This window comes from Neptuniibacter sp. 2_MG-2023, from assembly GCF_030547495.1.
GTDB lineage: Bacteria > Pseudomonadota > Gammaproteobacteria > Pseudomonadales > Balneatricaceae > Neptuniibacter.
Map to the genome: position 1 here is coordinate 173015 of NZ_JAUOQC010000002.1, position 57671 is coordinate 230685.

Below are 57671 nucleotides of genomic sequence, written 5' to 3' on the forward strand. Positions count from 1 at the left end.
TTTTCTTCGAGACCTTGGCTGATTTTACTGACGATAGTGTGACCGCTGTGGATTATTATCAGCGCGCATTTTTAATTGCTGATTCGCTTAAGGAAAATGAGTATAAGGCTTCCATACAGTTCTCTCTTGCCCAGCGATTGATTGAATTAGATCAAATAGGTGAGGCTAAAGGGGCATTGGTTAAAGCGGAGAAGTTTGCCAGCTTTACTGAAGATGATGTGTTAAAAAAAGAAATTGCTGAATTGCATCAAACCGTGATTTAACGGCTAAAATTTTAGCCTAAATAAAAAAGGAGCCAATAGGCTCCTTTTTTATGGTTTAGCACTAATGCTAATCGATACGAACTGTTACGTAACGACCAGGTGCCGCTTCAATACCTTTATAAGTATCGTTGCCTTCAGTTTCTGGTGCGGCTACTTTTTTGCCTGCACGGCGTTTTAGCCATTCAGACCAGTGTGGCCACCATGAGCCTTCTTGGCGTTCTGCTGATTCTAACCAATGGTCTGGACCTTGGCCTAGCTCACCGTTAATCCAGTAGTTACGACGGTTTTTAGAAGCAGGGTTGATAACACCTGCAACATGGCCGCTTGCGCCTAGTACAAATTCATTTTTGCCTTTAAGGAGTTCGGTACCAGGAAAGGTGCCTTTCCAAGGGGCTATATGGTCTTCAATGGTGGATAGGAAGTAGCAAGGGATCTTGATTTTTCCTAAGTCGATCTTTTCACCACAGAGTGTCAATGCGTCTTTCTTAACCAATGCGTTTTCAAGGTACATATTGTTGATGTAGAAGGTGTACATCTTCGCAGGTAGGTTAGTCGAGTCACTGTTCCAGTAGAGAATATCGAAAGGAGGAGGTGTCTGACCTTTTAGGTAGTTATTAACAACGTATGACCAGATTAAATCATTAGAACGGAGCATGTTGAACGAGGTTGCGAGCTCACGGCCACTCAGGTACCCCTGATTAGTAACTTTGTCTTCTAATTTTTTAACTTGCTGTTCATCAATAAACACACATAGATCACCCGGATCAGAGAAGTCTAATAGTGTTGTAAAGAATGTGGCGGATGCAATTGTTGTATCTTTACGTGCAGCCATAACCGCTAATGCAGAGGCTAAGAAGGTACCCCCTACACACCATGCTACGGCATTAACCTTATCAGCCTCAGTAATCTCTTTCACTACATGGCTTGCTTTTATGATGCCGTCGTCTACGTAGTCGTCCCAGCTAATTTGCCCCTGTTCAATGGTCGGGTTAAGCCAAGAGATTAGGAAGGTTGTCTGGCCTTGATCGACACAGTACTTCACATAAGAGTTACTTTCTTGTAGATCAAGAATATAAAATTTATTAATGCACGGAGGGACAATTAATGTAGGGCGAGTGAATGTTTCTTCAGTCGTTGGCTTATATTGAATAAGCTGAAACATTTCATTCTCGAAAACAACCGTACCAGGTGTCGTTGCAATATTTTCGCCTAGAACGAAAGCAGACTCATCCGTCATAGAGATGCGGCCTTTATCTACATCACCGAGTAGGTTTTTAAGGCCATCAACTAAACTTTGTCCATTGGTTTCCAGTGCTTGCTGTAACACTTCTGGATTTGTCATGGCAAAGTTTGTTGGCGAAAGCGCATCAATATATTGCTGAGTATAGAACTCTAGCTTCTTCTGCTCGTTATCGGACAAGTTTGCGTTTGCTGCCATCTCTTGCATCAGCTTAGAGCTTAGAAGGTAGGACTGTTTGATGTAGTCAAAAACAGGATTTTGAGACCACTCTTCAGCTTGGAAGCGACGATCGCCACGGGCTGGTTCGGCAACAGCGTTGGACGCTTTACCCGTTAAGAGATTTGTCCATAAATTCATCTGACTTTGTTGATAATCGCTAATAGCACGAATCCAAACCGTTGGGTCTTCCCACGAGCGGTTTGCAAGTTCAGTCCAAGATTGTGCAAATTGAGTAAAAACATCATCGCCACCAGAAGTGGAAAACATATCAAACACTTTTTGGGTCTCAGTGTTTAGATAGTCAATAAATTCCTGAGGGTTTGAGAGTAGGTTGTTGTTATCCATTGGTTCGCCTTTCTTTGTCATATCCGTTTTCCATCTAGCCTAGCTTCACATAGTCTTTATGAGTAGGAGGCGGGATTAAGGGCAATAATTACCAGTTTTCAGCATATTCGCACAGATTTTTCTTTGCAAGAATACAAGAGCGTAGATTTAATAGAATAGCATATTATTGTGCGGTGCAACAAATCAAGCTATTCATTGGTCGATGGCACTTAGGTGTTACGACTAAATAATATGTTTATTGTCGATCTTAGCAGCAATATATTGCAGTATTTTGTACTACTCATCTGCTGAGCTGTATAAGAGTTATTTGTGTTGATTGAAGTGAGTTTTAAAGTAACTGCTTAGACGGCTGCTTATTGATCTCCTATGTTAGGTGAAACGAGTAGTTCTTATATCTGCCATTTAGACCCACTGTTTTTTTGCTGACTTGATTAGTATAGGCGACGATCTTATTTTTATTTAATAATTTAGCTGGTGTATTTTACGGAGGGAGTGTTTTAGCAAGACAATCTTAAAAGGTTTAATTAAATATTAATTTGATATAGGAAGGGTATGCGGGAATTAGAGTTAATGGGAACCTTAGGTTGTCACTTATGTGAGGTTGCTGAGGCTGTTGTTACTTCAGTGGTCAATATGGACATGTATGCCATCTATCAGGTTGATATTGCTGAAGATGATGACTTAATGGAGAAGTACGCTTTTACGATTCCTGTATTAGTTGATCTACAGACAGGCAAAGAGCTTATGTGGCCATTTGATGGTTGCCAGCTGACTGCTTTTTTAAACGAGCTGTCCGTTTAGGTTATTAGGTTCCTATATTTTTTTACTGGTATTTAATCGTTGATATTAAAAAAGTCGAGGGTGGTTTTCTGAACATCATGGTTCAGCTCTTCCAATGTTTTATCCACAAGTGTAGCGACTACTGCGGCAATATGAGGTAAATGACTCGGAATGTTGCGTCTAGATTTTGGTTTAGGCTTTAAATCTCTTGGCAGTAGGTAGGGTGCATCTGTTTCGAGCATTAAGCGATTAGAAGGGATCTCCTTGACTAGTTTTTGCAATTCTAAGCCTCTACGTTCGTCACAAATCCAGCCGGTTATGCCTATGTGGAGATCTAAATCTAAATAGTTATATAACTCCTGTTTTGAGCCGGTAAAACAGTGTGCTACAGCGTGAGTAAAATCATCGCGGTGGGACTTGAGTATTTCCAACTGTTTTTTGTGGGCATCTCTTTCATGTAGAAAGAGGGGGAGCTTGTGGGTAGAGGCTATCTCTAACTGTGAAACAAAGCTTAATATTTGCTGTGCTGCGGTTGATAAGTTGCGATTGAAATCTAAACCCGTTTCACCTAAAGCCACGACGCCGGTTTCTTTTGTTAGTGAATTTAATTCCGCGAAGTCTGCGGCTGAATGGTCTTTTGCATAGTGAGGATGAATGCCTACTGTGCAGAATAGCTGTTTAGGGTAGCGCTGGCATAACTGAATAGCGTCTAATGAATCTTGAAGGGTTGTACCGGTAATAATAAGTTTATTTATACCATCGGTAAGTGCTTGCTCAATTACCTCATGCCTGTCTTTATCAAAACTACTATCCGTTAAATTTACGCCGATATCGGTCCAAAAACAGTTGTTCATTCAAATAGCCTGATCAATAGAAAAATATCTAGGGGTGAAGTTGTCACCGCTAGATATTTTAGTGGATATGGTTTGTCGGTTTTACAGCGCTGTCGCTTTGTTTTGGTTTAACGCTAATAATTCAATCTGTTTTTCTGTCAGTAGGCTGGCTTCACGTCCTGCTAAACGATCGTAAATAACTCGAAATGCCAGCACATTCTGTACATATCTACGGGTTTCTTTGAATGGAATAGTTTCGATCCATATATCTAAAGGAAGATCGCCGCGCTGTTGGAGCCACCGTTTTACGCGATGGGGGCCTGCATTGTAAGCGGCAGCCGCAAATGCAGGGTTATTATCAAAGCGTTTTAGCATATCGCCTAAATAAGCAGAGCCCAAGGTTATATTCGTTTCTGGATCATAAAGCTGAGATGTCTTTTTATAGGGTACTTTGTGCTTTTGGGCTGTTTGTTTTGCTGTCTTAGGCATAAGTTGCATAAGTCCTCTGGCCCCTACACGTGATTGTGCATTATAGAGAAATGCACTTTCTTGACGGGCTATAGCCATGGGAAAGCTTAGGTCCAGCTCATTTTTTAAAGCGTGGGTTTTGAATAATTTGCTGTGAGGTTGAGGGAAACGTAAATCGATATGATCCCAGCGTTCCGTTTTAGCCGCATTAATAATGGCTTGTAAGTACCAACCCCAAGATTTCGCTAAGTAGCCAGCGATATTTTTTTCTTCGGGTGTCATTTTTGATAGGGCTAAATTCCATTCGCGGTTAGCTTCTATCAATCGACCTAATTTAAACAGCTCTCTGGCTCGAGCTACTGCCGGTTTATTTGATAGCTGAGTGAGTTGCTCCGATGAGAGAGGTTCATCAATGGCATTCAGCTGGAAGGGACTTTTGTTGAGCTCCGCCGCGAGGAAGCCGTAAAAGCTCCTATCTTTAGATAGATCCGCTAATTGCTGCTTCGCCTGATTTTTGTCGGGTGATAAATTTCGTTCGGCAATCAAGTTCCAGTATTGCCATTTTGGGTCCGCTTTACCCTTTTCGCTGAGGTGTGCGATGCCTATTCGGACGGTCTTCCAATCCTGTTTGGCGAGTGCATTTCGAATACGAGTTTCAGTTAAGGGCTCAATTTTATATTCAGGGTCTAGTAGATGAGATAACTTAATCGCTTGACTATGGTAGTTAGCATTTAGGCGAATCCCCATATATTCAGTAACAGATAGCTGCTCTTCTTGGCTCATCAGCTTATTTCGCACTTTTACCCAAGCTTGGGTGGCGCTAATGGGTTGTGTGCGATACCAGCGTTTGTAAATTAACTTTGCAACTTTGCCTCGATTTTCTTTTGGTAGGAGGGATAATGCTTTTTTGCTGATGCTTTCAGGCTTGTTATAGAGCGCCCAAAACTGCTGGATTTGTTGTTTTTGCTTTTTGTTTGTGATTTTTTTATCGATATATCGAGCGAGTTTAATATTATTTTCTTCGATGCTAAGCCAGAAACGCTCAAAAGCTTCATTTGATGTAGGCCTGCCTGTTGCCATCCACTCTTTAAATAAGGGATCGCAAGTCTTTGGCTGAGATTTTCCTACGACCCAAAGTTCTTTAGCTTTATATAGAGCCTCTTTTTTCTGTTTTGCTGTCCCATTCAAAAACGCTTGAAGTTGCATACATTGATAATGGGTGTGATCTATAGGGTGGAGACTGAAATGCTGAGAATAGGAGTTCCACTCCTTTTGTCTGTTCAGGTGTTTGAGCCAGGTTTTATTGAGTCGCTGTGCTATAGGTAGCTCATGATTTTTTTCAATAAACGCATTAATTTTTTCAGGTTTTGAGTTTGTGAGATTTTTTAATATCTCTTGATAGTCTAGGTAAGGAGCTAGAGGGTATTCATCGAGTTGTGCGCGTAGCTTTGCATACGCTTCTGTTTTGTTTTGCTTTAAAAGTGATTCGGCCTCAAGAAACTGTTTACGTAACGATTCTGTAGACGCATTGATAGTCGTTGCAAGAGTTAATAGTGTAAAACATAAAAAAACGATGAATTTGTGCATAACACGATACATTTACCAAGCCCTATGTGATGTTCCGTTACCTATTTATACGGCAGTTTGAGGTTATTATTAAATAATAATTTGCCTGAATGCAGCATTTTCATGCATATCTAGTAAAAACCAGTAGAATAGCGCCTTCATAGAACAAAAGCTGAACAAACATGCCACTTATTAGACTCGATAAAATATCAATCGCCTTTGGCGCGAACCCTCTTTTAGATAATGTTGATTTTCAAATAGATCCCGGAGAAAGGGTTGCTTTAGTTGGATTAAATGGTGCGGGCAAGTCCACACTGCTCAAAATCGTTGCGGGCCATCATAAAGCGGATGGGGGCAAATTCTGGGTAGCACCTACCTGTCGAATCGCTGAACTTCCCCAAGCTATGCCAGCCGCAGATGAACGCTTAGTTCGAGATGTCGTGACGGCGGGGCTGCAAGATATTCTTAAGCTAAGAGAGGCTTATGATGAATTAGCTTCATCTGCAGAAGTGGATATGAACAAGCTTGATCACCTTCAGCATGAGATTGAAGCGGTTGATGGTTGGCATCTAGAGCAAAGGGTACAGCGAGTTATTGAGCAGCTTGAGCTTCCTGGCGATAAGTTAATGTCTGAGCTTTCTGGTGGTTGGCGTCGTAGAACGGCTTTAGGTGCGGCTCTAGTTCAGCAGCCTGATTTGTTGCTGCTCGATGAGCCAACAAACCATTTGGATATTGAAACTATTGAGTGGTTAGAGCAACAGTTGCTTGAGTTTAGGGGCGGATTATTAATTATTTCCCATGACCGAGCATTGGTGGATAGATTAGCGACCCGCATTATTGAATTGGATCGGGGGAATTTATCTTCGTTTCCGGGTAGTTATTCAGCCTACATGGAACTTAAACAGAAGATGTTAGAGGACGAAGAGAAGCAAAATGCACTCTTTGATAAGCGTTTAGCACAGGAAGAAACTTGGATCAGGCAGGGGATTAAAGCCCGCCGAACCCGTAATGAAGGGCGTGTTCGTGCCTTGAAACAAATGCGTAATGATCGCTCAGATCGACGCGAACGGGGTGGTAAAGCTAAATTCTCGCTCGAAGAGGCGGCTCGTAGCGGTAAGATTGTTGCTGAGTTAAAAGATGTTAGTTTAGGTTTTAATGATAAAACCCTCTTCAGTCATTTTGATTTCACACTTTTACGTGGTGATCGTGTTGGCTTAATCGGACCTAATGGTGCGGGTAAGAGTAGTTTGTTAGGTGTGTTATTAGGTAAACAAGCGCCAGATAGCGGTCAGGTTAAATTAGGGACTAATATTGAAGTTGCGTATTTTGATCAATTGCGTGCCCAAGTCGACCCTGAAAAAACAGTAATGGATAATATTGCTGAAGGGCGCGAGAGCATCACTATCAATGGTAAACAGCGCCACCTTATTAGCTATCTAAATGATTTCATGTTTGCCCCAGAGCGAGCTAGGACACCCGTCAAAGCATTATCGGGTGGTGAGACTAACCGAGTATTACTGGCAAAGCTTTTTAGCCAACCAGCTAATCTACTGGTGCTCGATGAGCCTACAAACGATCTAGATATAGAAACCTTAGAGCTGTTAGAAGAGATAATCCTTGATTTTGATGGCACTATTTTGCTGGTAAGTCATGACCGTTCATTCCTTGATAATGTAGTAACAAGCACATTGGTTTTTGAGGGTGATGGCGAGCTAAATGAATATGTAGGGGGGTATCAAGATTGGCTTCGTCAGCGGCCGAGTCTGGTAAAAAACACACCTAAAAAGCCTTCTAAAGCCGATAGTAGTCCGGTTGTTGAAAAACCACCTAAAAAGAAAAAATTAAGCTATAAAGTGCAGCGAGAACTTGATGAGTTACCCGCTTTATTGGAAGCTGCTGAGGCGAAATTAGCGGGGCTACAAGAGCAAACCGGTAAGGCGGATTTTTATCAGCAAAACCAAGATGTAGTGAGTTCTATACTTGAGGAAATGCAAGCTCAAGAGCAAGTAGTGGAAACACTGATGGAACGCTGGGTTGAGCTTGAAGCTATGCAGGAGGAGGACTAGCCTCCTCTCTACTTGGTAAGCCTTACAAAGGAGAGGTTATTCAGCCTCTTCTTTTATACGTATCGCAAGTACATCACAAGTTGCACCGTGCAGAATGCCATTAGCTGTAGAGCCTAATAGCAGCGCAATACCATGGCGGCCGTGACTACCGACAATGATTAGATCAATGGCTAGCTCATTAGCAATACGGTGGATCTCAGATTCAGTTTGGCCGGTTGCTACTTGTTTTGTTGTAACAGGGTAGCCTAGTGATTCACAGAATGCTTCAAGCTTGTTTTTCGCATGTTCATCAAGTTGTTCTTGGATGGAGGTTAAATCCATCGGCACATCACCGCCGTAAGCAAAGCTTAGTGGCTCTATTACATGCACAATATGTAGTTCTGCCTGATTTGTTGAAGCAATCTCACGAGCTTTGTCTTGTAGTTGTTCCGATTCAGTGGACAGATCCAGAGCGAGCAAAATTCTTTTATAAATACTCATGATTATTTCCTTGAAGTGCTTATCGGTCACATGCTGAGCCTATTTACAGGGCTCAACACTCGTTGTTAATCAGATTAGCATAGAGCGTGTGGCTTAGTACTCTGTTAAACTTCATGGCATTGATATTTATCAATTAACTAAAGTATACCAGAACCCTAAGTCGCTTATTTATAACTGATTTTAAGCCTCTTTGCTTACACTTAAACGGAGTACCGTTCATGAAATGGATGATCATAATCGTTATTATGATGTCACTCATTGGTTCAATGATGTGGGTAATGCCTACGCCACGACAGAAGTATCAGGCTGCACTGAGAATGAAAGCTAAGAAAATGGGTTTTCTTGTTCAGTTAGAAAGGCTGACAGCTCCTCGGGCTAAAGGTGAAATGGAGCCGGAATCCCGAGATATAACGGCTTATCGAGTTATTCGTGAAGGTTTGAATAGGGAAGAGAAAAATCATTTTAAAACATGGCAAATTTTCAGACTGGAATCGATTTCTGATATAGGTCTCCCATCCGGTTGGAGTTGGTCTGAGGGTGAGCGAACCTTGTCTGAAAAACAGTTAGATAAGTTAACAGAGGTTATTTCTAAATTACCTGACGGTATTTTTTCTCTTGAATCTACGCCTATTCATGCTGGCGTATATTGGAATGAAGAGGGCGGTGATGAGGCTTTGGACGAAATTAAAACGCTATTAGATGGCTTAGTGACAGAGAGGTTTTAGAGCGTGCAGATCGAATTAGGGCGGTATAAGCATTATAAGGGCGCTGAGTATGAAGTGATTAACCTAGCTCGACACTCTGAGACAGAGCAATGGCATGTTGTTTATCGCCAGTGTTACGGTGATGAGGGCCTGTGGATACGACCTCTTGATATGTTTGTTGAGCAGGTGAAATTAGAAAATGGCCTGACGGTTTCTCGGTTTGCCAAAATCTAAAGTAAACGATCTAATGATTCAGCTAAAGAGCCTTGAGGTCTAGGTTTTTTGGGTTGTATCTCTTCAATCAGTTTCTCAACGGCTTCCATTCTGGATTTTTTATTTTGAGTTGGAATGTTAGCTCGAACGAGCAGCGCTTTCGCATGGCGATAATGGGAGAGTGCTGTCATCAAATCATCTGATTTTTTAAAACGCTCGCCTTGCATAATATGGGCATCTGCTACGACGGTGATACGTAACCAATAAAGTTCCTGTTGATAACTTCTGGCTAAAGGGCGTGTTATTTTTCCGCCGCGTGCCAGTTGAAGTATAAGTTTTTCTGCAAAATTAATGTAGATTTGGGCACGCTTTAGCGATCGGTCACTGTCAAAAACGTCTGGAGATGAGAACGCTTTGTCAGCGCTGTCTTTTTGTTGTGTTAATGCTTCGAAAAGCTCGGAATCAGGTGCGAGCATAGCGACTTCTTCTAAAAGTGCTGTTGCATGCTCATTAATTTTTTGAACTATTTCGGGCTTACAATCAGCCTCTCTTAATACCGCAAGTGCTTGCAGAATATGCTCGGCTTGGCCTTTAAGCCAGGTTAAGCGTTTTTCTTTAGCTTCTTCCTGCTGCTCGCGTGTAGTGATGACAAAATTAACGGTAATAGCAACTAACCCAACTACTGCAATCAGTACTACTAATAGAATATTGTCATTTAACATGAGGTTGTTTCAGCCAGTTGAGATGTTGTTGATTATGCTGAATATTGTGGCCTTTAAGGCTCCATTGGTAAAGTTCTAGTTGGTCTATTGGTCGACTTTTATCACAATTGTTGCTTGACCCCAGCATTCTCAACACTTATATATGCACCCAAATTATTATTTATTATGTCGTTATTTAAAAGAAGCGTTGTAGATTTGCTTACAGTGTCGTAGGTTAAAAGACAAAATCATGGTTGAATTTTGCTTTCTAACCCTTTTCTGTTTTTAAACTATAGCTTCTTAATTATATAGCCCTGAGGAAAGAAGGACTCTATGGGAAAGTCTCTTGTTATCGTCGAGTCACCTGCTAAAGCGAAGACTATCAACAAATACTTGGGCAACCAGTTTGTTGTGAAATCCAGTGTAGGCCATATACGCGATCTGCCAACGAGCGGTAGCACTAAAAAGACCGATCCAAAAGAAAGGGCTCGTTTGGCGGCGCTAACACGTAAAATGTCGCCTGAAGCAAAAGTTGAGCATAAAAAGAAGAAAGCGCGTGAACAACTGATCGGGCGCATGGGGATTGACCCTGAAAAAGGGTGGGAGCCTCACTACGAAATTTTGCCGGGTAAAGAAAAGGTCGTAGACGAATTAAAACGGCTGGCAAAAAATGCCGATGAAATCTATCTCGCGACCGATTTGGACCGTGAGGGAGAGGCGATTGCATGGCACCTACGCGAAGCGATTGGTGGCGATGAAAGTCGTTATCGTCGCGTGGTGTTTAACGAGATTACCAAAAAAGCAATTACTGAAGCATTTGAAGAGCCATCCCTATTAGATATGGATCGCGTCAATGCCCAGCAAGCGCGCCGCTTTCTTGACCGTGTTGTTGGTTACATGGTGTCCCCTTTGTTATGGGAGAAAGTTGCACGTGGTTTGTCTGCAGGTCGTGTTCAGTCGGTTGCGGTCAAACTTGTTGTTGAACGTGAGAAAGAGATTAGAGCGTTTATTCCTGAAGAGTTTTGGGAAGTGCAGGCCGATGTTCTAACTGAGGGCAAAGCACCGCTTAAATTACAGGTGAACCGTGTTAACGGTGATACCTTTAGGCCTGGCTCTGAAGCTGAGACAAAAGCACATTTAGAGCGTTTACAGTCAGCCTCCTTAGAGGTCATTAGTCGCAAAGATCGACCTACAACGAGTAAACCTTCTGCACCCTTTATTACCTCTACGCTTCAGCAGGCGGCCAGCACTCGCCTTAGCTTTGGGGTGAAGAAAACCATGATGATGGCTCAGCGTCTATATGAGGCGGGCTACATCACCTACATGCGTACTGATTCTACCAATTTAAGTGCAGAGGCTGTCGCGGCTTGTAGGGAATATATAGGTGATAATTTCGGTAGTAAGTATCTGCCGGAGAATCCATTGAGTTACAGCAGCAAAGAGGGAGCACAAGAGGCTCATGAGGCGATTCGCCCCTCAGATGTTACCGTTGAGGCCACAGCCCTTAAAGGCATGGATCGCGATGCTGAGCGCTTGTATGAGCTTATTCGCCGACAGTTTCTCGCATGCCAAATGACACCTGCTAAGTTTTTGAGTACACGGGTAACGGTTGCCGCTGCAGAATTTGAATTGGTGACTAAAGGCCGTATCTTACAATTTGATGGTTATACACGAGTGATGCCAGCAAAAGGCAAAGGGGAAGAGGATATACTCTTACCTGATGTTAATGCGGGCGAAATGCTTTCACTAGTTGAGTTAACACCGAAGCAGCACTTCACTAAGCCTGCACCTCGATTTACTGAAGCGAGCTTGGTAAAAGAGCTAGAAAAACAAGGTATTGGTCGTCCATCAACCTATGCGACGATCATCTCTACGATCCAAGATCGTGGTTATGTTCAAGTGCAGAATCGACGTTTTTATGCGCAGAAAATGGGCGATATTGTTGTTGAGCGTTTAGGTGAAAACTTCGCCGACCTGATGGATTATAGCTTTACCGCTCGAATGGAAGAAAGCTTAGATGACGTTGCTGAAGGGAGTGCAGATTGGAAAGCATTGCTTGATCAGTTTTATGCGGACTTCTCTGCAAAATTAGAAGAAGCACAAAGTGATGAACATGGGATGAGACCCAATACGCCGACAGAGACAGATATTAGCTGTCCTGATTGCGGTCGTCATATGATGATTCGTACGGCGAGTACCGGTGTTTTTCTCGGGTGTTCTGGATATAGCTTGCCTCCGAAAGAGCGTTGTAAATGTACTATTAACTTAACCCCTGGTGATGAGGTCGTTAGTGTTGATGGTGATGAGGAAGAAGAATCACGTATTTTACGTAAAAAGCACCGTTGCGGTATATGCGGTTCGGCGATGGATTCTTATCTAATAGATGAGAAACGTAAGCTTCATGTGTGTGGTAATAATCCCGATTGTTCTGGCTTTGAGGTTGAGGCTGGGGAATATAGAATTAAAGGTTATGACGGGCCTGTATTAGAGTGTGATAAATGCTCGGCTGAAATGCAGTTAAAAACAGGTCGGTTCGGTAAATATTTTGGCTGTACAGAGTGTAAGAATACCCGCAAGTTGCTAAGAAGTGGTGAAGCTGCACCGCCAAAAATGGATCCTGTTCCTATGCCAGAATTGGCCTGTGAAAAGGTTGAGGATACATATATTCTTCGTGATGGTGCATCAGGCTTATTTCTTGCTGCCAGTCAGTTTCCTCGAAACAGGGAAACAAGAGCACCAAAAATTGTTGAGTTGTTGCCGCACCAAAGTGAAATAGATCCTAAATATGAATTTTTGTTTAGTGCGCCTAAAAAAGATGCTGATGGAAATTTAACGGTTGTTCGATATAGTCGCAAGACTAAGGAGCAATACGTCATGACCGAGGTCAATGGTAAAGCGACCGGTTGGCGGGCATTCTATCAGGATGGGAAGTGGGTCGTTGAAGAAGCCCGCAAAAAGGCGAAAAAATAGTTAGGGTACTCCATGAGCGGTATTTATTTAGCACGGACTAATCAGAAATTAAGTTTCACACGTATTCATCTTGAGCTACTAAAGCAAGCTCAAGATGATACCAGCTGGAATAAACATGCACTCATTGAGTCATTTAATGAATCTGTTCTTTTTCACTTGATGTCAGCCTATGACGCGTTTTTACGTGAAATTGCAGAAGTTTATAAAGTGGATACTGAAACCTTAGAGGGTTACCGCTCTTTAGCTGCTGAGCTTGAAGCTACGGGTGTTGAAAGCCCAGAGCTAAAACAATTAAGTGTGTTAGAGAATGATTCGACAGCTTGGCTACATAAGATGATAGGTGCTTATGAAGCGTGTTGGCATGGTGCGGATAAGAAAGGGGCTACTAGCGATACTAAAAGCTTGTCAGAAATCCATGTGTTGCAGGTTAATCCTGATCATGCGGAAGATAAGGCGATTATAGTCGAGTATGAAGGTTGGTTTAATGCTTTGTCTCAGTTAGTTGATTCTCTGAGAGAAGGAATGCAGGAGTGGTAAAGTAAGTGTCAGGTATAGCGTCGGAAATGGTATTAGAAATAATAGAGCTTGAAAATGGTGAATTAGCCATACGGAATGCAGATAGTGATGCAGAGCCAATGATTAAGGTCAACTTCTCATCTGAGTTGAAAGATAAGTTAAATGGGCACTATCTTGACGTAGCGCGGGTCATGTTAACCGCAGGTATTCAGATGGTTGCCGAATCAGGTTTTGACTTGGATAATAATGCCGAGCCTGAGTCAGAGCCAGAACCTATTATTCATTAAACTGGATTGCAAAAGCCCTCTTATCTATCAGGGCCTTAGCTATGCTGCCTGCGACGTATAACTATTCCGTGGCTTTGCCCTTGCTTTGCCGCATTTTCTAGCTCATTTAGCTCCCTTTCTGACAGGTAACCAGGCCATGAAATGACGGAGTGGCTTGTGCCTGTGCTTAAGGCTTGTTTAGCTAAAGCGAAGGTGCTGTGCTTGTTATCTGGGTTTAACAGAATTACTTTGTTTAGATCTATGCCCGCGTCAGCTAGAAGCTGTTTAGGTAAAAGTACAGGGGGTGCAATCCAGACAAACCATCTATCATCTTGACTCAGTTGTGCCAGTAGAGGCATGAGCATAGGGATGTTAGAGAAGTTGTTATTTTGCACTACAATCTCTGTAACACTGCCAGCTAACTCCGATTTTGTAGAAGGGGTTACCGGAAGGGATGTAACTTTAGCTGATACTTTGTTTTTTAGAAGAACAAGTGGAGCCTTAGTACTTACTGGAAGTGCCATCATTTTTAGTTACCTCTGCGAATTACACCAACGCTTAAGCCTTCAATCGCGATATCTTGCTCTTTCAAGTCAATGACAATCGGTTCAAATTCTTCATTTTCAGCGATAAGATAGACGATATTTCCCTCTTTCTTAAAACGCTTAACCGTGACTTCATCTTCAATTCTTGCAACGACAATTTCGCCATCTTTTGCTGTATTACATTGGTGTACAGCGAGTAGGTCGCCATCCATAATTCCAATGTTTCTCATACTTTCACCTTTTACTCGAAGCAGATAATCTGCTTTGGGTTGGAAAAAGTTTGAAGAAATTGTGCAGTGATCTTCTACATGTTCTTCGGCTAATATGGGAGAACCCGCCGCCACTTGGCCTATAATAGGAATACCTAAGTCTGCTTCGAGTTCAGGAACTCTGATGCCTCTTGAGGTTCCAGGGATAATTTCAATCGCCCCTTTTTTAGCTAAGGCTTTCATATGTTCTTCCGCCGCATTAGCGGATCGAAAGCCTAAATCTTTGGCAATATCAGCACGGGTAGGTGGATAACCCGTTTCGCCGATATGGCGTTTAATGCATTCTAGAACTTCAGTTTGTCGTTTAGTTAGTTTCATAATATTGTCTGTTTGTTTATACAGTACGTGTATTTTTATACAGTATTTTGTGTTTGTAAAGAAACTTATGTTTTTTTATACAGTGTTTTTTGTTTTTATCCCTAGTGAGCTGTTAGAATTGTCCTTAGACATTCAATCCTGAGCTCGGTACTTCTTTTGTTAGATAAGCAACTTAAACAGTCGATACAGCAGGCCTATAGTACGTTTTTAAGTAACCGTGGCTTGCAATCTCGTTATGGCCAAAAAATGATGATTGCTGAGATTGCGCGTACGCTGGCCTCTATTTCTCAGAATAGTGAGGGGGAGCGTAATGGGGGAGCTCATATCAGTGTGACTGAGGCAGGAACGGGCACGGGTAAAACTTTGGCCTATCTTCTTGCTGCGGTTCCCATTGCCCAGCAGCGAAAGAAAAAGGTTGTTGTGTCTACAGCCACCGTAGCCTTGCAAGAACAGTTAATTATGAAAGATCTGCCTCAATTAGTGACGGAGGCGGGTGTTAGTCTTACTTACGGTTTAGCAAAAGGTCGGGGTCGTTATTTTTGTATTTCTAATGCTGAAAAAGTACTAGAACAGCAAAATGAGTTAGGGCAGATCGCGTTGTATGAAGATGAAGTCGCGCAGAAAATTGATCAGTCAGATATTGCTCAAGTTCAGGAGTTGCTGAGTTTATATGCCTCTGGAGAGTGGGATGGCGATCGTGATGGATTAAAAAATACTGTGGCTGATCCTATTTGGCGATTATCCACCAGTGATCACATGCAGTGTACTAATCGGCGGTGCAGTAATTTTTCAATTTGTCCTTTTTTTAAAGCCCGACAAGAGCTTGACCGCTGGGATCTGATTGTTGCAAACCATGATTTAGTGTTAGCGGATCTCTCTCTTGGTGGTGGTGCGATTCTTTCCGCTCCGGAAGATACGATCTATATTTTTGATGAAGGTCACCATCTTGGTACTAAAACTACAGGTCATTTTTCCTATAGATTACGTGTAAAGTCTAGTCAGCGCTGGTTGGCGAAAGTTACTCGTTCATTAAATAAGCTGCTAAATGACACATCAGCGCATGTAGTATTGCAGGGCTATGTAGAAAAAATGGCTAACCCCTTCTCTGATATGGAGCGTTCACTTGAGGAGTGGCAATTGCTGTTGCAGCAGTTATTAATGGATAAACTTCAGGGGACAAGTGACCGTTATCGGTTTGCCCAAGGGGTTATTCCTGAGCCTTTGCAACTTATTTGTCATAACTTTGCTACGGCAGCCGAACGTGTTGTACTAAAATTAGAGCAGATAGTCGATCTATTAAAAGAGGCGATGGATGGTGAGTTGGCTGATATTGACAGATCCGTTGCTGAAAAATGGTACCCGCAAATGGGTGTTTTTCTTTCAAGAATGCAGGCTATGTTTGGTTTAGCTCGGTCTTATGCGTCCCCTGATGAGAAAGGAGGGCTTCCAACAGCACGCTGGGTCTTGCGTGTTGATGGTAATGAAGGTTTAGATCTGGAGTGTTGTAGCAGCCCAGTATCTGCTGCTGCGACACTTCAGGAGCATCTCTGGTCTCAATGTTATGGTGCTGTTGTAACTTCTGCAACGTTAACAGCACTAGGGCGTTTTGATCGTTTGTATGCCGATTTAGGTATTCCCGTAGATAGTCCGTGCGCTATATTTCCTAGTCCGTTTAATTTTAATGAGGCTGCTGAGCTACGGGTTCCTGCAATGCGTACTGATCCTAGTAACCCGAATGATCATAATGGCGAATTGGCTGAGATTTTGTTGGCTTCTTTGCCAAACGAAAAATCGACCTTAGTGTTATTTAGTTCTTGGCGACAGATGCGGTATGTTCTTGAGCAGATGCCTGATAAGATGGTCGCCAATATTTTGGTTCAAGGTGACCTTGCAAAGCATGAGATTTTGCGACTGCATCGTGAACGTATAGATAATGAACTGCCAAGTATTATTTTTGGACTTGCTTCGTTTGCAGAAGGAGTAGATCTTCCAGGTGAATATTTGACGCATGTGGTTATTACTAAACTGCCTTTCGGCGTGCCTGATGACCCTGTGGATGCCACATATTCAGAATGGATAGAATCTCAAGGCGGCAACCCGTTTGCTGAGTGGGTTATACCTATGGCCTCAATGCGTCTTACTCAGGCGACTGGCCGGTTACTTAGAACTGAAAAAGATCAAGGTATAATTACTCTTCTGGATAGGCGTTTTATTACGCGTCGTTATGGTAAGCAGTTGTTGGCAGCATTACCGCCGTATAGGCGAAATTTTTCTTAGGATATATTGAATTGACTATAGATAATACGATGGATATGAACGAACAGAATGAGACTGAATCTAAGTCTGTATCGGCTCGTCAGCAAGTGGCGGGTAATGAAAACCCTGCTTGGAGCCCGGATAAAGTAAATGTCCCTGAGGTCGAAGGGAAGCAGCGCTTTTGTGATTTTAATCTGCCAGATACTGTTCTTCATGCTATCGCCGATCTTAATTTTGAATACTGTACAGGGATTCAGGCTGCAACAATTCCCGCTGCGCTGGATGGTAAAGATATAATTGGTAAGGCCCAGACAGGTACAGGTAAAACTGCTGCTTTTCTATTGGGAATTATCACCGACTTAATCGATTTCCCAATCGAAGAAAAACGCCGTAAGGGTGAGCCAAGGGCTTTAATTGTCGCGCCGACTCGTGAGTTAGCGTTACAAATCGCTGATGATGCTGAAAACTTAGCTAAGTATACGGATCTTCATGTAGTTAGCCTTGTCGGAGGTATGGATTACGATAAACAACGCCAAAAACTAAAGAAAAAGCCTGTCGATATTCTGGTTGCAACTCCTGGGCGTTTGATCGATTTTGTAAACCGTAAAGATGTAGATCTATGGAATGTGGAGATACTGGTTCTTGATGAAGCCGATCGTATGCTGAGCATGGGCTTTATCCCTGATGTACGTACTATTGTTCGTAATACACCGCGCAAAGGGACTGATCGTCAGACATTGCTTTACAGTGCAACGTTTACCGATGATATCTTGAGTCTGGCGGAACAGTGGACACTTGACCCTGTAGTTATTGAGATCGCTCCAGAGATCAGAACCACTGATAATGTGAGTCAAACTGTATATCTTGTGGCGGCGGATCAGAAATACCGTTTACTACGGAATTATATGGATAAAGATCAAGCTGAGAAGGTTATTGTTTTTGGTAACCGTCGAGATGAAACACGTCGCTTAGCCGAAAAACTATCTAAAGATGGGATTAAAGCGGCGCTGATGTCGGGTGAAATTCCACAGCAAAAACGTGTGCGTACCTTGGAGGATTTCCGTAATGGGAAAATCCAAGTACTGGTTGCAACAGATGTGGCTGGGCGTGGTATTCATATTGATGGTGTGACCCATGTTTTTAACTATCAACTGCCTGAAGATCCTGATGATTATGTTCATCGCATTGGGCGTACAGGGCGAGCGGGCGCTGCCGGCGCTTCTATCTGTTTTGCCTGTGAAGATGATTCCTTCCTTATTCCAGAGATTGAGGCGGAAACAGGGGTTAAGCTAAACTGTATCCACCCGGAACCTGAGCTTTTACAAGAGCCTCAAACCGCTCCTCGTACACCCAAAAAAGAGTCGCCGGTTCCGCAAGAATTAGATCTACAAACTGAAGCTGTCAGCAAAGATAGCGAAAGTGAAATTAATGGAAGTGACGATGCAGAAGGACATACACAAGACAAAGCGTCTAGCTAATATTGTTGCGGTAGTATTTAGTGCGGTGATCGCCGCATTAGGTGTTGCCGGTTATCAGCGCACAGATGATCCTTTACAGTTGATGCTTTTTTTAGGCTTGGCGTGTTTAGGGTATTTCATCGTTCTGCTGTTATTTAAAGGCATTAATAAAATGCTGGATAGCTTGGACGATTCTGTTAAATAAGTTTGTACTGGAAAAAGTCATGTCTCAGATACGTAAGGTGGCCGTTCTTGGTGGGGGTAGCTTTGGTACTGTTATCGCAAATATGGTAGCGGAAAACGGTTCTGATGTTCGTTTGTGGTTAAGAGATGAAGTGCTTGCCGAAGCTATAAATCATAAGCATGAGAACGCTCGCTACCTTCCTGGTTATACTCTGTCCGACCGTCTGTTAGCTTCAACTTCGTTACAAGATGTTTTGTCAGATGTTGATCTAGTGTTTATCTCTATTCCGAGTCAATCCTTTCGTCAGGTTGTTCAGCAAGCTCGCCCTTTTTTAAAGGCGGATCAGATGCTGGTGTCTACTACAAAAGGGATTGAAGCCCATAGCTTCCGTTTAATGAGTGAGATTCTTCGAGAGGAGATGCCCTCTGCACGTATAGGCGTACTGAGCGGACCTAACTTAGCGAAAGAGGTGGCGGCTAAGCAGCTGACGGCAACGGTTATTGCGAGTGATTGTGCTGAGTTGCGAAGTGAAGTACAGGCTAGACTTCATTCATCATATTTTAGAGTCTATGCCAGCTCGGATACTTATGGTGTTGAGTTAGGGGGGACCTTAAAAAATATCTATGCAATTGCTGCTGGCCTCAGTGCCGCTCTTGGCATGGGTGAAAATACCAAAAGTATGTTGATGACGCGAAGTTTAGCCGAAATGAGTCGCTTCGCTGTTTCTATGGGAGCAAATCCCATGACCTTTATTGGCCTTGCTGGTGTCGGCGATCTTATAGTGACTTGTATGTCTCCATTAAGCCGTAATTACCGCGTAGGTTATGCTTTAGGTGAAGGCAAAAGTCTTGAAGAGGCTGTAGAGGCTTTAGGACAGGTAGCTGAAGGTGTAAACACTATCAAGCAAGTTAAAGAGAAAGCTTCTGAAATGCAGATTTATATGCCTTTAGTGGTTGGGCTGTATGAGGTGGTTTTCAATAAAGCGCCTATTGCTGAGGTCGTTAAAATGCTAATGATGAGTGAGCAAAGCACGGATGTAGAGTTTGTTCTTCCACGTGAGGGGGTATGAAGTTCTTTTTGATGCGTCATGGTGAAGCGGAGCATTCAGCTTCATCGGATGCTAAAAGACATCTAACGACAAATGGCATTAAATCAGTAAGAGGAAGAGTGAATCAATACTCTGAGGACTTATCTGAGATTGATCTTATTATTCATAGCCCTTACCTTCGTACGATTCAGACATCGGAGATTATAGCCGATAGCCTGAACTTATCGTCGGCTCTCGTAGAGTCTGCTCTCTGGACGCCAGACTCTGACCCTTTAGTTGCACTGGAGTCGTTGGCGCATCATAGCCAGTCAACACCTATAATTGTGACCCATATGCCGCTAATCTCTTTTGTCGAAGCTTTATGCTGTGAGGGTGTAATATCTTACCCTCGATCATTTGCTTGTGCTGAAATTGCAGAGATCACGGCTGATTGGCCTGCGGCTGGGCTTGGGAGCTTGATTCGACGTTTTTAGCTTTAAGTGCGTTTTTGTCTTTTTCAAGTAACAGTTGTTTTAGTTTCAATAAGTCTGGGTGAGTAGGGAATATACTCAACACTTGGTTTAATACTTGATCTCTTTCTTTGGTTTTTCCAATTATGTCGTATGCAGCGACTAAATCACGGTAAGTGACAAGTGCAGGGGTGACTTTGACTGATTGCTCAGCCCAAGCAATATAGTCCTGTGCTGGTTTTTTGTTATTTTTAGAGGCGCCAATTAGCATATTACGTCTTAGTAATAAGTAGGTTGTGTATTCTCTAAAATAAGCTGATTCGAGCGATGAACGTAGGTATTGAGGTTGGCTCTGATTACGTTGCAAATAACTTACAATGCCTGCGCTTGCTATCTGTGTCTGTATTAAAGTAAATGTTGCGAAAATAGAGAGAGCAACAAAGCTAATCGGTATGGTTTTTTGTGCGGCCATTGATAGCTTTTGGGTTGCTATCGATTTCTTTCCATGTTGGTGGGTTAGAAATAGGAAAAATAGGAGTAAAAACCAATGGGTATTAGAGATATAAAAGGGGAGCTCTACTTGGGTATGAAGTGTTAACGGAAATAATAACGAAGCATAGCCCCAGCCTCTCTGCCAGCCTGCTTTAAAGAGTTGGATAAAGGTATAAACCGCAGCAGCAAGTATTCCAATAATTGATACAATCCCCCCTTCAACTAACCAAAAGATCAACTCATTATGGGGGTGGCTAAAGCGGGGAGCTGATCTAAGACTATTGCCTTCCTGTTTTTGGTATTCCTGTCGTTCTTCTTGGAATACTTTTTGGAAACTGCCCAGCCCGTGTCCAATAAGAGGTGCTTGGGTGAAAATATCCCAGGAAAGAGTATATATATGCCATCTCACATCGGCGCTAACTCCCCCAATCGCTCTATCTACCTTATTTACTGTATCCTCGAGTCCGCTTTTTCCTAAAACTCCACCTAGAATAGTTGCTATCGTGAGTGCCAAAAAGATAGCTTTTGTTTGACGAAATAGTTTCCAACGACCGATCACAAGACATATTAAGCCTAAGCTTGCGCCGAGTAGCCCAACGCGTGACCCGCTAATAGCAATATTGTAACTTGCGGTTAACGCTGCAATGATTAAGGTCGCTTGTATTAAAAAACTAAAGCTACGAAGTGTTGGCCTAGATGCTAAATAGTAAGTAAGCACCAAAAAAGTAGCCATAAATGAAGCTTGCAAATTAACCTGTTGAAAAATCCCTATTGCAAGAGCCCTTTTGCTTACAGGCATTAGTAGGCTTAAATTAGCGGCACCTGTTTGGGTTTGGATAATCCCATAAGTAGCAGCAATGAGTCCCATAGCCAAAATTATATAAAGACTGCGTTCTATATGTTTAGATTTAAGTCGGAATTGAAAAAGGCTAAGAAAAAATAGATAGCCTCCAATAATAACGGATAATCTGACAATCCATTCAGTGGGATTGTTTTTATCAGCAATAAAGCCTGTTACTAAAGCACCAATAGGTAACAGCGCTAGGCCCAGCCAATATTTTGGCAAAACAATTTTTTGGTTTTTGTAAATCAAAAAGCTAGCACTAGCAATTATCCAGCTTGCAACAATCCAAATGGCTCCGTTGTAAGGTAGAAACAGCCCCTCACCACCTAAATTGGGTTGATAGTAAAAAGGCGCAATTAAGAATAAACAGCCGAATAATATAAAAAAAAGGCGTTGAGGCTTTTTTAAGCTAGGGTCATGTTCTAGTTGCTGTCCTAATATCATCAAACTTTCCTTGCAGTGCTTATTTCTGCACAAGATATTACCCGAATTTCTGTTTATAGTATGTAAATAGCTTTGTTTATCAGCTGATTAGTGAGAATTTCAATGTCGGATTGTCGTGAGTATTATGTCGATGCTGCAGGATATAAAGTTGCTGTCGTGGAATATGGAAATCCTGATGGGCGACCGGTATTGGCATTGCATGGATGGTTAGATAATGCGGCCAGTTTTTATCAATTAGGGCAGTATATATCAGAGATTCGTTTTATTGCTATCGATCTAGTTGGGCATGGTTTTTCAGATCATCGACCGAAAGAGATGCCTTATTATATTTGGGATAATGTGACCGACCTGTATGGAATAATAAATGCGCTAAATCTTGATCAAGTTGATTTGATTGGACATTCAATGGGCGCAAGTATCGCTATGATGTTTGCAGCTAGCTTCCCTTTGAAGGTTGATAATCTGATGTTCATTGACGGCTTAGGTCCATTGTTTTATGAAGTGGATGAGCTGCCACAGATTTTTTCTGACGCGATAATCAAAAGAGAGAAAATGCTTTTACGCTCCCTTAAGCCTTATGGGAGTTTCGATGCGGCTGTTGAAGCGCGCGCTAGCGGTCGATGGCCTGTGTCTAAAGAAGCTGCAGAGAAATTAATGGCGCGAGGGTTAACATATACGGACAAAGGTTATATTTGGAATAATGATCCTAAATTACTACTACCCTCATTGATACGTTTTAGCCCTGAACAGGTGCAATCTTTTATTCGGAAAGTGGAATCTAACGCTATAGTTATAATAGGTGAAGAGGGGGCACGTGATAGTATTATCGATCCTTGGTTAGATGATTTGACCTCTTCAGAGGTTGTCGAGTTAGTAGGTGGGCATCATCTACATTTAGATCCTCCCATAGCAAAGCTATTGGCGAGCAAAATAGATAGCTGGGGGAATAAAAAGTAGATGGTCATCTGTCAGTTGATTAGATTCAGTATTGGTAAACGAATCGGGATAAAAATTATGCGGTTTTCTGTTTTTTTATATGTGTTATTTTATTCCACTTTTGCAGCAGCAGAAGCGGATCTCACTAATTCACGTGATTACTTTCAACTTGAACGTTTTCCAGGTTCCTACATTGTTCAATATGATAAAAAGGATGAAAACTACCGATTGATACTGGGTGGTTTAAAAAAAATTAATGGGGTTGTTACACCGGAAAAAGAGCGTCGGGTTACTGGGCAATTAACACAAATTACATACCGTATACCTGAGTTGAATACACCCAATGAAGCATTTTCAGTACTCGAAGATCAGCTCATCAAATTAGGTGCTGCGAATTTATTTAAATGTACTGGGCGGGATTGCGGAAGTAGTAATCAATGGGCTAACGCTATCTTTCGCTATTCTCGTTTGTATGGTTTGGAAGAGAGTCAAACCTTTGCATCTTACCGTCTAAATAATAAGTATTTTTCTCTATATGCGGTTAAGCGCGGTAATAAACGTGTTTACTTAAGAGTAGAGGTGTTGGTGGAAAATGTTATAGGTATGGAAGCCCAAGCTGAGCAAGGGGATGGCATACCATTCACTGGAAAAGAATCTGAATTTAAAGCCTTAGTTAAATATTTAAAAGAGAATCCTGAGCGAACATTATGGCTTGTCGGGCAGAACTCTTCAGGCCTTACCTATAGGCAGCAATTGGATAAGGCGAATGATCAGGTTATGGCTTTAAAAGCTCGCTTAATAGAGCAAGACATTGGTGCGGAGCGTATATCTTTATATTCCTTAGGTGGTTTTTCTTCAGAGCAGCGTACTGAAGTCTTAATTTTTATTGAGTAATGCTTTACTTCAAGAGAGTGGATATATGGCAACGGTTTCGCTGGTTTTAGGTAGTGGTGGTGCGCGTGGCTATGCTCATATAGGTGCGATTGAAGAGATTGAACGTAGAGGCTATGAGATTGTTTCTGTTTCAGGCAGCTCTATGGGGGCGCTTGTTGGGGGGATGTATGCGGCTGGCCGGTTAGCGGAATATAAAGCATGGGTTTCATCGCTAAATTGGATGGGCGTTGTTAAGTTACTCGATTTCACGTTGTCTAAAGGAGCGATTAGAGGAGATAGAATATTTGTGCAACTCGCTGAAATCTTAGGCCCTTGTTTAATCGAAGAGTTAGATATTGATTTTACCGCCGTTGCAGCGGATATTGCCCATCAAAAAGAGGTTTGGTATCAAAAAGGCTCACTGCTTGATGCTATTAGGGCGTCAGTTGCTGTACCGGGCTTATTTACGCCTGTGATTAAAGAGGGACGGGTACTTGTTGATGGAGGAATTCTTAACCCTCTACCAATTATTCCTGTCGTGGCCGCACAAGCCGATCTTATTATTGCGATTGACTTAAATACAGGTGATTCTAGTCATAGCCATTTAACGTTACCACGCAATCAATATTTGAATCGCAGTGGAATAAGTGATGAATGGAATATGCCAGACCACGATAGATCTGAGGATAGGTATATTCCTAAAGCAGATAAGATTGGTGGGCGTATGGATATATTACTTAATTCAGTAGAGGTTATGCAGGCCAGCTTAGCTGAATATAAAATAGCAGGTTATCCCCCTGATCTTGTTATTCGTATACCTAAAAGCTTATGCAGTTTTTATGATTTTCATCATGCGCTACCTACCATCGAATATGGGAGGCTTGCTGCTCGCGAAAGGTTAGAGGCGTTTGAGAATGGTCAGCCGCTGTAATGGCTGTCAGAATTTACTTTGAAATTTTATTTCTCTCGTTTAAGTAATACATAGAGTGCACCGGTTCCACCATCTTTTGCTTGAGCTGAACAGAAGGCCAATACGCCAGGCAATCGTTTTAACCATTCATTGACATAAGACTTTATCATGGGTTGTTCACTGGCTGATGAATGCGCTTTACCATGAACTACTATAACGCAGCGGCACTTGTTTCTACGTGCATCGAAGATGAAGCGGCTGAGTTGGTCCCTTGCCTGGTCAACGGTATAACCATGAAGATCTAAGCCTTGTTCCCACGGTAGGTGGCCTTGTTTAAGGCGTTTTAAAACGCTGAACTGCACACCAGGGTTAGCAAATAGTAGCTCCTCAGTTGATTCAACTAATTCAACAGCTTGATCAGATAGGCCATCAATTACTTTCTCTTCTTCAAGTGTTGCTGCTTGCCGACGATAAAGCAGGCTGTGTTTATCCTTAGGTTTTGTTACTGAGAGGTCTGCTTTATCGTGTTTATGTTGTTGGACGCCCTCCATTGCATCAAAAAAGGATAATTCGTTAGTTGGATTATCATGCGGGTCTTTCATGGTGTTCCCAAGCAAAGTTTATTAATATGGCGGTCTTTCATAAACAAATTATCGGTCCAGAGTGTATGAGTGATCAACCCTTGTTTTCTAATTCGGTGAAAAATGAACTGTATAGCCTTAGAGATTATATTCGTTTTACGATGAGTCAATTTGGTGAACACCGAGTTTATTTTGGGCATGGGACGGATAATGCTTGGGATGAGGCGACACAATTGGTCTTGGCCGCTGTCCATTTACCTTGGAATATAAATCCTGCTGTTTTGGACGGTCGTTTAACGGAAGATGAAAAGGAGCGGGTATTAGATTTTATTAAACTACGTACGCTAAGGCGTAAGCCATTGCCATATATCACTCATGAATCTTGGTTCTGCGAACTGCCTTTCTTTGTTGATGAAAGGGTGCTGATTCCTCGTTCTCCTATTGCTGAGCTTATTCAAAGTGAGTTTGCTCCATGGCTAAGAGAGGGGAGTGTTGATCGCATTTTAGATCTTTGTACTGGGAGTGGTTGTATTGGTATAGCTTGCGCTTATGCATTTCCCGAAGCGGAAGTTGATCTCGCGGATATTTCTAAGGGGGCACTCGATGTTGCAAATATTAACATTGAGAAACATGAGATGATTGATCGTGTGCATACCATTGAAAGTGATCTGTTTTCCGATTTAGACGGTAGAAAGTATGATCTGATTGTCAGCAATCCACCCTATGTTGATGAGGCCGATCTAGCGTCTATGCCTGATGAATATAGCCATGAGCCAGAAATCGCTTTAGGCTCAGGCCCAGATGGATTGGAGATTACGCTTAGAATTTTACGGGAAGCATCTGAATATTTAACCGATGACGGTCTTCTTGTGGTTGAAGTCGGTAATAGTGAAGTACATTTAATGGAAACTTATCCAGAGCTTCCTTTAATTTGGCTAGAATTTGAGAATGGTGGAAATGGCGTATTTACCATTACTGCTCAAGAGCTACGTGCATATAGAGATAGCATTTAATTTGCTATAATTACGCGCCTAATTTTTTATATATGTTTTTTGTTTCTTAATGGACCGATACAATGTCAGGAAATAGCTACGGTAAACTGTTTACGGTCACCACTTTTGGTGAAAGCCACGGTAAGGCATTAGGTTGTATTGTTGACGGCTGCCCTCCCGGCATTGAATTGTCCGAAGCTGATCTTCAGCTTGATCTGGATCGTCGTAAACCAGGTACATCTCGTCATACAACACAACGTCGAGAGGCGGATGAAGTGGAGATACTATCAGGTGTATTTGAAGGTAAAACGACTGGTACACCTATAGGTTTGTTGATTAAAAATACAGACCAACGTTCTAAAGACTACTCTAATATTGAAGAGACTTTTCGACCCGCCCATGCGGATTATGTTTATACCCATAAATATGGTTTCCGTGATTATCGTGGTGGTGGGCGCTCTTCTGCCCGTGAAACAGCTATGCGGGTAGCGGCTGGAGCTATTGCTAAGAAGTTTTTGGCATCGAAAGGGGTGGAGGTAAAAGGTTATTTATCTCAGCTTGGTCCTGTAAAAATTGACCACGCAAAGTTTGACTGGAATGAAGTCCGAAATAATCCTTTTTTTAGTCCAGATGCTGAAGTAGTCGCGACTATGGAGCAGTATATGGATGACCTTCGTAAAGAGGGAAATTCGGTGGGGGCAAAAATTAGTGTGGTAGCTACAGGTACACCTGTTGGTTTAGGTGAGCCTATATTTGATCGTTTGGACGCGGATCTAGCCCATGCTTTAATGAGTATTAATGCAGTCAAAGGTGTTGAAATTGGTGATGGTTTTGATTGTGTTGCTCAAAAAGGGACTGAGCATCGGGATGAGATGACACCGGATGGTTTTCTCTCAAATCATGCGGGTGGTGTATTAGGTGGTATATCAACGGGGCAGGATATTATTGCTCATATTGCCTTAAAACCGACTTCCAGCCTTCGCTTGCCAGGCCGTAGCATTAATAGCCGTGGTGAAGAGATTGAGGTTGTGACTACAGGACGTCATGATCCTTGTGTTGGCATACGTGCAACTCCCATTGCCGAAGCGATGATGGCGATTGTGCTGATGGATCATCTACTGCGTCATCGTGGGCAAAATGCTGATGTGAAATGTGATGTGCCGATTATCACTTAACGATTGTCAGCATAATTTATAGATCAGGAAGGATAAATTAGCGATAGTTTATCCTTCTTTTAGTTTGGGGCTTCAAACCTCACTTTTTGGTATAGAAAATGTCTTTCGACTTGCTAGATCACTATTCATTGTATACACAGCCTCATTTTCCACCGCGGACACTTCCGGTGGGTTTTATGCTGCGTCTAGCACGAGCGTTGCATACTTATGGTATGACGGCTTATGAACTCGAAAGCACAATGAACCGAGTCGGTATTCGGTTGGGCTTTGGGGTGCAGTGTCTGGCGCAGCCTACGACTTTAATTATGAGCTTTTCACATCCAGAAGAACCTGAGCCGAAGACCTATGTTTTTCGGGTTGAGCAGGGCGAAGTGAATTTAGAGCGCCAAATTGAAGTGCAGGAGATCGTAAGTGCTGTACTTGATGAATCTTTATCGGTGGAAGAGGGCGCTGGGCGTTTAAAAACTATTTCTAATACGCCTCCGCGTTTTGGTGTAAAAGGCCAAATGGCTTCATTTGGGCTATTAGCTAGTTGTGTTGCCCAGTTACTAGGGGGGGCGATCTCTGAAATGATCGTTGCTCTTTTTGTTGGGATTGTGACTGGATTTGTTGCGGTTAAGCTTTTACAAACTGAGTCTCTCAAGTACCTTTTCCCGACTATCTCAGCCATTATTTCTGCTTTATTAGCAAGTTTTGTGGCGAGTTTTGGCTTGTTGTCCTCACCAGATATTGCAACGGTTGCAGGGGTTATCGCCTTAGTGCCTGGGTTACCTTTAACTACTGCGGTTGCTGAGTTAGCGAGACAAAATATGGTGTCAGGCACTTCTAGGCTTGTATATTCAGGAACTATCTTGTTACAGATTGGCTTTGGTGTAGCTATAGGTAATGCTGTGGGCGTTGAGCTTTTTCCTGCTACAGAGATTAGTCGAGAATTTTTCCTACCTGATTGGAGTATTTGGATCTCCATTGTTATTGCCGGTATATCGTTATGTTTTTTATTCCAAGGGCGACCAAAAGATATTCCATGGATTGTATTGGGAGGATTAATTGCATTTTCGACTACTTGGTATGGCAAGGAGTTCTTTGGCCAAGTTATGGGGGCGTTTGTGGGAGCCTTAGTCACAGGCTTAGCCGCTAACTTATTTGAGAGAATTTCTGGGATTACGCGTGGGGTTATGCTTATGCCAGGTATTTTACTTTTAGTGCCTGGAAGTGTTGGGTTGCAGAGTTTGTCGTTACTTGTTGAGAAAAATGTTTTAGAAGGGATCGATACCGCATTTAGTATGAGCTTTGTTGCTATCGCTTTAGTAACTGGATTATTATTTTCATCTTTAATTGTACCGCCGAAAGATATCTAACTATCCTTTGTTGAATGCTAAACTGCAATTATGGGTAATAAAGACGCTGTTGTGATTAATATTAAACGCTACCTAGTACATCATTGTGTCATTACGTTGTGCTGTATGTTTAGCGCAGTTTATGCGGGCGAAGTGCGGAAAATTGTTCATCCTGATGGGCGGGTTGAGTATACAAACTTAACGGACCAACAACGGAATATTCATTTTACCAATCAAAGTAAGAGTTCGACGAGCAGCGTTTATAAATACCGAAATAATAAAGGGGTTCTTGCTTTTTCAGATCAGAAACCCGTTAACGCTGACTTTGAAGTACTTCGTTTTGATTGTTATGCCTGTAGCCTTTCGTCAAACGTGAATTGGCATACAACACCGTTAAATCTTTCCGCTTATAAACAGCAAGTGAAGATCATGGCAGAGAAATATGGTGTTGAAGAATCATTAGTTAGAGCGGTTATCCATGCAGAATCAGCATTTAATAAAAATGCTATTTCCCGGGCTGGGGCTCAAGGGTTAATGCAATTAATGCCAGCAACCGCTAATGAGCTAGGTGTGAAAGATAGTCTTAATGCAGATCAAAATATCGAAGGTGGGGCTAAATACCTTTCTCAGCTCTTAAATAATTTCTCTGGCGATATGCGTTTGGCAACTGCTGCATATAACGCAGGCCCTGGCGCCGTATCGCGCTATAATGGTGTGCCCCCTTACGCGGAAACTCAAGCTTATGTGAAGCGTGTGGCTATACTCAAGAAGCGTTACGCAAAAGCAGACTAAGTCGGTATTAATTATCGCAAGCGTGTTTAGCTCTAAATGTTTGGCTTACCTCGGCAGCTATAGCTGAACCAAACAAAGGGTGCGGAATAGGCGCTGTAGCTAACACTATATTGATAAACGGTAAGGGTGGTAGTTGCGCCGAACTTTCGATTGATAATCCTTGTGACACGGTTGATGTTGCAACGGCACTGATACCTAATCCCTGTCGTAAAAGGCTTTTTATTGCAGTAGCGCTCGATGCACTGCAGAGTAGTCGGTAGTTAATCCCTTGTTTCTCTAGACCGTCAATAGCAGCGCTATGAAATTTACAATCGGCCTCATATAGAATGAGAGCAAGAGGGTCGGCGTTTATGAGATGGGGATAGCCACCATGAACCCAGACTCCTCTATCATGTTTGAGCAAGTACCCTTCTTCAATGTCGGGAGCACCAGTCAATATAGCTATATGAATCTCCCCCGTATCTAATTTCAAACGTAATTGACTGCTGCAGTGGCAACATATTTTAATGTTTTGCTGAGGGAGCTTTTCTAAGATAAGGGTGATTAGTTGAGGTAAAATCGATTCTGCATAGTCATCTGGACAGCCGATTACTAAGGGAGGGTGGCCGTTACTCCGTGAGAAGTTGCCTATAACCTCATCGTGCAAAGAGAGTATACGGCGAGCGTAGCTTACTAAAATCTGCCCATGCTCGGTTAGAACAAGATTACGGCCCTCTTTAATGAAAAGCGCCTGACCTGACTCCTCTTCAAGCTTCTTCATCTGCATACTGATCGCACTTTGAGTCCGAAAGGTTTGCTTTGCCGCTCGGGTAAAGCTACCTGTGTCAACAAACGCAATAAAGCTTCGTAGAGCATCTATATCCATGTGCCGTCTCCGTGAGTTTTGGATGATTGGCACCTATCAATAATCTGAATAGGTGATATCAAAACTATTGGTTAGTCAAAGGGAATGCAAGCTGAGAAAATGGATAAATAAGGTGTATTTATCTTTGAGGGGGAAATGATAGCGATGAAGTTGATCATAGGTAATAAAAATTACTCATCTTGGTCTTTACGTGGATGGTTGATGTTAAAAGCGTTTGATATCCCATTTGAGGAGATTTCTTTAACGCTGTTTAGCGACCATTTTTATACTGTTTTAAAAGATTACACCCCTGTAGAGAAGGTTCCTGTGCTGGTGGATGGGGAGCTAAGTGTTTGGGATTCATTGGCTATCTGTGAATATATTAATGAACAATATCTTGATGGCAAAGGGTGGCCAAAAGAGGTTCAAGCTAGAGCTATTGCCCGTGCGATGGTGAGTGAAATGCATTCTGGTTTCACCGCATTACGTAATGAGATGCCGATGAATTGTAGAGCGCGCCGATCTGTTTTGTTGAGTGAGGCAGCGAAGACAGATATTGCACGCATTGACCGACTATGGGCTGAGTGTTTATCGAATTATGCAGGCAGTAATGCATGGCTATTTGATGAGTTTGGTATTGTGGATGTGTTTTTCGCACCTATAGCCCTACGGTTTAAAACATATGGGATACAACTTTCTACTGAGTCTGCTGCTTATCAAGAGCATTTGCTTGCACATCCTGCTATGGCGTTGTGGTTAATGGATGCGCTTAAAGAAACGGATGTAATACAGGAAGATGAGGCTGGTGAAGAGCTTGGACCACTGAATTAAGTAGCTAAAACGCCGTAACTTATATCAAGTTACGGCTTTTTAGCTATCTCATTGAAAATTAATGATCAAGTATTTGGCTTAAGAATAACTGTAATCTATCCGTTTGAGGGTTGTTAAAGATCTCTTCTGGTGTATTTTGCTCAACAATTTCACCTGCATCCATGAAAATGACACGGTCGGCTACTTTTTTTGCGAACCCCATCTCGTGAGTTACGCATAGCATAGTCATTCCTTCGTCGGCGAGTTCGACCATTACATCGAGTACCTCCTTAATCATTTCCGGATCAAGTGCTGAGGTTGGTTCATCAAAAAGCATGATTTCTGGATTCATACAAAGTGAACGAGCAATGGCAACACGTTGTTGTTGTCCCCCAGATAGTTGACCTGGAAATTTCTGTGCTTGATCAGGAATTTTAACTCGCTCAAGGTATTTCATGGCGATCGCTTCAGCTTCTTTCTTGGGCTTCTTCTGAACCCAGATCGGACCTAAAGTTAGATTCTCAAGAATAGTCAGGTGCGGAAAAAGATTAAAGTGCTGGAATACCATACCTACTTCACGACGGATTGCTTCGATGTTTTTTACATCTTCTATCATCTCAACACCGTTCACTGTTAGTGAACCGCGCTGAAACTCTTCTAGGCGGTTAATACAGCGTGTTATGGTGGACTTACCTGAACCTGAAGGGCCACAGATAACAATACGTTCGCCTTTTTTGACGCGAAGGTTGATATCTTTCAATACATGAAAATCGCCATACCACTTATTGAGGTCTTTGATGATGATAATGTCGTCATTGTTTTCAATACTTTGTTCGTGTTTTATGCTCACAAAGATAACCTCTTAATTTCTATGGCTAGTGTCTAGCTTACGTTCGATGGATGAGCTGATCATGGACATACTGAAACAGCAGATCCAAAAAACAACCGCCACAAATAGATAACCTTCTGTTGAATGCCCACCCAGCCAGTTTGAGTTAGTGAGTGCTGTTTGAGTGGTACTTAGCATCTCAAAGATGCCAATAATCAATAGGAAGGTTGTGTTTTTAAATAGCATAACGAAAGTTGCCAAAATATTTGGCATAGAGATTTTGATAACTTGCGGCAGAATGATAAGGAGTGTTTTCTGCCAAAAGCCAAGCCCTAAAGAGTCGGCCGCTTCGTACTGGCCGTTAGGTACTGCCTGGAAACCTCCTCGAAATACTTCTGCCATGTAGCCTGACATAAAGAGTGTCAGTACGATCCAAACACGGAGCAATTTATCAACATTAGTTCCTTCAGGAAAGAACAGCGGTAGCATGACTGAGCCCATAAAAAATAGGGCTAATACAGGTACGCCGCGGAAGAACTCAATCAATATCACACTCACACTGCGAATGAATGGCATATCAGATCGTCGCCCTAAAGCCCAAAGAAAGCTCAAAGGAAACGCAACGATAATGCTTGCAGCGGCGAGCATTACATTGAGGGTGAAGCCGCCCCAGTAATCGGTTGCAACATATTCTAGGCCGATGAGAGATCCATCTAACAGTATGATGGATAAAAATGGCAATAATAAAAATAAGGGGATAGCTATTTTGTTACGTAAGTCTTTATGAAGTTTAAAGGAAGCGATAATGATCGCGATTAGAGCGAGTAAGCAGGTGTTAATTCTCCATATCTCTTCGACAGGGTAGCTGCCGTAGAAAAACTGTTTAGACCAAGCAATGACAAATACCCAACATGCGCCGTCTTTGTTTGTACAGGCATCCTGTGTAGTACCAGACCAGTTGGCGGAGAAAAATAGCCAATCAAATAATGGTGGTATCAGGGTTGCAAAAAAAGCGATTATTGCCAGAGTAACGAGTGAGTTTAACGGCGTTGGAAAAAGATTTTCCCTTAACCAAGGAATTATACCTACGACATCATTTGGAGCGGGTTTATCGGGTAATGGTGTAAACTCTTTCATAGCATCAATTCCGTTCCGCCAACTCTACGCTTGCGTTGAATCTATTCATCACAAACGAGATAGTCATATTGATCACAAAGTAAACCGCCATGGTCATAAACACGATTTCAATCGCTTGACCTGTTTGGTTTAACGTTGTCCCTACAAATACGGTAAAAAGATCTGGATAGCCGATGGCTGTAGCTAGCGTCGAGTTTTTAACTAAACTTTGATATTCACTGTTTAGCAAAGGAACAATAACGCGCATCGCTTGAGGCACAATAATTAGTTTCATTATTCGGCTCTCTTTTAATCCAAGGCTACGAGCCGCCTCTGTTTGCCCATGAGGAACCGCCTGAACACCTGCACGTACTGCTTCAGCAATAAATGCACCAGTATAAACAGTTAAGGCTAACGCGAGAGCCATTAATTCTGGGATAACCGTAATGCCGCCACGGAAATTAAACCCTTTAAGTTCAGGGAAATCCCAAGTAAAGGGTAAGCCTGATAGTAATAAGGCAATCAGTGGTAAGCCGAATAAAATACCTAAACTAGTTAAAAATACCGGAAACTGCTGCCCTGTATCATTTTGACGTTTTCTAGCCCAACGGGTTAAAAAAATGATCGCCATAAATGCTAGGCCGATAGCGGCATAGACAAACCCTGCACCGGATTCGGCAATCAAGCCGGGTAGGTATAAACCACGCACATTGAGAAATATAGCCTCTCCGATGCTAAGGCTTTGGCGCGCACTGGGTAATGTTGCCAGCACAGCGAAATACCAGAAAAATATTTGCAACAGTAAAGGGATGTTACGAAATGTTTCAATGTAAACAACGGCTAGTTTTCTGATCAACCAGTTTTTGGAAAAATGGGCTACACCCATCAAGAAACCTACAATGGTCGCGAGTACTATACCTATAGTAGAGACCAAAATAGTATTTAATAGGCCTACAACAAATGTCCGACCATAAGAGTAAGTGGCATCATAGGGAATCAGTGACATTAATATGTCAAAACCTGCGGTTGTAAATAAAAAGTCATAACCGCTCTTAATACCCCTGGATTCCATGTTCGCCAGTGTATTTGTGATAATGCCGTAGAAAAAATAGACCAAGCCCGCGAGTAATAAGAACTGATAAATCAGTGAGCGGTTTCTTGGATTATTGAAGAAGGAGGGTGAGGATTTCACCTGAGGCTTTTCAGACATAATTAAGCACTTATCTTCAGAAGGTTAGTAGTAAACATAGCAGAGGGACAATATATGTCCCTCTTTTTTATGTTTTATTAACGTACTGGAGACGAATACATAATACCGCCTTTATTCCACTGAGCATTTAGGCCGCGAGCAATCTTAAGTGGTGAACCTGCGCCCACATTGCGTTCAAAGCTCTCTGCGTAGTTACCAACCTGCTTAACAATGTTGTAACCCCACTCGGCAGGGATGCCCATTTTAGCGCCTGAATCGCCTTCAGAACCCATCAAGCGTTTCTGTGATGGGTTACCTTCTGCTTTCGCTTTGTCAGCGGACGCGCTGTCAATGCCTAAGAATTCAGCCTCTACCATCGCCATTAAGGACCAACGTACAACATTAAACCAAGCATCATCACCTTGGCTTACAACAGGGCCTAGTGGTTCTTTAGAGATAACTTCTGGAAGTACGATAGCTGCAGAAGGATCAGATAAGCCAATGCGTAGCGCATAAAGTTGAGATTGATCAGACGTTAGTACATCACAGCGGCCACTCTCAAAACCCGCACGAGTTTGGTCGGATGTGTCAAATGTAATAGCGTTATAAGTAAGACCATTTGCACGGAAATAATCGGCTAAGTTTAACTCTGTTGTTGTTCCTGCTTGAATGCAGACTGCCGCCCCGTCAAGCTCTAGCGCACTTTTAACGCCTAAAGCCTTAGAAACCATAAAACCTTGTCCATCATAGTAGTTAACCCCCGCGAAATTTAAACCTAGTGATGTGTCGCGAGTGTGGGTCCATGTAGTGTTACGGGATAAAATATCAATTTCACCAGACTGTAAAGCAGTAAAACGCTCTTTCGCTGTTAATGGTTTGTATTGAACTTTGCTTGCATCGCCGAGTACGGCGGCTGCAACTGCACGACATACGTCTACATCCAATCCACTCCATACGCCGTTTTCATCCTTCTGAGAAAAACCAGCTAAACCTGTGCTCACGCCACAAGAAACGTTGCCGCGTTTTTGAACGTCTTCTAATGTTCCAGCTTGTGCGCCCAAAGATAAACTGAGTGCTAAGCCTGTAGCGATTACTGAGGTAAGTTGTTTCATTATGTTTCTCCGTCAATTTTGATGGCGATGATGCCGTTTTTTGTTGTTTTTATTGTTCTTATTTTATTCCAGTGATTAATAAAAACTGCTTACTAGATACACTAGCAGAATATATACCAGCCTGTGATTTAAATTATACTTTGGTTTAGATTGTCTCGAATCCCTTTATTTATAGGGGCTGTGGCTTTGTTGTGGTTTGTCTAATATGAAGGCGGGTGCACTAAAATAGGACGCTGTAAATTTTATGGTGCAAAACTAAACGCTTTCTTGACCGTAAATGTCATTCTTTGTGAATACTATTGTTACTCGGTGTTTGTTTTTTTGCTGTTGAATGCTAAGGCATATTCTTTTGTCGATTAGCCTTACCTGTTTAGATAAAAAGGGCTAAGAAATTTCTTAGGATTTGCTTTGATCTTGATAAAAGAGTGACTTATTCGTATGTGGTTTATTCCACAAGATTAAGTGCTTTTTAATGAAGATGTTCTAAAACGCTCTGCTTTTTTATAAATATAAAAAAGGGAGATAATAAGAGAATAAAGTTATTTTTTTATCTGAGTTTGCGGTATAAAATGCGCGCAAAATGACGCCGTTAACACAGCCGTCAAATCCAGTTACCTTTTAGTGTCTTAACTTGCTGATATTGAGTGAGTTTAAGATAGGATGAGATCCATATGACAACCGCTTATAGTGAAACGCTTCATAAGGGCTATGGCCAGACGTTTGATGTTGAAGAAGTCTTGTTCGAGCAGCAAACGGATTCTTGGCATTTAATTATTTTCCGTAACCCCGTCTATGGAACAGTAATGGCATTGGATGGAATTATTCAAACGACTCAGCGTGATGAGTTTGTTTACCACGAAATGTTAACCCATGTACCATTAATTGCTCATGGAAACGCTAAGCGTGTATTGATTATTGGTGGTGGGGATGGTGGGATTCTGCGTGAAGTCTGTCGTCATGCTACGGTTGAGCATGTAACTCAAGTTGAGATTGATCAAGCAGTAATTGATATGTGTAAAGAGCATTTACCGAATCATTCTGCAGGTGCTTTTGATGATCCGCGTGTGAATATTGTTATCGCGGATGGGGTTGAATACGTTAACAAAGAGATGGATGAAAAATTTGATGTCATTATCTCTGATTGTACGGATCCGGTTGGTCCCGGTGAAGTACTGTTCTCTAGCCGCTTCTATGAAGGTTGTAAGCGTTTGTTGAATGAGGGTGGTGTGTTTGTAGCGCAAAATGGAGTGCCGTTCCTACAACAAGATGAGGTGATTACTACCCGTCGTCGTTTGAGCCCTTATTTTGCAGATCAATCTTTCTATACTGCTGCTGTTCCGACCTATATTGGCGGTGTTATGACTTTAGCTTGGGGATCTGATAATACTGCATTACGTAAGCTAGGATTGGATGAATTAAATCAGCGTTATGAAAAGAGTGGTATTGTTACTCGTTATTATAACCCACAGATGCATATAGGTAGTTTTGGGCTTCCGCAATATTTGCTCACGGCGTTGGAAGAAGCTTAGCTTTTTCTATACTGAAGAGCCGGTCGATTGACCGGCTTTTTTGTGTCTTTTTTCTGCTAGGCTCTAAGTGTGAATTTTATGCGTGTTTTTAGGTTTTTATCTTTTGAATAGCTATATCCGCCTTTCAGGTTTCTATTTTTTCTACTTTGCTCTGCTCGGTGCTTTAGTACCTTACTGGAGTTTGTATCTGATTTCGTTTGATTTTGATGCACAAACAGTGGGTTCTTTAATGGCACTACTCCAAGCGTCTCGAATTGTGGCGCCTAATTTGTGGGGATGGATCGCGGATAAAAGTGGTAAACGTGTAGAGATTGTCCGCTTTGGCGCGTTGATGACCTGTTTAATGTTTATCGGTATGTTTTGGCAGGATACCGCTTTAGGCATCGGCTTGGTGATGTTGGCATTTAGCTTTTTTTGGAATGCAGTTCTACCTCAGTTTGAGGTGATAACACTAGAAGAGTTGGGTGATAAGAAAGATAAATACAGCCAGATAAGGTTGTGGGGATCGATCGGCTTTATTGTTACGGTGGTTGGGATAGGTGCGTTACTGGATTTTATTAATATTCGGTGGTTGCCGGGCCTTATGCTTATTTTAATGTTGTGTATTTGGTTGAATACACTGTTAATTCCTAAGCCTGCGGTGCTTGATCATATTGATGTAGAAAAAAACTGTAATTTGGGGTTTATGGCGTTATTGCTACGACCGCAAGTTGTTATCTTTTTTATTATCTGTTTCCTTGTCCAGTTTGGACATGGTGCTTACTACACATTTTATAGTGTATTGATGGTCGATGTAGGTTACAGCCGTACAGAGATCGGCTTGCTTTGGGCTGTAGGTGTAGTAGTTGAAGTTTTAGTGTTTATTTATATGCATTGGATGCTACAGCATTGGGGCATCCGTAATATTATGCTAGTGAGTTTGTTTTTATGTGTTGTTCGCTGGCTATTGATTGGTACTGTGCCGGAAAATTTAGGTCTCATGTTGTTCGCACAAACGTTGCACGCCGCTACATTTGGTAGTTTACATGCGGTAGGAATCGCACTAGTGCATCAGTATTTTTCAAAGCAGACCTATGGACAAGGGCAGGCCCTATTTTCAAGCGTAGGTTTTGGCTTAGGTGGTGCATTAGGTGCTTTTCTTAGTGGTATCTTATGGGACGATTTTGGAGCGTTTTATACCTTTGGTTTGTCCGCTCTAGCGAGTGTTTTAGCTATGCTCTTAGCATTGGTATGGATCTATCCTGAAAGGGTACAGAAAAACTATTGATCTGGATATTTTGCACTGCGGTGATTTTACTATAGGATTAGAGACACAGAGCTATCCGACCTAGGAGTCAGAGAGTGAAATTTAAGATTGATATTGATATGTCTCCTGAAGAGCTGCGTAAAGTACTGGGTTTACCCGATGTGCAGCGATTACAGGAGGATATGATGGCAAAGATCACTGAACGGATGGAGTCCGGTGTAGAGGGATATGATCCTTTGACTTTGTTTAAGCCATATTTGACGGGTGGGGTTGGCTCAATGGAAGCACTGCAAAAACTTATGATGAATTTAATGACATCTGCGTATAAAAATTCTAACAGTGCGGATAATAAAAATGACTGATCAAAATGATGATCAGGCGAATTCAAAGGCATCTAACGAGAGAGATAGTAGCTTGCGTATTCTAAGAAAATATACCAATCGTCGTTTGTATGACACATCTCGCAGTTGTTATGTGACATTAGATGATGTGAAACAGCTTGTACTAAGCGGGGAAGCTTTTAAAGTTGAAGATTCTAAAACAGGGAATGATTTAACCCGTAATATTCTTTTACAAATTATTAGTGAGCAGGAAGCCTTAGGGCATGGTACTTTGCTGACTAATCAAGTTTTACAGCAGCTGATCCGTTTTTATGGTGACAGTATGCAAGGTATGATGAGCCAGTATTTAGAACAGAGTATTGCTTCATTTTTAGAACATCAAGACCGTATTCGTGATCAGATGCAAACTATGATGGGGGCCGCTAATCCATTAACGATGATGAATCGTATTGCTGATCAAAATATGCAGATGTGGGGTATGTTCAAGCCGGGTGAAAACCCTGAAGGAACTGTCGATGATGATCCCGATACTAAGAATAAGCCTTAATATTTGATGCGATCTTTCTTCACGATTGAAAGGCGTTATGATTGAAAAAAAAGCCGCTTAATAGCGGCTTTTTTTTATTTGCTCGTTAGGTTTGAGTCTGAATGATTTTTTAAGAGGAGTATTTCTTCATATCAGGCATATTTCTGCCGTAGAAAATTTCATTCATCTCTTTGTGGAGGCGTTCAGTGATCTCTTGTACATCCGTTTCTGGAAGCTCCTCTTTTGTCGTACCAAAGAGGTAAGTATTGAGATCCAGATCTTTTTGCATCATTTTCGTGTGAAAAATATTTTCCTGATACACATTTACATCTAACATCTGATAGTTGTCATGGATATCAGGGGTAAAGAAGTTCTGGATAGAATTAATATCGTGATCTATATAATGTTTTACCCCTTTAATATCACGCGTAAAGCCGCGGATACGATAATCGATAGTAACAATATCAGATTCCAATTGATGGATAAGGTAGTTTAAGGCTTTTAATGGCGAAATAATGCCGCATGTGGATACTTCAATATCTGCTCTGAATGTACAGATGCCGTCATCAGGGTGTGCTTCGGGATAGGTGTGAACACAGATATGACTTTTATCTAAATGTGCGACTACAGAGTCAGGCATAGGGCCCGGTTTCTCTGTTGTATCTACATCTTCTGAGTCTTTAATAGGTTCTTCTGCAACCAATATAGTAACGCTTGCGCCTTGAGGTTCATAATCTTGGCGGGCTATATTGAGGACATTGGCACCAATAATCTCGCAACACTCACTGAGAATCTCAGTTAAGCGGTCAGCATTGTATTGTTCGTCTATATATTCAATATACTCCGCTTTTTGTTGTGGAGTTTGAGCGTAGCAGACGTCATAGATACAAAAGCTCAGGCTTTTTGTGAGGTTGTTAAAACCTTCAAGCTTGATTTTCTTACTCGTTGGCAAGGCGGTATGCTCCGTAAAAGCACTACAAAATTTTAGTCGCGCGATTTTAGTAAACTATTTGGCGTGGAGGAAGTAAAAAATTACAGTAATATGGTTTGGTTAAACGGATTTCTGCTTAAATTTTCCGCAATCTTTATTCTTTCGTATTGATATATAAGAGATTTAATCTCTCGCTATCAACCAATCAACAATATTAGGCGCAACTTGTGTTTGAGACTTGCCTGATACAAAAACACCAATATGGCCTGCTTTTACTTCCATAGATTGGTAATCAGAGGATGAAACGTACTTATTAAGTACTTTTGATGCTTTTGGTGGGACGAGGTGATCGAAACTGCCAAAAATATTAAGTATTGGATGGGTTATATTGGTTAAATCAACACGCTTATCACCGATCATTGCTTCAGCCTTAATCAGTTTGTTCTGTTGAAAAAATTGAGTGATAAACTGCCGAAAAGCTTCACCTGCTTGATCTGGGCTATCGTAGATCCATTTCTCCATGCGTAAAAAGCTTAACGCACGCTCTTTGTCTTCGAGTTGGTTGGGCATACCTAAGTTTTTCTGTACACCTAAGCGCATCGGCATTAAAGAGTTGTAGGAATCATTCAGCATACTGCCTGGTATATTCCCATAAGTTTCAACAGCTAGATCCGCGTCAACATATTTGGCTAAATGATAAAGTAGGTTGTCATCAGTTTGAAAGTCAACGGGCGTAACCATTGGAATAAGATTTTTAATTTTATCTGGGTTTAGCGCCGTATAGCATAAGCTGAAAGTCCCTCCTTGGCAGATACCAAGCAGGTTGGTTTGCTCTGTTCCTGCGTGTTGGAGCACAGAATCAACACAGTTATTGATATATTCATTGATGTAATCATCGAGATCTAAATAACGATCAGCCGCATCAGGGTAACCCCAGTCAATCAGATAGATATCTAAGCCTAGTTCTAATAAGCGCTGCAGCATCGATCGTTTTGCTTCTAGATCGATCATATAAGGGCGGTTAACCAGTGCGTAGCAGATCAATAGAGGGGTTTTACAGCGTTTTTCTGATGTGGCTTGATAGTAACGAAGTTTTAGTTTGTCTTCTTTGTAGATCACATCATAAGGGGTGGAGTCGACATCAACTTCTTTAAGTTGGGCGAGCGTATTATAACTTTTTAATAGTTTCCGATTAAACTCAAAGAGTTCCTGAGATACGGTGGCTATATCAAGATCAAATCCATTCATAACCGATTACCCTTTAACTGCTTTTTTTAGTGTGGCCAACTCTTTTTTTAAAGCGGCAACCTCATTTTTAAGTTCTACTAGCATCGCGGTTGTGGAATCAGTTTGTAATTTATCGACTTGTTGTTGCAATTGGGCGAAGTCTCGGCGATTAGCTCTCATCTCTTTGCGAAGCTTATGTTGGCGCTGTAGCGCTGTATCTAGCCCTTTATGTGTCGCTAGGCCGACAGATTGAAAGTGTATGTCTCGTACATCTTGGACAAACTTCTTAAGTCGCATTAGGGCGTTACTAATACGCCCATGTGCTCGTTGGTACACATCGGTTAGTATAGTCTTGGTATAAGCTGATTCGTATGCATCAACCCAAATATCATGTAGCTGTTGCAAACTGGAGATTTTTTTATCGCCATTCGTCAGTGTTTTTAGCATCTGATTAGAGGCGCTTTTATTGATAGAGCTGTAATGTTTTACATAGTCTTGCAGAGCTTCTTGATATTCCATCGTTAGTTTGATGGCTTCTCTTAACTGCTCTTGTGTTTCTCTTTGAGTGCCTATAACGGGTGTTTCTAATAAGCTTTTCATGCCGCTAATAAACGGATTATCAAAAAGCAGATCATCTTGAAAACTGTGGGTTTTAAACAGGGCGGCAAACTGTTCAGGAAACTGCCATTGTTGCATCAGTGCGTCTGAAGTTTGTTGTTGCATATATTGTTGGAAATGCAAAACAGCTTCATTTAAATGTTGCTCGCCACCTTCTTTGTACTGCTTAAGCAATTGTTCCCCATATTGAGTGAAATTGCTTGATTGTGCACCGAGTATATCGAGCAGTTGCGAAAATTGTTGAGGTGCTTCTTGATGGACCTTTTTTTGGTTCTTAGCAATAAATTCAGCCCATTCTTCAGGTGATTGAACATCGCTACCAGAAGAGATACTCTTCCAGTATGTTTTTTGGGCATCCAGCAAGGCTTCAATGTTTAAGCCGCTATTTTCCATCAGTTCCATCTCTCCGGCGTTGCTAAGTAAGCTTATCTTATTACATCCATCAACGGCTGACATTAGATTATCGTTGGGACTTTAGCATCTGTACTAGATGACTAGCTGCATTAGATAGTGTTCTGTTTCTATGATAGATAATCCCTAAATTACGATGAACAGGCTCTGAATCAACTACATTAAGTACTTTAAGTTCTTTTCCAACTAAACTTTGTGGTAAAAGGCTCCAGCCTAAGCCAATTGTGACCATCATTCTTATAGTATCTAGATAATTTGTCGACATAGTTACATTTAATGTTAATTCATGTTGCAGAAACAATGTTTCAACTAAAGAACGAGTAAATGTATTACTGCTAGGTAATATTGCATTGTAATGGGTCAACTCTTCTAGATTGATTTGGTCTTTTTTCGCTAAAGGGTGGTCTTTAGCGACTACGTACATGAGTAAGTCATCCCAGATAAGGTCAGAATGTATAGAGGGTTCTGGTTCTGGAGAGAGTGTGATCAGCGCGAGTTCAAAGTCTCCCTTTAATACGCCTTCGTAAGCGACTTCGGATTCCGCAAACTGTAGATCGAGTTCTACTTTTGGATACTCTTTAGAGAACTGCTTTAGGTGCGGCGGTAGCCTATGTAGACTTATATGATGACTTGCAGCGAGTGATAGCCCTCCTGTGACTTCGCCTGCAGTAAGATTACCAATCGCTCTTTTCGCATCATCTAATTGTAGCAATATATCTTTTGCTCTAGGTAACAGGGAATTGCCGGCTTCTGTTAATGAAACGGTACGACCGATACGATCAAATAACTTACTGTTAAGTTGATCTTCCAGCAGCGCAATACGTTTGCTTATAGCTGATTGAGTTAAATAAAGGTGATCTGCTGCTTTTGAGAAAGAGCTGCTTTCGGCAACGGCAATAAAAGCTTGTAGGGTGTTTGTGTCCATTTTTTGCTCCAGAAACTTAGCTAGATCTTATCTATTCCTTATGGGAATGCAAACTATTAAAAATATGAATTTGTGTTGTGCGACTGTCTGCACTAGGATGGCGACATACAAAAAGTTGATAGGCTCTTTGGGCGGATCTATCAATATAAGAAGAGAGTGAGGTGAGTTCCCATGGCTGGACAAACATTATATGACAAATTATTTGATGCGCATTTAGTGCGTACCAATGATGACGGTAGTTCGTTGCTTTATATTGACCGTCAGGTACTGCATGAAGTGACATCGCCGCAGGCGTTTGAAGGGCTAAGAATTGCGGGTCGTAAGCCATGGCGAATTGATGCCAATATAGCAACGCCGGATCATAATGTACCGACTACCGAGCGTTCTGGTGGTGTGGATTTGATCGTTGATCCTGTCTCTAAAATCCAAGTTAAAACCTTAGATGAAAACTGCGATGAATTCGGCATTCTTGAATTTAAAATGAATGATCACCGTCAAGGTATTGTTCATGTAATGGCGCCAGAACAGGGGGCTATTCTTCCAGGTGTGACGGCTGTTTGTGGTGATTCGCATACAGCAACCTTAGGGGCACTTGGGGCACTTGCTCATGGTGTAGGTACCTCAGAAGTTGAGCATGTATTGGCAACTCAGTGTTTGATCACCAAGAAAATGAAAAACATGCTCGTGCGTGTTGATGGTGAGTTGGGCATTGGTGTTACACCTAAAGATGTTGTTTTGCATGTCATTGGTGTAATTGGTACTGCTGGTGGAACAGGGTATGCCATCGAATTTGGTGGCGAAGTGTTCCGCAATATGTCTATGGAAGGGCGTATGACGGTATGTAATATGGCGATTGAAGCGGGTGCACGTGTAGGTCTGGTTGCTGTAGATAAAATTACACTGGATTATGTTGAAGGTCGTCCATTCTCTCCTAAAGGTGAGCAGTGGGATCAGGCTGTTGAGGCATGGAAGTTACTTGTTTCTGATGCGGATGCTGAGTTTGATGAAGTTGTTGTGATCAATGGTAGTGATATTGAGCCTCAAGTGACTTGGGGTACATCCCCTGAGATGGTTGTAGGTGTAAGCGATCAAGTACCAAATCCAGCTAATGAAACGGATTCTGTGAAAATAGACGGTATTAATCGAGCATTAAAATACATGGGCCTTGAAGCCGATCAGAAAATTACTGATATCAAGCTTGATCGTGTATTTATTGGTTCTTGTACAAACTCTCGTATTGAAGATTTACGCGATGCGGCGAAAGTCGTGGAAGGCCGTAAGGTTGCAGACAATATTATCCAAGCACTGGTTGTACCCGGTTCAGGTTTGGTGAAAACCCAAGCGGAAAAAGAGGGGTTGGATAAGATCTTTATTGAAGCGGGTTTAGAGTGGCGAGAACCTGGTTGCTCAATGTGTCTAGCGATGAACCCTGATAAGTTAGGTAATGGTGAGCATTGCGCCTCGACCTCTAACCGTAACTTTGAAGGCCGTCAGGGCTTTGGTGGGCGTACTCATCTAGTGAGTCCTGCGATGGCCGCTGCAGCAGCAGTAACAGGGCATTTTATTGATGTGCGTGAATTACTTCAGGCGAATGGTTAATTTAAGGTATCGAGGAGAGCCTAATGAATAAGTTTACTTTACATACAGGTATTGCTGCTCCGCTTGATCGAGCAAATATCGATACCGATATGATCATCCCTAAGCAGTTTTTGAAGTCAATTAAGCGCTCAGGGTTCGGTAAGAATTTATTTGATGAGTTACGTTATTTGGACGAAGGTCAGCCAGATCAAGAGTGTACTGGTCGCCCATTAAATGAAGACTTTGTACTGAATAAAGCCCGCTATCAAGGTGCCAGTGTGCTATTGGCACGTGAAAACTTTGGTTGCGGCTCAAGCCGTGAGCATGCACCTTGGGCGTTAGAGGATTTCGGTATTCGCTCTGTGATCGCGCCGAGCTTCGCTGAGATCTTCTATAATAACTGTTTCAAAAATGGCCTGTTACCTATTGTTCTGAGTGATGAGCAGGTCGATCAACTTTTTACTGAAGTGGAAGCGACTGAAGGCTATCAGTTAACGATTAATCTTGAAAAACAGGTTGTTGTTACACCATCAGGCGAAGAGATCGCCTTTGATATTGACGGTTTTCGTAAGCACTGTTTGCTTAATGGTTTAGATGATATAGGCCTAACGCTTCAGCACGCTGATGAAATTAAGGCTTATGAAGCTAAGCGTAAAGCAGAGGCGCCTTGGTTGTTTGGTGCTATTCAGTAATCGTTTTTATGTTTGTTTATTTCAACATAAGTAGATAAAAATTTTAAATCTTGCACTGGCAAGATGAAGGAAAGGTTAAGTAGATGTCTAAGAATGTATTGATCCTGCCTGGTGATGGTATAGGTCCTGAAATTGTAACTGAAGCTCGTCGTGTTTTAGAGTTGGTAAATGCGCAGGATAATTTAGGTCTTGAGTTGACAGAAGCGCTTGTCGGCGGTGCTGCTATTGATGCTGATGGTGTGCCGCTTCCTGAAGCGACGCTTGCCGCGGCTAAAGCTGCAGATGCTATTTTGTTAGGAGCAGTGGGTGGACCGCAGTGGGATACTAACCCTGATTTCCAGATCCGTCCTGAAAAAGGACTGTTAGGCATTCGTTCTAATTTGGGGCTGTTTGGTAACTTACGTCCAGCTATTTTATACCCTCAGCTAGCTCATGCCTCTTCGCTGAAACCAGAAATTGTTTCGGGTCTTGATATCCTGATTGTACGTGAATTAACGGGCGGTATTTACTTTGGTCAGCCGCGCGGTATTCGTGAGAAAGAGGGGGGTGTTCGCGAAGGCTACAATACCTATGTTTATGATGAGAATGAGATCCGTCGCATTGGTCGTGTTGCCTTTGAAGCAGCGATGGCGCGTGATAAACGCCTTTGCTCTGTCGATAAAGCTAACGTATTGGAAGTAACGGTTCTATGGCGTGAGATCATGGAAGAGTTAGGCAAAGAGTATCCAGAAGTTGAACTTAGCCATATGTATGTAGACAACGCGGCAATGCAGTTAGTACGTGCACCTAAGCAGTTCGATGTAATGGTAACCGGTAATATGTTTGGTGATATTCTGTCTGATGCTGCAGCGATGTTAACCGGATCTATCGGTATGTTGCCTTCGGCTTCTCTTGATGTGGATGGTAAAGGTATGTATGAGCCGTGCCACGGTTCTGCGCCTGATATTGCTGGCCAAGGACTTGCTAACCCATTAGCTACCATCTTGTCTGCAGCGATGATGTTACGCTACTCCTTAGGTGCAAGTGATAGTGCTGATCGTATTGAAAAAGCGGTTAGCACCGTGCTAGATCAAAACTTCCGTACAGGGGATATTTGGTCTGAAGGTATGCAGAAAGTCTCTACTTCAGAGATGGGTGATGCGGTGGTTGCAGCACTTAGTTGAGCTGTGAATAGAACCTTGATAGATAAGCTCAATTATAGCGTCTAACACGGTTTTATTGCATAATGTTCGCCCTTGTCGGTTCCAGAGGTAGTAATTTACTTTTGGAGCCGATTTTGTGTTTATTTGAATCCGAATTTTTTGGTGAATTTGATGAAACGTGTAGGTTTTGTTGGCTGGCGCGGAATGGTTGGTTCCGTGTTAATGCAACGCATGATAGAAGAACGAGATTTCGATCACATCGAAGAGCCGGTCTTCTTCACTACTTCTCAGGTAGGACAGGCTGGTCCAGATATTGGTAAAGATATTCCAGCGTTGAAAGATGCAGCATCTATTGAAGAACTTAAACAGATGGATGCCATTATTTCCTGCCAAGGTGGTGACTACACAAAACAGGTTTACACTGATCTGCGTTCAGCGGGTTGGGATGGTTATTGGATCGATGCCGCCTCTTCTTTGCGTATGGATGATAGTGCGATTATCGTGCTAGATCCCGTTAACATGAATGTTATCAAAGATGGCTTGAGCAGCGGCGTTAAAACCTTTGTCGGTGGTAACTGCACGGTTTCGCTTATGCTTATGGGCTTAGGTGGTTTGTTTCAAGCCGATCAGATTGAATGGATGACATCCATGACCTATCAGGCTGCTTCAGGTGGCGGTGCTCGTCATATGCGTGAATTGATCTCCCAGATGGGGGTTATCAACGATTCTGTCGCGACTGATTTAGCAAATCCAGCAAGTGCTATTCTTAATATAGACCGTCAAGTGGCTGAAACGATTCGTAGTGATGCGATGCCGGTTGATAATTTTGGTGTACCTTTGGCGGGCTCTTTGATCCCATGGATAGATACTAAGCTTGAAAACGGTCAGAGCCGTGAAGAGTGGAAGGCCTATGCTGAAACTAACAAAATTCTTGGTTTAGGTGATAGACCGATTCCTATTGATGGCACTTGTGTGCGTATTGGTGCTATGCGTTGTCATAGTCAGGCGTTCACTATTAAGCTCAAACAAAATGTGCCAATGGATGAGATAGAGTCTATGCTGGCGGAAGCGAATGATTGGGTGAAGGTTGTGCCTAACGAACGCGATATAACAGCACAAGAGTTAACGCCAGCTAAAGTGACTGGGACATTGAGTGTGCCTATAGGTCGTTTACGTAAAATGAATTTAGGCGATGAATTCCTAAATGCATTTAGTGTAGGTGATCAGTTGTTATGGGGTGCAGCTGAGCCGTTGCGCCGTATGTTGAGAATCTTGTTGGAAGATTAGTTTTTCTGACATGAATCAAATTTTTACTAGCCCGACTTTGTTCGGGCTGGTTTGTTTTTAGGGTGTGAAAAAAATGGAACAAGGCTATAAAGTTGCAGTTGTTGGCGCAACAGGTATGGTTGGTGAAACTATATTAGAAATTTTAGAGCAACGGGAGTTTCCTGTTGATGAGCTGTTCTTGCTGGCAAGTAGTAACAGTGTAGGGAAGAGCATGCAATTTAGTGAAAAATCATATCGTGTGACTGATGTTGATGAGTTTGATTTCTCTAATGCTCAAATCGCTTTCTTTACGGCAGGCTCATTAGTTTCAGAGGAATATGCGCAAGTCGCAGCGGATCAAGGTTGTATTGTTATTGATAATACCTCCTGTTTTAGGTATGAATATGATGTTCCGTTGGTTATTCCTGAGGTTAATCCTGAGAAAATTGCTGATTTTCGTAACCGAGGAATTATAGCTAATCCAAATTGTTCTACGATCCAGATGCTTTTGGCATTAGCACCCATTCATCGTCATGCTTCAATAAAAAGAATTAATGTTGCTACCTATCAAGCGGTATCAGGTAGCGGAAAAAAAGGTATTCAGGAGTTAGCAGGGCAAACAGCCAAACTGCTAAATGCTCAAACGCCAGAAAACAAAGTTTATCCTAAACAGATAGCTTTTAATGTGCTGCCACAAATTGATGATTTTCAAGACAATGGCTACACAAAAGAAGAGATGAAAATGGTTTGGGAGACCCAAAAAATATTGGGTGATGAATCCGTAAGAGTTAACCCTACCTGTGTTCGAGTGCCTGTTTTCTTTGGTCATAGCGAGGCCGTGCATGTGGAATGTTGGGATAGTATCAGCGCTGAAGAAGTAAAAGAATTGATGGTGCAAACTCCTGGCATAGAGCTGGTTGATGAACAGGTCGATGGCGGATATGCTACAGCAGTAAGTGATGCAGCGAAGAATGATGATGTATTCGTTAGTCGTGTTAGGGAAGATATTTCTTGTGAAAATGCTATAAATATGTGGGTAGTTGCCGATAACGTTAGAAAGGGAGCTGCCTTAAACAGCGTACAAATAGCGGAAATTTTGGTCCAACAGTACATTTAAAGGGCTTATATCATAGGAAATGCAAACAGGTGTTTGTATTTCCTTGACCAATAAGTGGTTTATAAACAATACTGTGGGAAGATTTCGGAATCGCAACCCTCGGATTTGTGTAGGGTTTTGTGGGTAGGGGAACAGGGATACTGATGATGTTGCGAAAACTCGCAGTCAGCCTTGCAGTGGCAGGGATTATAGGCGCGTCTAATGCTAATGCACTTGGTTTAGGCGAAATAAAAATTCATTCGGCACTTAATGAGCCTCTCAATGCAGAGATCAAACTTCTTCAGGTGAGGAAGCTCGGTCCGCTACAAATACAGCCGAGGATGGCTGATATTGATGAGTTTGCATTGGCGGGACTTTCTAAGTCGCGATTTCTTACTGATGTTAGCTTTCAAGTAAAAGTTAACCCTGATGGCACGGGTATGATAACCATGCGATCAGCTAGGCCCGTAAAGGAACCTTTCCTTAACTTCTTAGTTGAAGTGAATTGGCCTAATGGGCGTTTAGTTAGAGAATATACACTCTTACTTGATCCGCCAGTATTTGATCCTACGCCTGTTCGTAAGACAGTGCAGCCATCGGCGTCTTCTTCTACTAGCAGTGCTTCAAAACAAACAAAATCTGCTAATACAAGTTCAAATATTAATAACTATCGAGCAACTGACGGTAAAGTTCGGGTCGGTAAGAATGACACGCTTTGGTCAATAGTTATTAAACATCGTCCGAGCGAGAGCGTCTCTGCAAAAAAGATGATGATCGCTTTGCAGAAAAAAAACCCACAAGCCTTTGTTGATAATAATATTAACGGATTAAGGTCTGGTGCGGTTTTAAGTCTACCTACATTAGACGAGATCAATCGTTTAAATGAGCAAGACGCTGCCTTAGAGGTTGTTCGTCAAGCATCTCAATGGAAGAACAAAACGGCACCTAAAGCAGAAGCGGCTGCCGTAGCGCCGATCGACGAGTCGAAAAAAACACCGGCTCCAGATGAAGAGGCTGCAACTGATCAGCCGGCTCCTGTGCCTGAAGATGAAAAATCTGCTGAATTAAAGATTGTTACACCCAAAGAAACTCTTGAGCCTGAAGATGGCGTAGCTACTGACCAAGCAAAAGCTGAGTCGGATACGGCACCAGAAGAAGTAATGCCTGAAGCTCAAGATGCGATCGATGACGAAACTATGGCGCTGAGCGAGCGTAATGAAGAGTTAGAGGCGCGCTTAAGTGAATCTTTGGAGAATGTAGATCGAATCACACGTGAAAACGTAGAGCTGAATGAGCGTCTAGATGCTATTCAGTATGAGCTAGAAAAGCTTCGTGAGATGCTTGAGCTTAAAGATAACGAATTAACCGTTCTGCAAAACAAGGTTGTCGCTGCTGAAGCGGCACCTAAACCGGCACCTGAAAAGAAAGGTTTGTTTAGTTCTCCGCTAATGTTAGGGGGAATTGGTGCGGCAGTTGTTGCGTTATTGGCCGGTTTACTATTCTTTATGCGTCGCCGTAAAGAGGAAGATGCAGATAAGGCTGATGATACTGCATTGATGCAGGTTCCAGATGAATTGAGTAATGCTCCAGAAGAGGAACTTGCGGTTGAGCCAGAACCAGAGCAGGAGCCTGAACCTGAAGAGGTTACGGAAGAGCTCGATATAGGTGATGAAGCTGATCTACTTGAGGATTCTGATTTAGAACTGGGTGACAGCAATGATTTAGACGATTTAGATGATCTAGATCTTGATATGGATATGGATTTAGATCTTGAAGAGGATGCTGCTGGGGATGTTCTTCCGGTCGTTGAATCTGAGAGCGAGCCTGACGATCTGGATGATATCTTAGAAGATGATGAGTTCGATCTAGGGTTAGATGATGATCTTATCGAAGAAGAGACTGCATCAGAAAATGAGCCTGATGCTTTAGATGATATATTAGGTGAAACCAGCGAAGAGTCTGATGACCTTGATGATATTTTGGGCGAAGTTGATGACTTAGACGCATTGGGTGCTGATGTCGATACTGCTGTAGATGATTCAGATATCGATTTAGAGCTGGACGATATCGACTTTGATATGGGAGAGGGTGCGGATGTTATTGATGCGCCTGAGGATTCTGTTGATGAGCAAGCTGAGTTAGCTGAGTTAGCTGAGGACGGATTAGATTTCGTTGTAGAGCCTATTGCGAAAGATTCTGTAGAAGAGAGTGATAGCGAAGCTGATGAATTAGATGACTTGTTAAATTCAGTGTCTTCTGAAGATATAGATGAGCTTAATGAAGTTGCAGAGCAAACGGATGAAGATGAGCTTGATGCTATTCTTGGTGAGTTAGATGAAGTTGATACGGATTCCTCTGATATCGAGCTAGATTCCTCCGCTGAATCAGATGCAGAAGCTGATCTGGAGGCTATGTTAGCGGCCAATGCAGATCCAGATGATCAGCCAATGGAAGGCTTAGTCGATATTGATGAGTCAGTGGAAGATGATTCTGCTGATGATGATTTAGAGGCACTGCTTGCTTCCGTTGAGGATGATTCTGATGAGCTTGGTGATTCAGAGCTTGAAGAACTAAATGAGGAAGATGCTGCTTCTGAGCTGGATGCCATGCTTGATGATTTAGATGCGGGTGATCTAGCAATCGATTCTGCCGAGACTGCTTCACTGGTTGATGATGAAGAGCTGGTCGTTGAAGATGATGGCTTAGAGTCAGACGTTGTTGATGAATTAGAAGCAGATCTAGATTCAGAGTTAGAAGCTCTATTGAATAGTAGTGATGATATCGAGCTGGAAGAACTTGCAGCTGAGGATGACGATGTGTCAGAAGATGAAGATTTTGACGAGTTGGCAGGTTTAAACCTGTTGGAAGGTGCAGATGAAGTTGAAACCAAGCTTGATCTAGCACGTGCGTATATGGATATGGACGATCTTGATGGCGCTAAAGATATCCTTGAAGAGATCGTTTCTGAAGGGAATGAACAGCAGAAAGCTGAGGCTGAAGCGCTGATTACATCCATTAACGAAAAGTAGTATGTCAAAGAAAAAGAATAATGGGTCTGCGGGCCCTTCTCAAGGGGCGATTTCGATCGCCCCTTATCGTTATGCCTTATGCGTTGAATATTCGGGTGCCGCCTATAGAGGGTGGCAGATTCAAAAAGAAGAGGATGTTCCCAGTATTCAGGAAGAGGTGCAAAAGGCGCTTTCAAAAATAGCAGATTCTCCTATCACCGTTGTTTGTGCAGGCCGTACAGATGCTAGAGTGAATGCTACTTATCAAATTATCCACTTTGATAGCCCAATTGAACGAGCTGATCGGGCTTGGGTAATGGGAACAAATAGCTATCTACCTGAAGATATTGCAATCCAATGGGCAACTCCAGTGAGTTTGGAGTTTCATGCTAGATTTTCAGCTCTAGAGCGTCGATATAGATATTTGATTTATTGTAACTCTGTTAAGCCCGGCATTATGCCTCATGGTGTAACATGGACCTATAAAGATCTAGATGTTGCTAGAATGGCTGAAGCAGCTCAGCATTTGATTGGTGAGCATGATTTCACCTCTTATAGAGCTGTTGGCTGCCAAGCTAAGAGTCCTGTACGTACTGTGAAGCAGTTTGAGGTCTATCAATCAGGTCATTTAATTGTTCTGGATGTCTGTGCTAACGCCTTTTTGCATCATATGATACGAAATTTTGCAGGGGTTCTTATGGCGATAGGCAGTGGCGAGGCCGAACCTATTTGGGCAAAAGAGGTTTTAGCGGCAAAGGATCGGCGTCAGGGGGGAGTGACAGCACCTCCTTTTGGGCTTTATTTTGTGGATGCCAAGTATCCTGATGAATTTGATCTACCAAAATCGAAAATAGGCCCTTTTTTCCTGTCATAGTTGACTGACGTAAAGCTACGCAATCTGATAAGATCTGCACTCAATGACTTTTTCATGTGAAATTTCAGCTAGTGAATAGAACGCGCGTTAAAATATGTGGTATTACTCGTCTTGAGGATGCATTAGCAGCCATTCGTTCTGGTGCTGATGCTCTAGGCTTTGTCTTTTATAAAAAAAGCCCAAGAGCGATCGAGCTTGAGGCGGCTGCAGAGATTATCCGTCAGTTGCCTGCATTTGTTACAACGACCGGCCTGTTTGTTAATGCGGATCAAGCTTATATTGATCTAGTTATTAAGAAAACACGTATAGATTTACTGCAATTTCACGGTGATGAGACTCCAGATTTTTGCAATAGCTTTTCTCGACCTTATATAAAAGCGTTGCGTATGAAACCGGGTCTCGATCTAGATGTAGAGTCTCATAAATACGCTGAAGGTCAGGCTATTTTATTGGATGCATACCGTCCCGGTGTTCCCGGTGGTACAGGTGAAGTATTTGATTGGGATTTAATCCCCAAAATACATCCATCGCCAATTATATTGGCAGGAGGATTAACCTGTGAAAATGTTGCTCAAGCAGTAAGCGCTGTTCAGCCATTTGCCATTGATGTTAGTGGTGGTGTTGAGCAGAGTAAAGGCATTAAAGATGCCGTTAAAATTGATAAGTTTATAAATGAGGTAACCCGTGCCAACTAATATCGATCTTAAAGCACTTGCTCAGTTGCCCGATAGTAAAGGCCATTTTGGCCCTTACGGTGGGCGTTTCGTTTCCGAAACTCTAATGGCTGCGCTTAAGCAGTTAGAAGAAACTTATGAAAAGTTGTGGCGAGATCCAGCGTTTCAGGAAGAGTTTGACCGCGACCTTGCTCATTATGTAGGTCGTCCTTCACCTCTTTATCATGCATCGCACCTGTCTGATAAGGTGGGAGGTGCTCAGATCTATCTGAAACGTGAAGATTTGAACCATACGGGTGCTCACAAAATTAATAATACGATTGGCCAGGCATTACTGGCTAAGTTTACAGGCAAGCCGCGCGTAATTGCTGAGACCGGAGCGGGACAGCATGGTGTTGCGACTGCAACGGTTGCTGCGCGCCTAGGGCTTGAGTGCCAAGTATATATGGGTGCTGAAGATGTTCAGCGCCAGTCACTTAATGTTTATCGTATGAAGCTTCTTGGTGCAGAAGTGATTGCTGTCGAGTCAGGTACTCGTACGCTGAAAGATGCCATGAATGAAGCTATGCGTGATTGGGTGACTAATGTTGATGATACATTTTATATTATCGGCACCGCTGCAGGTCCTCATCCTTATCCCAAACTTGTACGTGATTTCCAATGTGTTATTGGACGTGAAGCGCGTCAGCAGTGTTTAGACCAAATTGGTCGCTTACCTGATGCGCTGGTTGCTTGCGTGGGTGGTGGTTCTAATGCCATTGGCCTTTTTCATCCGTTTATTGAAGATGCTGATGTAAAAATGTTTGGTGTTGAAGCGGGTGGTTACGGTATTCAAACCGGCCAGCATGCTGCGCCTCTTTCAGCGGGAAGCCCTGGTATTTTGCACGGCAACCGCACATATTTGATGTCCGATGATGCTGGACAGATTATAGGTACACATTCAGTCTCTGCTGGCTTAGATTACCCCGGTGTTGGTCCTGAACATTCTTACCTTAAAGATACAGGAAGAGCCGTTTATGTAGATGCTACTGATGATGAAGCAATGGATGCTTTTCGTGCCTTGACGCGTATAGAAGGTATAATGCCAGCTATCGAATCTAGTCATGCAGTAGCTTATGCAATGAAGCTGGCAAAAGAGATGGATAAGGATCAAACCATTGTGGTGAACCTGTCTGGTCGTGGTGATAAAGATATTCATACGGTCGCACAGATCGATGGCATCAATATCTGATTTGTGCGAGGAAACTGAATTATGAGTCGTATTTCTACTAGCTTTGAAAAGCTAAAAGCGGAAGGGCGTAAAGCGCTTATTCCTTATGTAACTGCAGGCGATCCTGCACCGAGTGTCACAGTTGGTCTTTTACATGGTTTGGTCGAAGCGGGTGCCGATATAATTGAGCTAGGTGTTCCTTTTTCTGATCCTATGGCTGATGGCCCTGTCATTCAATTAGCTTGCGAGCGTGCATTACAGCACAACACTCGTTTGCTTGATGTGTTGGATATGGTCGCTGAGTTTCGCAAAAAAGATAAGGATACGCCGATTGTCTTAATGGGCTATTTGAATCCTATAGAGATCTTAGGTTACAAACGTTTTGCGGACGAAGCGAAAAAAGCCGGTGTTGATGGTGTATTAACCGTTGATCTACCGCCTGAAGAATCAGATGAATTCAATCTGATTATGCGGGCTCATGGTATAGATACAATTTACTTAATTGCGCCAACCACTGAAGATGAACGTATTAAATATATCTGCGAAAATGGTAGCGGTTATCTTTATTATGTTTCCGTTAAAGGCGTAACGGGATCTGCTTCACTGAATGTTCAGGAGGTAGCAGATAAGCTAGAGCACATTCGTAAATATACGGATATTCCATTAGGTGTTGGTTTTGGTATCAAAGATGCTGAGTCAGCCCGAGCGGTTTCTACTGTGGCTGATGGTGTAATTGTCGGCAGTGTTTTGGTGAATAAAATTGCGGGTCTGGTTAAAGATCACGAGCAGATAGCGCCCCAAGTATCTGCAATTATAAAAGATATGCGTATTGCAATGGACAGCTAATTAGGGTTTTAAAAAAATGAGTAACTGGCTGGAAAAAATCGTTCCTTCTCTGGTTCGTTCTGAGAAAAAACGTTCAAATATTCCTGAGGGGCTTTGGAAAAAGTGCCCAAAGTGTGAATCTGTTCTGTATCGTCCAGAATTAGAGAAGAACCTGAATGTTTGTCCTAAATGTGATCATCATATGCGTCTTCATGCGCGCCGTCGCTTGGAGTTGTTTCTTGATGCAGATAACCGTCAAGAGATCGCTGGCGATATCGAGCCGGTTGATCGCTTGAAATTTAGAGACTCTAAAAAGTATAAAGATCGTTTAGCGGCTGCTCAGAAAGCAACGGGCGAGAAAGATGCTTTAATCGCTATGCGGGGTGAGCTTGAAGGTATGCCGGTTGTTGCGGTTGCTTTTGAATTCAGCTTTATGGGCGGTTCTATGGGTGCGGTTGTTGGTGAACGTTTTGTACGTGCCGCTAATATTGCCCTGAAAGAAAATATTCCGTTTATCTGCTTCTCCGCCTCGGGTGGAGCACGTATGCAGGAAGCGCTCTTCTCTCTTTTCCAGATGGCAAAAACGAGTGCTATTCTCGAGAAGCTACGCTTGCAAGGTACACCGTACTTATCAGTGTTAACTGACCCTGTTTATGGTGGTGTGTCGGCATCTTTAGCAATGTTGGGTGATCTGAATATTGCTGAACCTAAAGCGTTAATGGGTTTTGCTGGACCTCGTGTTATAGAGCAAACTGTACGTGAAAAACTACCAGAAGGTTTTCAGCGTAGTGAGTTCCTATTGGAGCATGGTCAAGTGGATATGATTATTAATCGTAGTGAAATGCGATCAGGTCTATCCAGAATCTTGCGCAAGTTTGTGCATGCGAGTCCTGCACCTATAGTTGAGACCGTTGAAGGGGAGGTGGTTTCTGATGCGGAAATACCACCTGCACCGGTCAATGACTAAACATTAGCAATAATCTTAATGGCCGACGTGAAAACGCCGGCCATTTTAGTTTTCTATTACTAAGTAGTTATGAATCAAACGGCGAAAAATTTTACTCTGACAGAATGGCTTGCATGGATGGAACGTTGCCATCCTTCTGAAATCGAGCTTGGGTTAGAGCGTGTTCGAACGGTTGCTAATCTATTAGCTATAGACCTTTCTGCTTCTAAAGTGGTTACTATTGCTGGAACTAACGGTAAAGGCTCTACTGTAAGCTATCTTGATTCAATTTATCGCAAGGCAGGTTATTCTGTCGGGTGTTTTACTTCCCCCCATTTTCTTCACTACAACGAACGAGTAAAAATAGATGGTGTGAATGCCTCTGATAGTTTGCTTTGTTCTGCCTTTGCAAGAATAGATCAAGCTCGGGGTCAAATACCGTTGACCTACTTTGAGTTTGGCACTTTAGCAGCCTTGCTTATTTTCTCAGATTTGAAACCTGATCTGGTGCTCCTAGAAGTTGGCTTGGGTGGGCGCTTAGATGCAGTCAATATAGTTGATGCAGATGTTGCGGTGGTAACTACTGTTGCGCTCGATCATATGGATTGGCTGGGCGATAATAGAGAGGCGATTGGCAGAGAAAAAGCAGGTGTATTTCGATCATCTAGGCCTGCGGTTTGTGGTGATCTTAATCCGCCGTTATCAGTATCTGACGTTGCGAATGAGCTAGAAGCCCAGTTGTTTCAGTCGGGAAAAGAGTTCTCTTATACGCAGGAAATGGATAGTTGGTCGTGGCAAGGGCAATCTTCAGCAGGAGAAAAGCTGTTTATCCATAATATTCCTCTTCCTCATTTACCTATTCAAAATGCCGCGACAGTTTTACAAGTCATTCAATGTCTAGGTCTGAAGGTGGATGAAGAAGATATTCGTTCAGGTATAGCTACAGCTACCTTAACCGGACGAATGCAGCTAATAGAAGTAGGTAATACACGTTATTGGTTAGATGTCGCACATAACCCTGAAGCTGCTGAACTTTTAAGTCAAAAGATTGAATCTATGACAGGTGAGGTAACTCTAGTACTAGGGATGCTTGCAGATAAAGATTGTCGTCAAGTGATTGAGTTGTTAGCACCTAAGGTTGATCGTCTCTATTTTGTTGATCTAAATGTACCTA

General features: G+C 42.4%; 55 protein-coding genes (2 of these 55 running past the window's edge). 37 read left to right on the top strand and 18 right to left on the bottom strand.

Annotated elements, in window-relative coordinates:
• Positions 1–263, top strand: the 3' portion of a protein-coding gene (locus Q4486_RS03345) for a tetratricopeptide repeat protein (protein ID WP_303518276.1). It extends 151 nt beyond the left edge of the window; only the last 263 of its 414 coding nucleotides appear in the window; its start codon lies off the left edge, out of view; the stop codon is at positions 261–263.
• A gap of 67 nt (positions 264–330) precedes the next feature.
• Here the strand turns inward: Q4486_RS03345 and Q4486_RS03350 are convergent, their stop codons facing one another.
• Positions 331–2088: an alpha/beta hydrolase gene (locus Q4486_RS03350; protein WP_303415385.1), complete on the bottom strand. Its 1758-nt coding sequence runs from the start codon at positions 2086–2088 to the stop codon at positions 331–333.
• A 531-nt stretch (positions 2089–2619) separates the two neighbouring features.
• On the opposite strand from Q4486_RS03350, the gene Q4486_RS03355 reads away from it, so the two are divergent.
• Positions 2620–2868, top strand: a complete 249-nt coding sequence (locus tag Q4486_RS03355) for a glutaredoxin family protein (protein WP_303518278.1) — start codon at positions 2620–2622, stop codon at positions 2866–2868.
• A gap of 32 nt (positions 2869–2900) precedes the next feature.
• On the opposite strand, the gene Q4486_RS03360 is transcribed toward Q4486_RS03355, so the two are convergent.
• Together Q4486_RS03360 and Q4486_RS03365 are read right to left on the bottom strand one after the other, a co-directional pair.
• Complete coding sequence (locus tag Q4486_RS03360) at positions 2901–3701, bottom strand: TatD family hydrolase (protein WP_303518281.1); 801 nt, start codon at positions 3699–3701, stop codon at positions 2901–2903.
• Between the two features lie 81 nt (positions 3702–3782).
• Positions 3783–5747: a transglycosylase SLT domain-containing protein gene (locus Q4486_RS03365; RefSeq protein ID WP_303518283.1), complete on the bottom strand. Its 1965-nt coding sequence runs from the start codon at positions 5745–5747 to the stop codon at positions 3783–3785.
• A 149-nt stretch (positions 5748–5896) separates the two neighbouring features.
• Between Q4486_RS03365 and Q4486_RS03370 the strand changes: the two genes are divergently transcribed.
• Positions 5897–7780, top strand: coding sequence for an ATP-binding cassette domain-containing protein (locus Q4486_RS03370; RefSeq protein WP_303518285.1), 1884 nt, complete (start codon positions 5897–5899; stop codon positions 7778–7780).
• Between the two features lie 36 nt (positions 7781–7816).
• On the opposite strand, the gene Q4486_RS03375 is transcribed toward Q4486_RS03370, so the two are convergent.
• Positions 7817–8260, bottom strand: a complete 444-nt coding sequence (locus tag Q4486_RS03375) for a universal stress protein (RefSeq protein WP_303415375.1) — start codon at positions 8258–8260, stop codon at positions 7817–7819.
• Between the two features lie 218 nt (positions 8261–8478).
• On the opposite strand from Q4486_RS03375, the gene Q4486_RS03380 reads away from it, so the two are divergent.
• Positions 8479–8985, top strand: coding sequence for a hypothetical protein (locus Q4486_RS03380; protein WP_303518286.1), 507 nt, complete (start codon positions 8479–8481; stop codon positions 8983–8985).
• Between the two features lie 3 nt (positions 8986–8988).
• Positions 8989–9198, top strand: coding sequence for a DUF1653 domain-containing protein (locus Q4486_RS03385; RefSeq protein ID WP_303415372.1), 210 nt, complete (start codon positions 8989–8991; stop codon positions 9196–9198).
• Here Q4486_RS03385 and Q4486_RS03390 read toward each other — a convergent pair.
• A complete protein-coding gene (locus Q4486_RS03390; RefSeq protein WP_303415371.1) occupies positions 9195–9899 on the bottom strand; it encodes a DNA topoisomerase I in 705 nt (234 codons plus the stop codon). The genes Q4486_RS03385 and Q4486_RS03390 overlap by 4 nt on opposite strands.
• Positions 9900–10211: 312 nt before the next feature.
• Between Q4486_RS03390 and topA the strand changes: the two genes are divergently transcribed.
• Genes topA through Q4486_RS03405 form a run of 3 tightly spaced genes read left to right on the top strand, consistent with a single transcriptional unit; the run spans position 10212 to position 13651 of the window.
• Positions 10212–12848 carry a type I DNA topoisomerase gene (topA, locus tag Q4486_RS03395; RefSeq protein WP_303518288.1) on the top strand — a complete coding sequence of 879 codons (2637 nt, stop codon included), beginning with the start codon at positions 10212–10214 and terminating at the stop codon, positions 12846–12848.
• A 12-nt stretch (positions 12849–12860) separates the two neighbouring features.
• Positions 12861–13385: a DUF6586 family protein gene (locus tag Q4486_RS03400; protein WP_303518290.1), complete on the top strand. Its 525-nt coding sequence runs from the start codon at positions 12861–12863 to the stop codon at positions 13383–13385.
• Between the two features lie 5 nt (positions 13386–13390).
• Positions 13391–13651, top strand: a complete 261-nt coding sequence (locus tag Q4486_RS03405) for a hypothetical protein (protein WP_303415729.1) — start codon at positions 13391–13393, stop codon at positions 13649–13651.
• 35 nt (positions 13652–13686) lie between these two features.
• Here the strand turns inward: Q4486_RS03405 and Q4486_RS03410 are convergent, their stop codons facing one another.
• Together Q4486_RS03410 and lexA are read right to left on the bottom strand one after the other, a co-directional pair.
• Entirely contained in the window at positions 13687–14157 is a 471-nt protein-coding gene (locus tag Q4486_RS03410) for a cell division inhibitor SulA (RefSeq protein ID WP_303415366.1), read from the bottom strand.
• A 2-nt stretch (positions 14158–14159) separates the two neighbouring features.
• Positions 14160–14765: a transcriptional repressor LexA gene (gene lexA, locus Q4486_RS03415; RefSeq protein WP_303415720.1), complete on the bottom strand. Its 606-nt coding sequence runs from the start codon at positions 14763–14765 to the stop codon at positions 14160–14162.
• Positions 14766–14918: 153 nt separating this feature from the next.
• On the opposite strand from lexA, the gene dinG reads away from it, so the two are divergent.
• Genes dinG through sixA form a run of 5 tightly spaced genes read left to right on the top strand, consistent with a single transcriptional unit; the run spans position 14919 to position 20180 of the window.
• The gene (gene dinG / locus Q4486_RS03420; RefSeq protein WP_303518292.1) at positions 14919–17039 is read left to right on the top strand and encodes an ATP-dependent DNA helicase DinG; all 2121 of its coding nucleotides are present in this window, start codon (positions 14919–14921) and stop codon (positions 17037–17039) included.
• An 11-nt stretch (positions 17040–17050) separates the two neighbouring features.
• Complete coding sequence (gene rhlB / locus Q4486_RS03425; protein WP_303518295.1) at positions 17051–18496, top strand: ATP-dependent RNA helicase RhlB; 1446 nt, start codon at positions 17051–17053, stop codon at positions 18494–18496.
• Positions 18459–18680, top strand: a complete 222-nt coding sequence (locus tag Q4486_RS03430; protein WP_067863927.1) for a hypothetical protein — start codon at positions 18459–18461, stop codon at positions 18678–18680. Before rhlB ends, Q4486_RS03430 begins: the two co-directional genes overlap by 38 nt.
• 19 nt (positions 18681–18699) lie before the next feature.
• Positions 18700–19728, top strand: a complete 1029-nt coding sequence (locus Q4486_RS03435; protein ID WP_303415360.1) for an NAD(P)H-dependent glycerol-3-phosphate dehydrogenase — start codon at positions 18700–18702, stop codon at positions 19726–19728.
• Complete coding sequence (sixA, locus tag Q4486_RS03440; RefSeq protein ID WP_303415358.1) at positions 19725–20180, top strand: phosphohistidine phosphatase SixA; 456 nt, start codon at positions 19725–19727, stop codon at positions 20178–20180. Before Q4486_RS03435 ends, sixA begins: the two co-directional genes overlap by 4 nt.
• Here the strand turns inward: sixA and Q4486_RS03445 are convergent.
• Positions 20128–21936 (bottom strand): O-antigen ligase family protein, encoded by a 1809-nt coding sequence (locus Q4486_RS03445; RefSeq protein ID WP_303518296.1) that lies wholly within the window; start codon positions 21934–21936, stop codon positions 20128–20130. The genes sixA and Q4486_RS03445 overlap by 53 nt on opposite strands.
• Before the next feature lie 102 nt (positions 21937–22038).
• On the opposite strand from Q4486_RS03445, the gene Q4486_RS03450 reads away from it, so the two are divergent.
• From Q4486_RS03450 to Q4486_RS03460, 3 genes are read left to right on the top strand one after another with little or no spacing between them, the layout of a single operon-like run.
• Positions 22039–22893: an alpha/beta hydrolase gene (locus tag Q4486_RS03450; protein ID WP_303518299.1), complete on the top strand. Its 855-nt coding sequence runs from the start codon at positions 22039–22041 to the stop codon at positions 22891–22893.
• Positions 22894–22950: 57 nt separating this feature from the next.
• On the top strand, positions 22951–23766 hold the full coding sequence (locus Q4486_RS03455) for a DUF4892 domain-containing protein (protein ID WP_303518302.1): 816 nt from the start codon (positions 22951–22953) through the stop codon (positions 23764–23766).
• Between the two features lie 25 nt (positions 23767–23791).
• A complete protein-coding gene (locus Q4486_RS03460; RefSeq protein WP_303518305.1) occupies positions 23792–24676 on the top strand; it encodes a patatin-like phospholipase family protein in 885 nt (294 codons plus the stop codon).
• A gap of 26 nt (positions 24677–24702) precedes the next feature.
• On the opposite strand, the gene Q4486_RS03465 is transcribed toward Q4486_RS03460, so the two are convergent.
• Positions 24703–25257, bottom strand: coding sequence for a Smr/MutS family protein (locus Q4486_RS03465; protein WP_303415352.1), 555 nt, complete (start codon positions 25255–25257; stop codon positions 24703–24705).
• A gap of 65 nt (positions 25258–25322) precedes the next feature.
• On the opposite strand from Q4486_RS03465, the gene prmB reads away from it, so the two are divergent.
• The 4 genes from prmB to Q4486_RS03485 all read left to right on the top strand — a co-directional run bounded on the left by prmB (position 25323) and on the right by Q4486_RS03485 (position 29532).
• Positions 25323–26249, top strand: coding sequence for a 50S ribosomal protein L3 N(5)-glutamine methyltransferase (gene prmB / locus Q4486_RS03470; protein WP_303518307.1), 927 nt, complete (start codon positions 25323–25325; stop codon positions 26247–26249).
• Between the two features lie 62 nt (positions 26250–26311).
• Positions 26312–27403 carry a chorismate synthase gene (aroC, locus tag Q4486_RS03475; RefSeq protein WP_303415348.1) on the top strand — a complete coding sequence of 364 codons (1092 nt, stop codon included), beginning with the start codon at positions 26312–26314 and terminating at the stop codon, positions 27401–27403.
• 176 nt (positions 27404–27579) lie between these two features.
• Positions 27580–28761: a threonine/serine exporter ThrE family protein gene (locus Q4486_RS03480; protein WP_303415347.1), complete on the top strand. Its 1182-nt coding sequence runs from the start codon at positions 27580–27582 to the stop codon at positions 28759–28761.
• A gap of 30 nt (positions 28762–28791) precedes the next feature.
• Entirely contained in the window at positions 28792–29532 is a 741-nt protein-coding gene (locus Q4486_RS03485) for a lytic transglycosylase domain-containing protein (RefSeq protein WP_303518308.1), read from the top strand.
• Positions 29533–29539: 7 nt separating this feature from the next.
• On the opposite strand, the gene Q4486_RS03490 is transcribed toward Q4486_RS03485, so the two are convergent.
• Complete coding sequence (locus Q4486_RS03490) at positions 29540–30397, bottom strand: LysR family transcriptional regulator (RefSeq protein ID WP_303415343.1); 858 nt, start codon at positions 30395–30397, stop codon at positions 29540–29542.
• A gap of 144 nt (positions 30398–30541) precedes the next feature.
• Here Q4486_RS03490 and Q4486_RS03495 point away from each other — a divergent pair, with 144 nt between their 5' ends.
• A complete protein-coding gene (locus Q4486_RS03495; protein ID WP_303518309.1) occupies positions 30542–31207 on the top strand; it encodes a glutathione S-transferase family protein in 666 nt (221 codons plus the stop codon).
• A gap of 58 nt (positions 31208–31265) precedes the next feature.
• Here the strand turns inward: Q4486_RS03495 and Q4486_RS03500 are convergent, their stop codons facing one another.
• The 4 genes from Q4486_RS03500 to Q4486_RS03515 all read right to left on the bottom strand — a co-directional run bounded on the left by Q4486_RS03500 (position 31266) and on the right by Q4486_RS03515 (position 35432).
• The gene (locus Q4486_RS03500; RefSeq protein WP_303415340.1) at positions 31266–32036 is read right to left on the bottom strand and encodes an amino acid ABC transporter ATP-binding protein; all 771 of its coding nucleotides are present in this window, start codon (positions 32034–32036) and stop codon (positions 31266–31268) included.
• A 12-nt stretch (positions 32037–32048) separates the two neighbouring features.
• On the bottom strand, positions 32049–33152 hold the full coding sequence (locus tag Q4486_RS03505; RefSeq protein WP_303415338.1) for an amino acid ABC transporter permease: 1104 nt from the start codon (positions 33150–33152) through the stop codon (positions 32049–32051).
• Between the two features lie 4 nt (positions 33153–33156).
• The gene (locus Q4486_RS03510; RefSeq protein WP_303518312.1) at positions 33157–34341 is read right to left on the bottom strand and encodes an amino acid ABC transporter permease; all 1185 of its coding nucleotides are present in this window, start codon (positions 34339–34341) and stop codon (positions 33157–33159) included.
• A gap of 77 nt (positions 34342–34418) precedes the next feature.
• Positions 34419–35432 (bottom strand): amino acid ABC transporter substrate-binding protein, encoded by a 1014-nt coding sequence (locus Q4486_RS03515; RefSeq protein WP_303415336.1) that lies wholly within the window; start codon positions 35430–35432, stop codon positions 34419–34421.
• Between the two features lie 671 nt (positions 35433–36103).
• Between Q4486_RS03515 and speE the strand changes: the two genes are divergently transcribed.
• From speE to phaR, 4 genes are all read left to right on the top strand, one after another.
• Complete coding sequence (gene speE, locus Q4486_RS03520; protein WP_303415334.1) at positions 36104–36961, top strand: polyamine aminopropyltransferase; 858 nt, start codon at positions 36104–36106, stop codon at positions 36959–36961.
• Positions 36962–37064: 103 nt separating this feature from the next.
• Positions 37065–38228, top strand: a complete 1164-nt coding sequence (locus Q4486_RS03525) for an MFS transporter (RefSeq protein WP_303415333.1) — start codon at positions 37065–37067, stop codon at positions 38226–38228.
• A gap of 74 nt (positions 38229–38302) precedes the next feature.
• The gene (locus Q4486_RS03530) at positions 38303–38569 is read left to right on the top strand and encodes a DUF6489 family protein (RefSeq protein WP_303415331.1); all 267 of its coding nucleotides are present in this window, start codon (positions 38303–38305) and stop codon (positions 38567–38569) included.
• Complete coding sequence (gene phaR / locus Q4486_RS03535) at positions 38562–39095, top strand: polyhydroxyalkanoate synthesis repressor PhaR (RefSeq protein WP_303415329.1); 534 nt, start codon at positions 38562–38564, stop codon at positions 39093–39095. The genes Q4486_RS03530 and phaR overlap by 8 nt, the downstream gene beginning before the upstream one ends.
• Positions 39096–39204: 109 nt before the next feature.
• On the opposite strand, the gene speD is transcribed toward phaR, so the two are convergent.
• From speD to Q4486_RS03555, 4 genes are all read right to left on the bottom strand, one after another.
• Positions 39205–40026, bottom strand: a complete 822-nt coding sequence (gene speD, locus Q4486_RS03540; RefSeq protein ID WP_303415328.1) for an adenosylmethionine decarboxylase — start codon at positions 40024–40026, stop codon at positions 39205–39207.
• A 162-nt stretch (positions 40027–40188) separates the two neighbouring features.
• A complete protein-coding gene (gene phaC / locus Q4486_RS03545) occupies positions 40189–41253 on the bottom strand; it encodes a class III poly(R)-hydroxyalkanoic acid synthase subunit PhaC (RefSeq protein WP_303518313.1) in 1065 nt (354 codons plus the stop codon).
• 6 nt (positions 41254–41259) lie between these two features.
• Complete coding sequence (locus Q4486_RS03550; RefSeq protein WP_303518315.1) at positions 41260–42306, bottom strand: poly(R)-hydroxyalkanoic acid synthase subunit PhaE; 1047 nt, start codon at positions 42304–42306, stop codon at positions 41260–41262.
• A gap of 4 nt (positions 42307–42310) precedes the next feature.
• Positions 42311–43186: a LysR family transcriptional regulator gene (locus Q4486_RS03555; protein WP_303415322.1), complete on the bottom strand. Its 876-nt coding sequence runs from the start codon at positions 43184–43186 to the stop codon at positions 42311–42313.
• A gap of 171 nt (positions 43187–43357) precedes the next feature.
• On the opposite strand from Q4486_RS03555, the gene leuC reads away from it, so the two are divergent.
• The 12 genes from leuC to folC form a co-directional block, all read left to right on the top strand.
• A complete protein-coding gene (gene leuC / locus Q4486_RS03560) occupies positions 43358–44785 on the top strand; it encodes a 3-isopropylmalate dehydratase large subunit (RefSeq protein WP_303518317.1) in 1428 nt (475 codons plus the stop codon).
• A gap of 23 nt (positions 44786–44808) precedes the next feature.
• The gene (gene leuD, locus Q4486_RS03565; RefSeq protein ID WP_303415318.1) at positions 44809–45456 is read left to right on the top strand and encodes a 3-isopropylmalate dehydratase small subunit; all 648 of its coding nucleotides are present in this window, start codon (positions 44809–44811) and stop codon (positions 45454–45456) included.
• A gap of 83 nt (positions 45457–45539) precedes the next feature.
• Positions 45540–46619: a 3-isopropylmalate dehydrogenase gene (gene leuB / locus Q4486_RS03570; protein WP_303518319.1), complete on the top strand. Its 1080-nt coding sequence runs from the start codon at positions 45540–45542 to the stop codon at positions 46617–46619.
• Between the two features lie 150 nt (positions 46620–46769).
• Positions 46770–47885 carry an aspartate-semialdehyde dehydrogenase gene (gene asd / locus Q4486_RS03575; protein WP_303415314.1) on the top strand — a complete coding sequence of 372 codons (1116 nt, stop codon included), beginning with the start codon at positions 46770–46772 and terminating at the stop codon, positions 47883–47885.
• A 73-nt stretch (positions 47886–47958) separates the two neighbouring features.
• A complete protein-coding gene (locus tag Q4486_RS03580; RefSeq protein ID WP_303518320.1) occupies positions 47959–48981 on the top strand; it encodes an aspartate-semialdehyde dehydrogenase in 1023 nt (340 codons plus the stop codon).
• A 143-nt stretch (positions 48982–49124) separates the two neighbouring features.
• Positions 49125–51989, top strand: a complete 2865-nt coding sequence (locus Q4486_RS03585) for a FimV/HubP family polar landmark protein (protein ID WP_303518322.1) — start codon at positions 49125–49127, stop codon at positions 51987–51989.
• A 1-nt stretch (position 51990) separates the two neighbouring features.
• The gene (gene truA, locus Q4486_RS03590; RefSeq protein ID WP_303415308.1) at positions 51991–52842 is read left to right on the top strand and encodes a tRNA pseudouridine(38-40) synthase TruA; all 852 of its coding nucleotides are present in this window, start codon (positions 51991–51993) and stop codon (positions 52840–52842) included.
• 56 nt (positions 52843–52898) lie between these two features.
• A complete protein-coding gene (locus Q4486_RS03595) occupies positions 52899–53537 on the top strand; it encodes a phosphoribosylanthranilate isomerase (RefSeq protein ID WP_303518327.1) in 639 nt (212 codons plus the stop codon).
• Positions 53527–54747 carry a tryptophan synthase subunit beta gene (trpB, locus tag Q4486_RS03600; RefSeq protein ID WP_303415304.1) on the top strand — a complete coding sequence of 407 codons (1221 nt, stop codon included), beginning with the start codon at positions 53527–53529 and terminating at the stop codon, positions 54745–54747. Before Q4486_RS03595 ends, trpB begins: the two co-directional genes overlap by 11 nt.
• Before the next feature lie 21 nt (positions 54748–54768).
• The gene (trpA, locus tag Q4486_RS03605) at positions 54769–55572 is read left to right on the top strand and encodes a tryptophan synthase subunit alpha (RefSeq protein ID WP_303518330.1); all 804 of its coding nucleotides are present in this window, start codon (positions 54769–54771) and stop codon (positions 55570–55572) included.
• Between the two features lie 16 nt (positions 55573–55588).
• Entirely contained in the window at positions 55589–56518 is a 930-nt protein-coding gene (accD, locus tag Q4486_RS03610; protein WP_303415301.1) for an acetyl-CoA carboxylase, carboxyltransferase subunit beta, read from the top strand.
• A 69-nt stretch (positions 56519–56587) separates the two neighbouring features.
• A protein-coding gene (gene folC, locus Q4486_RS03615; protein ID WP_303518332.1) for a bifunctional tetrahydrofolate synthase/dihydrofolate synthase crosses the window boundary here: on the top strand, positions 56588–57671 show its 5' portion. 185 nt of this gene lie beyond the right edge of the window; 1084 of the gene's 1269 nt are visible here — the first part of the coding sequence; the start codon lies at positions 56588–56590; the stop codon falls past the right edge of the window.

Coding starts and splice junctions, on each gene's coding strand:
- Q4486_RS03455 (WP_303518302.1), top strand. CDS start 22,951: ATGCGGTTTTCTGTTTTTTTATATGTGTTATTTTATTCCACTTTTGCA.
- Q4486_RS03510 (WP_303518312.1), bottom strand. CDS start 34,341: ATGTCTGAAAAGCCTCAGGTGAAATCCTCACCCTCCTTCTTCAATAAT.
- Q4486_RS03430 (WP_067863927.1), top strand. CDS start 18,459: ATGCAGAAGGACATACACAAGACAAAGCGTCTAGCTAATATTGTTGCG.
- prmB (WP_303518307.1), top strand. CDS start 25,323: ATGAGTGATCAACCCTTGTTTTCTAATTCGGTGAAAAATGAACTGTAT.
- Q4486_RS03375 (WP_303415375.1), bottom strand. CDS start 8,260: ATGAGTATTTATAAAAGAATTTTGCTCGCTCTGGATCTGTCCACTGAA.
- phaC (WP_303518313.1), bottom strand. CDS start 41,253: ATGAATGGATTTGATCTTGATATAGCCACCGTATCTCAGGAACTCTTT.
- Q4486_RS03480 (WP_303415347.1), top strand. CDS start 27,580: ATGCTGCGTCTAGCACGAGCGTTGCATACTTATGGTATGACGGCTTAT.
- Q4486_RS03460 (WP_303518305.1), top strand. CDS start 23,792: ATGGCAACGGTTTCGCTGGTTTTAGGTAGTGGTGGTGCGCGTGGCTAT.
- sixA (WP_303415358.1), top strand. CDS start 19,725: ATGAAGTTCTTTTTGATGCGTCATGGTGAAGCGGAGCATTCAGCTTCA.
- Q4486_RS03515 (WP_303415336.1), bottom strand. CDS start 35,432: ATGAAACAACTTACCTCAGTAATCGCTACAGGCTTAGCACTCAGTTTA.
- aroC (WP_303415348.1), top strand. CDS start 26,312: ATGTCAGGAAATAGCTACGGTAAACTGTTTACGGTCACCACTTTTGGT.
- Q4486_RS03495 (WP_303518309.1), top strand. CDS start 30,542: ATGAAGTTGATCATAGGTAATAAAAATTACTCATCTTGGTCTTTACGT.
- Q4486_RS03490 (WP_303415343.1), bottom strand. CDS start 30,397: ATGGATATAGATGCTCTACGAAGCTTTATTGCGTTTGTTGACACAGGT.
- accD (WP_303415301.1), top strand. CDS start 55,589: ATGAGTAACTGGCTGGAAAAAATCGTTCCTTCTCTGGTTCGTTCTGAG.
- leuB (WP_303518319.1), top strand. CDS start 45,540: ATGTCTAAGAATGTATTGATCCTGCCTGGTGATGGTATAGGTCCTGAA.
- topA (WP_303518288.1), top strand. CDS start 10,212: ATGGGAAAGTCTCTTGTTATCGTCGAGTCACCTGCTAAAGCGAAGACT.
- Q4486_RS03410 (WP_303415366.1), bottom strand. CDS start 14,157: ATGATGGCACTTCCAGTAAGTACTAAGGCTCCACTTGTTCTTCTAAAA.
- Q4486_RS03550 (WP_303518315.1), bottom strand. CDS start 42,306: ATGTCAGCCGTTGATGGATGTAATAAGATAAGCTTACTTAGCAACGCC.
- Q4486_RS03445 (WP_303518296.1), bottom strand. CDS start 21,936: ATGATATTAGGACAGCAACTAGAACATGACCCTAGCTTAAAAAAGCCT.
- Q4486_RS03360 (WP_303518281.1), bottom strand. CDS start 3,701: ATGAACAACTGTTTTTGGACCGATATCGGCGTAAATTTAACGGATAGT.
- Q4486_RS03450 (WP_303518299.1), top strand. CDS start 22,039: ATGTCGGATTGTCGTGAGTATTATGTCGATGCTGCAGGATATAAAGTT.
- Q4486_RS03465 (WP_303415352.1), bottom strand. CDS start 25,257: ATGAAAGACCCGCATGATAATCCAACTAACGAATTATCCTTTTTTGAT.
- Q4486_RS03555 (WP_303415322.1), bottom strand. CDS start 43,186: ATGGACACAAACACCCTACAAGCTTTTATTGCCGTTGCCGAAAGCAGC.
- Q4486_RS03390 (WP_303415371.1), bottom strand. CDS start 9,899: ATGTTAAATGACAATATTCTATTAGTAGTACTGATTGCAGTAGTTGGG.
- truA (WP_303415308.1), top strand. CDS start 51,991: ATGTCAAAGAAAAAGAATAATGGGTCTGCGGGCCCTTCTCAAGGGGCG.
- phaR (WP_303415329.1), top strand. CDS start 38,562: ATGACTGATCAAAATGATGATCAGGCGAATTCAAAGGCATCTAACGAG.
- Q4486_RS03380 (WP_303518286.1), top strand. CDS start 8,479: ATGAAATGGATGATCATAATCGTTATTATGATGTCACTCATTGGTTCA.
- Q4486_RS03585 (WP_303518322.1), top strand. CDS start 49,125: ATGATGTTGCGAAAACTCGCAGTCAGCCTTGCAGTGGCAGGGATTATA.
- Q4486_RS03580 (WP_303518320.1), top strand. CDS start 47,959: ATGGAACAAGGCTATAAAGTTGCAGTTGTTGGCGCAACAGGTATGGTT.
- Q4486_RS03355 (WP_303518278.1), top strand. CDS start 2,620: ATGCGGGAATTAGAGTTAATGGGAACCTTAGGTTGTCACTTATGTGAG.
- Q4486_RS03370 (WP_303518285.1), top strand. CDS start 5,897: ATGCCACTTATTAGACTCGATAAAATATCAATCGCCTTTGGCGCGAAC.
- Q4486_RS03435 (WP_303415360.1), top strand. CDS start 18,700: ATGTCTCAGATACGTAAGGTGGCCGTTCTTGGTGGGGGTAGCTTTGGT.
- asd (WP_303415314.1), top strand. CDS start 46,770: ATGAAACGTGTAGGTTTTGTTGGCTGGCGCGGAATGGTTGGTTCCGTG.
- leuD (WP_303415318.1), top strand. CDS start 44,809: ATGAATAAGTTTACTTTACATACAGGTATTGCTGCTCCGCTTGATCGA.
- Q4486_RS03400 (WP_303518290.1), top strand. CDS start 12,861: ATGAGCGGTATTTATTTAGCACGGACTAATCAGAAATTAAGTTTCACA.
- speE (WP_303415334.1), top strand. CDS start 36,104: ATGACAACCGCTTATAGTGAAACGCTTCATAAGGGCTATGGCCAGACG.
- Q4486_RS03485 (WP_303518308.1), top strand. CDS start 28,792: ATGGGTAATAAAGACGCTGTTGTGATTAATATTAAACGCTACCTAGTA.
- trpA (WP_303518330.1), top strand. CDS start 54,769: ATGAGTCGTATTTCTACTAGCTTTGAAAAGCTAAAAGCGGAAGGGCGT.
- leuC (WP_303518317.1), top strand. CDS start 43,358: ATGGCTGGACAAACATTATATGACAAATTATTTGATGCGCATTTAGTG.
- Q4486_RS03505 (WP_303415338.1), bottom strand. CDS start 33,152: ATGAAAGAGTTTACACCATTACCCGATAAACCCGCTCCAAATGATGTC.
- Q4486_RS03350 (WP_303415385.1), bottom strand. CDS start 2,088: ATGACAAAGAAAGGCGAACCAATGGATAACAACAACCTACTCTCAAAC.
- Q4486_RS03365 (WP_303518283.1), bottom strand. CDS start 5,747: ATGTATCGTGTTATGCACAAATTCATCGTTTTTTTATGTTTTACACTA.